The organism is Nostoc sp. NOS(2021) (assembly GCF_017115025.1).
Taxonomy (GTDB): Bacteria; Cyanobacteriota; Cyanobacteriia; order Cyanobacteriales; family Nostocaceae; genus Nostoc.
On record NZ_JABXKM010000134.1, the window covers coordinates 1 to 57,671 of the forward strand.

43 protein-coding genes (1 of these 43 running past the window's edge) are annotated in these 57,671 nt (G+C 44.1%); 28 read left to right on the forward strand and 15 right to left on the reverse strand.

Going from position 1 to position 57,671, the window contains the following annotated elements; genetic code table 11:
• Positions 1-28: 28 nt before the first annotated feature.
• On the reverse strand, positions 29-1,261 hold the full coding sequence (locus HWQ41_RS17625) for a cysteine desulfurase-like protein (protein ID WP_292765366.1): 1,233 nt from the start codon (positions 1,259-1,261) through the stop codon (positions 29-31).
• A 307-nt stretch (positions 1,262-1,568) separates the two neighbouring features.
• On the opposite strand from HWQ41_RS17625, the gene HWQ41_RS17630 reads away from it, so the two are divergent.
• From HWQ41_RS17630 to HWQ41_RS17665, 8 genes are all read left to right on the forward strand, one after another.
• Positions 1,569-1,802 (forward strand): DUF4327 family protein, encoded by a 234-nt coding sequence (locus HWQ41_RS17630; protein WP_292765369.1) that lies wholly within the window; start codon positions 1,569-1,571, stop codon positions 1,800-1,802.
• Between the two features lie 899 nt (positions 1,803-2,701).
• Positions 2,702-6,967: a PAS domain S-box protein gene (locus tag HWQ41_RS17635; RefSeq protein WP_292765372.1), complete on the forward strand. Its 4,266-nt coding sequence runs from the start codon at positions 2,702-2,704 to the stop codon at positions 6,965-6,967.
• Positions 6,968-7,325: 358 nt separating this feature from the next.
• Positions 7,326-9,737 carry a sucrose synthase gene (locus HWQ41_RS17640; protein WP_292765375.1) on the forward strand — a complete coding sequence of 804 codons (2,412 nt, stop codon included), beginning with the start codon at positions 7,326-7,328 and terminating at the stop codon, positions 9,735-9,737.
• Positions 9,738-9,893: 156 nt separating this feature from the next.
• The gene (gene pgmB / locus HWQ41_RS17645) at positions 9,894-12,914 is read left to right on the forward strand and encodes a beta-phosphoglucomutase (RefSeq protein WP_292765480.1); all 3,021 of its coding nucleotides are present in this window, start codon (positions 9,894-9,896) and stop codon (positions 12,912-12,914) included.
• 279 nt (positions 12,915-13,193) lie between these two features.
• Positions 13,194-13,631 carry an Rrf2 family transcriptional regulator gene (locus HWQ41_RS17650; protein WP_292765378.1) on the forward strand — a complete coding sequence of 146 codons (438 nt, stop codon included), beginning with the start codon at positions 13,194-13,196 and terminating at the stop codon, positions 13,629-13,631.
• A gap of 71 nt (positions 13,632-13,702) precedes the next feature.
• Positions 13,703-14,095 (forward strand): pentapeptide repeat-containing protein, encoded by a 393-nt coding sequence (locus HWQ41_RS17655; protein ID WP_292765381.1) that lies wholly within the window; start codon positions 13,703-13,705, stop codon positions 14,093-14,095.
• Positions 14,096-14,191: 96 nt separating this feature from the next.
• Positions 14,192-14,680 (forward strand): DUF2243 domain-containing protein, encoded by a 489-nt coding sequence (locus HWQ41_RS17660; protein WP_292765482.1) that lies wholly within the window; start codon positions 14,192-14,194, stop codon positions 14,678-14,680.
• A 91-nt stretch (positions 14,681-14,771) separates the two neighbouring features.
• Positions 14,772-15,377 (forward strand): DUF4129 domain-containing protein, encoded by a 606-nt coding sequence (locus HWQ41_RS17665; RefSeq protein ID WP_292765383.1) that lies wholly within the window; start codon positions 14,772-14,774, stop codon positions 15,375-15,377.
• Positions 15,378-15,570: 193 nt separating this feature from the next.
• On the opposite strand, the gene HWQ41_RS17670 is transcribed toward HWQ41_RS17665, so the two are convergent.
• Together HWQ41_RS17670 and HWQ41_RS17675 are read right to left on the reverse strand one after the other, a co-directional pair.
• A complete protein-coding gene (locus HWQ41_RS17670; RefSeq protein ID WP_292765386.1) occupies positions 15,571-16,851 on the reverse strand; it encodes an aspartate aminotransferase family protein in 1,281 nt (426 codons plus the stop codon).
• Positions 16,852-17,228: 377 nt separating this feature from the next.
• Positions 17,229-17,606: a hypothetical protein gene (locus tag HWQ41_RS17675; RefSeq protein WP_292765388.1), complete on the reverse strand. Its 378-nt coding sequence runs from the start codon at positions 17,604-17,606 to the stop codon at positions 17,229-17,231.
• Positions 17,607-17,733: 127 nt separating this feature from the next.
• Here HWQ41_RS17675 and HWQ41_RS17680 point away from each other — a divergent pair, with 127 nt between their 5' ends.
• The 4 genes from HWQ41_RS17680 (at position 17,734) to HWQ41_RS17695 (ending at position 21,605) form a co-directional block, all read left to right on the forward strand.
• Entirely contained in the window at positions 17,734-17,916 is a 183-nt protein-coding gene (locus HWQ41_RS17680; protein ID WP_292765390.1) for a hypothetical protein, read from the forward strand.
• Positions 17,917-18,313: 397 nt separating this feature from the next.
• Complete coding sequence (locus tag HWQ41_RS17685; protein ID WP_292765393.1) at positions 18,314-19,330, forward strand: TrkA family potassium uptake protein; 1,017 nt, start codon at positions 18,314-18,316, stop codon at positions 19,328-19,330.
• Between the two features lie 89 nt (positions 19,331-19,419).
• Positions 19,420-20,451 carry a leucine-rich repeat domain-containing protein gene (locus tag HWQ41_RS17690; RefSeq protein WP_292765395.1) on the forward strand — a complete coding sequence of 344 codons (1,032 nt, stop codon included), beginning with the start codon at positions 19,420-19,422 and terminating at the stop codon, positions 20,449-20,451.
• 110 nt (positions 20,452-20,561) lie between these two features.
• Positions 20,562-21,605, forward strand: coding sequence for a leucine-rich repeat domain-containing protein (locus HWQ41_RS17695; protein WP_292765397.1), 1,044 nt, complete (start codon positions 20,562-20,564; stop codon positions 21,603-21,605).
• 63 nt (positions 21,606-21,668) lie between these two features.
• Here the strand turns inward: HWQ41_RS17695 and HWQ41_RS17700 are convergent, their stop codons facing one another.
• The 4 genes from HWQ41_RS17700 to rsmH form a co-directional block, all read right to left on the reverse strand.
• Positions 21,669-22,226 (reverse strand): methylmalonic aciduria and homocystinuria type D protein, encoded by a 558-nt coding sequence (locus tag HWQ41_RS17700; protein ID WP_292765400.1) that lies wholly within the window; start codon positions 22,224-22,226, stop codon positions 21,669-21,671.
• A gap of 298 nt (positions 22,227-22,524) precedes the next feature.
• Positions 22,525-22,731, reverse strand: a complete 207-nt coding sequence (locus HWQ41_RS17705) for a glycogen debranching protein (RefSeq protein WP_292765403.1) — start codon at positions 22,729-22,731, stop codon at positions 22,525-22,527.
• A gap of 146 nt (positions 22,732-22,877) precedes the next feature.
• Positions 22,878-23,531: a MotA/TolQ/ExbB proton channel family protein gene (locus HWQ41_RS17710; RefSeq protein WP_292765406.1), complete on the reverse strand. Its 654-nt coding sequence runs from the start codon at positions 23,529-23,531 to the stop codon at positions 22,878-22,880.
• Between the two features lie 366 nt (positions 23,532-23,897).
• Positions 23,898-24,812: a 16S rRNA (cytosine(1402)-N(4))-methyltransferase RsmH gene (gene rsmH / locus HWQ41_RS17715; RefSeq protein WP_292765409.1), complete on the reverse strand. Its 915-nt coding sequence runs from the start codon at positions 24,810-24,812 to the stop codon at positions 23,898-23,900.
• Between the two features lie 232 nt (positions 24,813-25,044).
• On the opposite strand from rsmH, the gene HWQ41_RS17720 reads away from it, so the two are divergent.
• The 8 genes from HWQ41_RS17720 to HWQ41_RS17755 all read left to right on the forward strand — a co-directional run bounded on the left by HWQ41_RS17720 (position 25,045) and on the right by HWQ41_RS17755 (position 32,706).
• Positions 25,045-26,229, forward strand: a complete 1,185-nt coding sequence (locus HWQ41_RS17720; protein WP_292765412.1) for an NAD(P)H-quinone oxidoreductase subunit H — start codon at positions 25,045-25,047, stop codon at positions 26,227-26,229.
• Positions 26,230-26,652: 423 nt separating this feature from the next.
• On the forward strand, positions 26,653-26,796 hold the full coding sequence (locus tag HWQ41_RS17725) for a hypothetical protein (RefSeq protein WP_292765414.1): 144 nt from the start codon (positions 26,653-26,655) through the stop codon (positions 26,794-26,796).
• Between the two features lie 557 nt (positions 26,797-27,353).
• Positions 27,354-27,890 carry a GAF domain-containing protein gene (locus HWQ41_RS17730; protein WP_292765416.1) on the forward strand — a complete coding sequence of 179 codons (537 nt, stop codon included), beginning with the start codon at positions 27,354-27,356 and terminating at the stop codon, positions 27,888-27,890.
• A 252-nt stretch (positions 27,891-28,142) separates the two neighbouring features.
• A complete protein-coding gene (locus HWQ41_RS17735; RefSeq protein ID WP_292765418.1) occupies positions 28,143-28,532 on the forward strand; it encodes a VOC family protein in 390 nt (129 codons plus the stop codon).
• Between the two features lie 305 nt (positions 28,533-28,837).
• Complete coding sequence (locus HWQ41_RS17740; RefSeq protein WP_292765420.1) at positions 28,838-29,122, forward strand: hypothetical protein; 285 nt, start codon at positions 28,838-28,840, stop codon at positions 29,120-29,122.
• 59 nt (positions 29,123-29,181) lie between these two features.
• A complete protein-coding gene (locus HWQ41_RS17745; protein ID WP_292765422.1) occupies positions 29,182-30,006 on the forward strand; it encodes a hypothetical protein in 825 nt (274 codons plus the stop codon).
• 141 nt (positions 30,007-30,147) lie between these two features.
• A complete protein-coding gene (locus tag HWQ41_RS17750; RefSeq protein WP_292765424.1) occupies positions 30,148-31,401 on the forward strand; it encodes a class I SAM-dependent methyltransferase in 1,254 nt (417 codons plus the stop codon).
• Between the two features lie 426 nt (positions 31,402-31,827).
• The gene (locus HWQ41_RS17755; protein ID WP_292765426.1) at positions 31,828-32,706 is read left to right on the forward strand and encodes an NAD(P)-dependent oxidoreductase; all 879 of its coding nucleotides are present in this window, start codon (positions 31,828-31,830) and stop codon (positions 32,704-32,706) included.
• A gap of 280 nt (positions 32,707-32,986) precedes the next feature.
• Here the strand turns inward: HWQ41_RS17755 and HWQ41_RS17760 are convergent, their stop codons facing one another.
• Together HWQ41_RS17760 and hslO are read right to left on the reverse strand one after the other, a co-directional pair.
• Positions 32,987-35,062 carry a chromosome segregation ATPase gene (locus HWQ41_RS17760; RefSeq protein WP_292765428.1) on the reverse strand — a complete coding sequence of 692 codons (2,076 nt, stop codon included), beginning with the start codon at positions 35,060-35,062 and terminating at the stop codon, positions 32,987-32,989.
• Positions 35,063-35,216: 154 nt separating this feature from the next.
• Positions 35,217-36,122 (reverse strand): Hsp33 family molecular chaperone HslO, encoded by a 906-nt coding sequence (gene hslO, locus HWQ41_RS17765; RefSeq protein WP_292765430.1) that lies wholly within the window; start codon positions 36,120-36,122, stop codon positions 35,217-35,219.
• 140 nt (positions 36,123-36,262) lie between these two features.
• Between hslO and HWQ41_RS17770 the strand changes: the two genes are divergently transcribed.
• Together HWQ41_RS17770 and HWQ41_RS17775 are read left to right on the forward strand one after the other, a co-directional pair.
• Complete coding sequence (locus tag HWQ41_RS17770) at positions 36,263-36,649, forward strand: hypothetical protein (protein WP_292765432.1); 387 nt, start codon at positions 36,263-36,265, stop codon at positions 36,647-36,649.
• 872 nt (positions 36,650-37,521) lie between these two features.
• A complete protein-coding gene (locus HWQ41_RS17775) occupies positions 37,522-37,764 on the forward strand; it encodes a hypothetical protein (RefSeq protein WP_292765434.1) in 243 nt (80 codons plus the stop codon).
• A gap of 679 nt (positions 37,765-38,443) precedes the next feature.
• Here HWQ41_RS17775 and HWQ41_RS17780 read toward each other — a convergent pair.
• The 3 genes from HWQ41_RS17780 to hisD all read right to left on the reverse strand — a co-directional run bounded on the left by HWQ41_RS17780 (position 38,444) and on the right by hisD (position 41,195).
• The gene (locus HWQ41_RS17780; protein ID WP_292765436.1) at positions 38,444-39,031 is read right to left on the reverse strand and encodes a Uma2 family endonuclease; all 588 of its coding nucleotides are present in this window, start codon (positions 39,029-39,031) and stop codon (positions 38,444-38,446) included.
• 19 nt (positions 39,032-39,050) lie between these two features.
• Entirely contained in the window at positions 39,051-39,476 is a 426-nt protein-coding gene (locus HWQ41_RS17785; RefSeq protein WP_292765438.1) for a universal stress protein, read from the reverse strand.
• 417 nt (positions 39,477-39,893) lie between these two features.
• Positions 39,894-41,195 (reverse strand): histidinol dehydrogenase, encoded by a 1,302-nt coding sequence (gene hisD, locus HWQ41_RS17790; protein WP_292765441.1) that lies wholly within the window; start codon positions 41,193-41,195, stop codon positions 39,894-39,896.
• 741 nt (positions 41,196-41,936) lie between these two features.
• Between hisD and rpsT the strand changes: the two genes are divergently transcribed.
• From rpsT to HWQ41_RS17820, 6 genes are all read left to right on the forward strand, one after another.
• Entirely contained in the window at positions 41,937-42,242 is a 306-nt protein-coding gene (gene rpsT / locus HWQ41_RS17795) for a 30S ribosomal protein S20 (RefSeq protein WP_292765444.1), read from the forward strand.
• Positions 42,243-42,637: 395 nt separating this feature from the next.
• A complete protein-coding gene (locus HWQ41_RS17800; RefSeq protein ID WP_292765484.1) occupies positions 42,638-43,435 on the forward strand; it encodes a TatD family hydrolase in 798 nt (265 codons plus the stop codon).
• Between the two features lie 739 nt (positions 43,436-44,174).
• Positions 44,175-47,474, forward strand: a complete 3,300-nt coding sequence (gene rpoB / locus HWQ41_RS17805) for a DNA-directed RNA polymerase subunit beta (protein WP_292765447.1) — start codon at positions 44,175-44,177, stop codon at positions 47,472-47,474.
• 137 nt (positions 47,475-47,611) lie between these two features.
• Positions 47,612-49,489, forward strand: coding sequence for a DNA-directed RNA polymerase subunit gamma (locus HWQ41_RS17810; protein ID WP_292765450.1), 1,878 nt, complete (start codon positions 47,612-47,614; stop codon positions 49,487-49,489).
• Positions 49,490-49,602: 113 nt separating this feature from the next.
• Complete coding sequence (locus tag HWQ41_RS17815) at positions 49,603-53,652, forward strand: DNA-directed RNA polymerase subunit beta'' (protein ID WP_292765453.1); 4,050 nt, start codon at positions 49,603-49,605, stop codon at positions 53,650-53,652.
• A 246-nt stretch (positions 53,653-53,898) separates the two neighbouring features.
• Positions 53,899-55,227: a hypothetical protein gene (locus tag HWQ41_RS17820; RefSeq protein ID WP_292765455.1), complete on the forward strand. Its 1,329-nt coding sequence runs from the start codon at positions 53,899-53,901 to the stop codon at positions 55,225-55,227.
• 156 nt (positions 55,228-55,383) lie between these two features.
• Here HWQ41_RS17820 and HWQ41_RS17825 read toward each other — a convergent pair whose 3' ends face one another.
• The 3 genes from HWQ41_RS17825 to HWQ41_RS17835 form a co-directional block, all read right to left on the reverse strand.
• The gene (locus HWQ41_RS17825; protein WP_292765458.1) at positions 55,384-55,821 is read right to left on the reverse strand and encodes a response regulator; all 438 of its coding nucleotides are present in this window, start codon (positions 55,819-55,821) and stop codon (positions 55,384-55,386) included.
• Between the two features lie 102 nt (positions 55,822-55,923).
• Positions 55,924-56,358 carry a response regulator gene (locus tag HWQ41_RS17830; RefSeq protein WP_292765462.1) on the reverse strand — a complete coding sequence of 145 codons (435 nt, stop codon included), beginning with the start codon at positions 56,356-56,358 and terminating at the stop codon, positions 55,924-55,926.
• A 461-nt stretch (positions 56,359-56,819) separates the two neighbouring features.
• A protein-coding gene (locus HWQ41_RS17835) for a DUF3370 domain-containing protein (RefSeq protein WP_292765465.1) crosses the window boundary here: on the reverse strand, positions 56,820-57,671 show its 3' portion. Its footprint extends 516 nt past the window's final position; only the last 852 of its 1,368 coding nucleotides appear in the window; the start codon falls outside the window, past its right edge — the gene reads right to left on this strand; its stop codon occupies positions 56,820-56,822.

The following is a 57,671-nucleotide window of genomic DNA, read 5'->3' on the forward strand; positions in this document are numbered from 1 at the left end:
CCCAATGCCCAATGCCCAATGCCCAATCTTAAAATACCTGCTCAAAAGCCTCAATCAAGCTGTTAACTTCCTCAAGGGTGTTGTAATGCACCATACTCACCCGCACTATTCCACCTTGCGACGCTAACCCCAGGTATTCAATCAGCCGTTTAGCATAAAAGTCTCCGTAGCGAATCCCAATATAATATTGGTCAATTTTTGCCGGAATGGTCGAGCTATTCATTCCATCTACCACAAAAGATATAGTTGGCACACGGGATTGACGGTCAGCCTTTGATTGACCAATCACTCGCACATTAGACTTGCTGTTGAGGTAATTTAGGAGGCGATCGCTAATGTTTTCTTCATGTATGCTAATTAAATCAAACGCCTGCGCCATTTGATTTCTCAAGTCAGGTGCAGTTTGATTGCCGTAGTGCAGTTGTGCTAATTCACTTAGATAATCACATAAACCTAACATTCCATAACTTAATTCAAAATTGACATTACCTAACTGAAATTTATAAGGTATATCTGTCTGATCAATAAAATAATGGTTCAGACCAGGCAATCTTAATAAATGTTCTTCTTTGCCATAAAGTAAGGCATGATGCGTGCCATAGACTTTATAACAACTCAAAGTATAGAAATCAACATCCAAATCTTGCACATCAACTAATCTATGAGGTGCATAAGCTACACCATCTACACAAATCATAGCGCCGCGATCGTGTACAAATGCAGCAATTTCTTTGATCGGGTTGATGGTTCCCAGAACATTAGAAGCATGAGTCAAAGCTACCAGTTTTGTACGTTGACTCATCAATAGTTCTAAATCTGCTAAATGAAGTTCCAAGGTATCTGGGCGAATTTGCCACACTTTAACCATCATTCCTTGTTTTTCAAGAGCCACCCAAGCACCAATATTGGCCTCATGGTCACAATTAGTAACAATAACCTCATCACCAGGTACGAAGGTTTGACCCAGACAAATTGAGAGAACTTTCAACATCATTGTAGTAGATGGGCCCATGACCACTTCTTTAGAAGAATTGGCGTTAATGAAAGTAGCCATTCCCCTAGTTGCTAGAGCCAATCGTTCTCCTGCAAGCTGAGAAACCGCATAAGAAGCTCCCAACTGGACATCAGAACTCAGGAGAAATTCGCTAATTCTATCTACTACTTTTTTCAGGGTTTGTGAACCGCCGGCATTATCAAAAAAAGTCCATTCACCAGCTAGAGTGGGAAAATATTCGCGAACTTTATTAAGATTTAGGAGCATAGTATAAGTTTTCTAGAGAATGTTCTTTACCCTAGCCTACCTTTTAGCAAGTCGCCCAGAGAGCATCTACATCCTCTTTTAGTGTTTACAGCTTGTTGTGCCAGCCTTCTTACTTTGCAAGAATCCCTCTAAAGGCGGTATACGTGGCGACCCAAAGAGTATCTTACTGACATATCTAACTTCCAGCCAGGGTTAATGTCTTGATTCTTCACAATTCTCGCCAATTTTATTTGATAAGTTTAAGGGAGAGTCAAAGCAACTATTGTTTTGATTCTTAATTCCTTGATTGAAAACAAAGGAACGACCTATGAACACTACGGTTAAATACGACATTGAGGTTATCAAGGAAGAAGCACTTCAACTTGTTAAAAAGAGACTTGTTAACCGTCAGCAGCCAATTTATACCCTCTGTAAATATATTCCTCATCGTGACTGGGTTAATTTTGAACTGGAGTTAGAAAAAAACGAATTTCTACTCAGAGATAGAATTATCGACCTACTGAATCACGAATCTTGGGAAGACGATTCAGGCTGCATCTAGAAGCTGAACCCCATTAGCAGCATCCCAATAAAATCAAAATTAAAAATTAATTTTTTAGGACTAAAAACCCTCGAATTAAGTCGGGGGTTATAAACAAGAGATTATTAAAGTAAGCAATAAATCTTCATGAATGGGTTAGGTGGTTGAGAAGAGGAGAGAACCACCGCTAGCGTAGCAATATTTCTCAGTTAAAGGGGAGAGGGGAAGGTGGGGCCCCCTCTGGAGATAAGCTACGGTGTACACACAAGTCCTAAAAACCTAGTGTTATGCCGTCGGCTAACGCACCATCCCAGATTTTCGGTGCGTTCGGACTAATGTCCATAACGCACCCTACCAGATTCAAGCCAATGTGGATGAGGTTTTCCGACTTATGTGTACACGGTAGCCTAACCTCAGAGAGAACCTTGCTTCTTTGCTGTGGCTTTTAGGAAATTCCCTGTTTTATCTTTCTAGCTGTGTCAGGTAATACCTTATGGGCGGGCTACAGCCTCGCATTTTATGAGAATTGATTACTGGAAGAAAGAAAAAGTAAATTATACTAAACTACTTTCAGTGACTTGGTATTAGGCAGACAACTCTTGTAGCCCTATCCATTCAGTGATAGGTTGCCAATTAAGGTAATCTCTTGAGATAACAGATCATCTATCTCTAATTTGACAATAGAATGAGTTTGGCGACTCTAAAATTCTATCTACTTCCTGATTTAGTTACTAACTTGCATTGTGTCCCCTATATTAGGTGTTGTAATATTTACAGGGCGGATTTATAAATATCGTTGATTTATTCTCGATTGCAGCAGAATAATTCCTGATTTTCAACAGTTTACTCCCTTTAGCTTTCGCTAGCTTCTGCTAGTTCATTCTGATATCAAAAAGATCATTAGAATTGACAAATTAACCATGCGATTCAACGATCAACGGATTAACTTACCTAGCTTAAATAATGTTATTAATCGTTCTCCATTAACGATTAGCCCTGATAGTTTTGTAGTCGAAGCTATTGTCTTGATGAGTCAGGAAAGATGTAGTAATTATGCACTTACTAGTTTAAATCCGTCATTAGATTTAAGCTCCAGAAGTCAACCATCAACTGGTTGTGTCTTAGTTCTGGAGGCAGCATATTTATTAGGTATTTTTACTGATGAAGATGTACTTAGGCTTATAGCTTCTGGAATGGACTTATCCACGGTGACAATGGCTGAAGTGATGACGCAGCCAGTCGTTACCCTTAGACAATCAGATTCTCAGGATATTTTCATCGCCTTATCGTTATTGCGTCAGCATCAGACTCACTATCTGCCCGTTTTGGACGACCGCGGGCAATTGCTAGGAATCATCACTGAGACTAGCTTGCTACAAGCCTTTGACTTGATCAAAATGGTTGGGGTCGTTGAAGGCTTACAGCAATATTTACAAAAACCCACCGATGAATTCAAGCGGGTTAATCAGCCAATTGAGATAGATCAAGTCCGCTGCCAAACTCAAAATAACTTAAAACTATGGGTTGAGGCACAATCGGCTGAAATCATGCAAGTTAATCAGGAACTTCAGCAAGCCCTCGAAGAACTCCAGGTAGTGGAAGAAGAACTGCGTCAACAAAACGAAGAGTTGGCCGTTGCCCGTGAGCTAGTAGAATTGGAGCGCCAGCGTTACCAGGATTTGTTTGAGTTCGCTCCAGATGCTTACTTGGTAACTGATGTAGCAGGTATTATCCAAGAGGCTAACAAAGCAGCAGCAACCTTGCTGGCTGTAGAGCAAAAATATTTGGTAAACAAACCATTAAATTTATTTATTGCTCAGGAAGACCGCCAGACTTTTACCACCCGACGGAATAATTCGCAGCAGGTACAGGAGTGGGAAATTTACCTAAAACCACGGGGAGGTACAGCTTTTCCGGTTAGCATCAGAGCCGCTGCCATGTACGATTCAGAGGGGAAGGAAGTTGGCTGGCGCTGGTTACTCTGCAATATTAGCGAACGCCAACAGGCAAAGGAATCACTGCACCAAGCTTACGATGAGTTAGAAAAACGAGTGGCGGAACGGACAGCAGAACTTGTTATGTCTAACGTCCTGTTGCAACAAGAAATTACCGAACGCCAACGCGCAGAAGTTGCATTACGGCAGAGCGAAAACCTCTATCGCCAACTCGTGGAAAGTCAAACTGACATAATTATCCGCATTGATTTGCAGTTTCAGATTACCTTTGCCAATATGGCTGCTTGTCAAACTTTCGGCTGGAAACAAGATGAGTTTCGTAGTCAGTCATTTTTCCAGTTTCTTCATCCAGATGATTTGCCTGAAGTGATGGAAGATATGACAACTTTAGGATCTTCATTTGATGCCTTGACTAATCGTGAGCGACGTGCATTCACCGTCAATGGTATCCGCTGGTTTCAATGGAGTGCGATCGCAATTCGTGATTACAAAGGAGAGGTTATTGAAATACAAGGGGTAGGCAGAGATATTACCGAACAGCAAGCCGCGCTACACGAACGCCAACTTGCAGAAGTTGCACTGCGCCAAAGCGAGGAGAAATTTCGCAATTTTGCGGAAAACACCCACGCCATCATCACTATTGCTAGCCCAGATTCATTCCATCCCTTGTACATTAGTCCTGCTTATGAGACTATTTGGGGCCGCTCTTGCCAAAGTCTTTACGACCAGCCAGACTCTTGGCTAGACGCAATTCATCCAGACGATCGCGATCGCGCCACCCAATCAATCGAGCAACTACTTAATACTAAATCTAGTTCAGTAGAATATCGGATTTTGCGACCTGATGGATCGATGCACTGGATTTGGAATCGGGGCTTTGCTGTCTATGATGAGCAAGGAAAAGTTGACTACTATGGTTGCATTGCCGAAGATATCACCGAGCGCAAACTGGCAGAAGAGTCACTGCGCCAAAGCGAGGAGAAATTTCGCAATTTTGCGGAAAACACCCACGCAATGATCTGGATTGGTAGCGCAGATTCATTTGAACCCTTGTACATTAGTCCTTCTTATGAGAAGATTTGGGGTCGATCTTCTCAGGGTCTGTTTGAGCAGCCAAAATCTTGGGTAGACACGGTTCATCCAGATGATCGCGATCGCGCCACCCAATCAATCGAGCAACTGCTTAGTGGTAGTCAATCTATTTCAGCAGAATATCGGATTTTGCGACCTGATGGATCGGTGCGCTGGATTTGGAATCGGGGCTTTGCTGTCTATGATCACCAAGGAAAAGTTAACTACTATGGTGGCATTGCCGAAGATATCACCGAGCGCAAACTGTCCGAAGAGTCACTCAAAGAAAGTGAAGCGCGATTGAGTTTAGCTCTGGAAGCTGGCCAAATGGGTATATGGGATCGGAACCTGATTGCTAATACTAGTATTTGGTCTCCCAATATGGGGCCACTTTATGGTCTGCCGAGCAACACCTTGTGTCCTACCGTTGAAGACTATCTCAATTTAGTCCATCCAGAAGACCGCGAATCTGTGGCTGCGAGTATACCTCGCATGATTGAGGAAGGAAGGGCAACTACAGATTATCGAGTTGTCTGGCCCGACGGCAGCCTACACTGGTTAAACTGCAAAGCTCAGGTCTACTATAACGAAATCGGTCAGATGATCAGGATGATCGGCACAAATAGAGATGTCACTGAGCGCAAGCTAGCGGAACAAAAAATCTCCGAACAAGCTGCTCTACTTGATATCGCCACCGATGCCATATTAGTTCGAGATTTCCAGTCTCAAATCTTATTCTGGAATAAAGGTGCAGAGCGGATGTACGGTTGGCTTTCTACAGAGGTTATAGGAAAATACCTCCAGGAGATTTTGTACCTAGCAGGAACTCAGCAGCAACTAGAAGTAGCGCTAAAAAGCGTAATTGAGAGTGGCTCGTGGCAAGGTGAGTTATGTAAAGTTACGAAATCCGGTCAGAAAATTGTTGTGGAAAGCCGCTGGACATTGATGCGTGATCCTGCAGGAGAACCCAAATCTATCCTTACTGTTGACACTGACATCACCGAAAAGAAACAACTACAAGAGCAGTTTTACCGCACCCAGCGATTAGAAAGTCTTGGTACCCTTGCAGGTGGTATTGCCCACGATTTAAATAATATATTGACACCAATTTTGGCCGCGGCTCAATTGGTACAGGGAGAATTTTTACAAGACGAGGAGCGTTCTGGGCAACTACTGGCACTTGTAGAAACCAACGCCAAACGCGGAGCAGCTTTAGTGAAGCAAGTCTTGTCCTTTGCGCGAGGATTTAAAGGAGAGCGGACAATTATCCAAATCAAGTACCTGATTTCAGAAATTATCCAAATTGCTAAACAGACATTTCCCAAATCTATTGAATTTTACACGGTTGTCCCAGAAGACATTTGGGCGATCACTGGGGACACCACACAACTGCATCAAGTGCTGATGAATCTAGTAGTAAATGCCCGCGATGCTTTACCAGATGGCGGCAATATCAAAATTTCTGCGGAAAATAAGTTGATTGATGAAACTTATACCAGAATGAATATTGATGCCAAAGTTGGGCATTCTATTGTGATTACCGTTGCGGATAACGGAATTGGCATACCGCCAGAAATATTAGATAGAATTTTTGAGCCATTTTTCACTACAAAAGCAGTCAACAAAGGTACGGGACTCGGACTTTCAACAGTGCTGGGCATCATTAGAAGCCACGACGGTTTTATCAAAGTGTCTAGCAATGTTGGTAAAGGCAGCAAATTTGACCTATTCTTACCAGCTGTGGAAGCAACCCAACTGTTTAGGATAGAAGACCTGGATATGCTCCCAGGACAGGGAGAATTGATTTTAGTTGTAGATGATGAAGCCCAAATTCGGGAAATTGCCACAATCATCCTAGAAAACCATAACTATAAGATACTCGCTGCCAGTAATGGTATAGAGGCGATCGCACTCTATGCCCAATACAAGCATCAAATCAATGCCGTATTGATGGATATAATGATGCCGGAGATGGATGGAATCACTGCTATTCGCACCTTGCAAAAAATGAACACGCAGGTTCAAATTATTGCCTGTAGCGGACTGAACTCAATGGAAGTCTTTGCTCAAGCTGCTCATGCTAATGTGCAAGCAGTTTTATCAAAACCCTACACGGCCAGAGAATTATTGAAAAGTTTACACCAATTATTCAGAGGCTAGAACACCAATTCAGTAAGGAAAGGAAGAACCTCTCCCCCAACCCCTCTCCGAAACGGAGAGGGGAGTTTGACTCCCCCTTCCCAACAAGGGAAGGGGGCTGGGGGGTTAGGTTTTTGATTACTGAATCGATGCTCTAGTACCGCAAGGCGGAATTAAAATAATTCATATGTTATTCTTTGCTCCCCTGCTCTCCCACTCCCCACTCCCTCATCCCATAGACTTGCAGCGTTTCATCCCAGAGCTAGACGCAAAGGTTTTTATAGTAATTTACCATTGCGGGGGAAATGTACCTCACAGAACTGGAGACCGGAAAGAAAAATGAGGTCGTGACCTAGCTAAAGTTCTGGAATTGCTCATCATGTATGAACTAGTTCAAGCTGTCTTCAACGGTGATGAAAAAACTGATCTGCGTCAGTTGATTTATGCGTTGAGTGCTTCAGGTAAGCGTTACTTCTTAAGAAATGAGATTTTGCAAGCTTTTGGCGACTACTGTCATCAATCCCAAAAGCCAGCCTATTTTTACTACTCTTCTTCTGTTGGCAAACTGATTCAGTATACCCACGAAATAATTCTTGAAGAGGAAAGTACTTGGTTCGTGGTTCGACCGAAGATTGCTAATCAAGAAGCTTGGCAACTGACAGCCGACTTTAGCAAGTTCGAGCAGATGACGCCCCAAGCGCTGCTAGATGTGAGAGATCGCCTAGTCAACCGCTACCAAAACCACATCCTCGAAATCGACCTCCACCCCTTTTATGAGAGTTCCCTAAGAATCGACGACCCCAGAAATATCGGTCAAGGTTTAGCCTTCCTCAACCGTTACCTGTGCAGTCAATTGTTGACTGACCCCGAATATTGGTTAGAAAAGTTATTTCAAGCATTACATGGGTTGCAACACGATGGTATTCGCCTGTTGTTTAGCGATCGCATTGACTCCGGTATTCAGTTAGCTAAACAAATTAAGTCAGCGCTCAAATTCCTGAGTGAGCTTGAGCCTGATGAACCATATGAAAAATTTAGCTTTGACTTCCAAGAACTAGGCTTTGAGCCGGGTTGGGGTAACACTGCGGCGCGAGTCTCCGAAACCCTAGAACTCCTCGACCGACTCATTTACTCCCCAGAACCTGGCATCTTAGAAACATTTGTAGACCGCGTTCCTGCTGTCTTTCGCGTCGTCCTCATTTCCATCCACGGCTGGGTGGGACAGGAAGATGTTTTGGGAAGAAATGAAACACTCGGTCAAGTTATCTACGTCCTCGAACAAGCTCGCAGTTTAGAAAACGAACTGCGTGAACATATCAAACTCGCTGGCCTCGACCTGCTGGGCATTAAACCCCATGTAATTATTCTCACCCGACTAATCCCTAACAATGAAGGGACATTTTCCAACCTGCCCTTAGAAAAAGTTCAAGATACTGAAAATGCTTGGATATTGCGGGTTCCTTTTGGTGAATTTAATTCCGAAGTTACTAACAATTGGATTTCTAAATTTGAGATTTGGCCTTATTTAGAACAATTTGCTCTCGATGCAGAAAAAGAATTACTAGTTCAATTCCAAGGCAAACCTAATCTGATCGTCGGCAACTATAGCGACGGGAATTTAGTAGCCTTTATCCTATCTCGCCGGTTGAAAGTTACCCAGTGCAACATTGCCCATTCTTTGGAAAAACCTAAATATCTATTTAGCAATTTATATTGGCAAGATTTAGAAGATCAATATCATTTCTCGGTACAATTCACCGCCGATTTGATTAGCATGAATGCAGCCGACTTCATCATCACATCGTCCTATCAAGAAATTGTCGGCACACCCGACACCATAGGTCAATACGAGTCGTATAAGTGCTTTACGATGCCGCAGTTGTATCATGTGGTTGATGGCATTGATTTGTTTAGTCCTAAATTTAACTTAGTGCCGCCGGGAGTAAATGAGAATATTTTCTTTCCCTATAACCAAAAAGAAGACCGAGATTCTAACCTTCGCACACAAGTCCACGACCTACTCTTTAGCCGCAAAGACCCCCAAATCTTTGGTCACTTAGATCACCCTAATAAGCGGCCAATCTTTGTTGTTGATACCATCACTTCAATCAACAATCTCACTGGTTTAGCTGAATGCTTTGGTAAAAGTCAGGCGTTGCAAGAGCGTTGTAACCTAATCCTTTTAAGTAGTAAACGGCATCCAGATGAAGCGATAAACCGAGAAGAAGCAGAAGAAATTCAAAAACTCTACGACATTATTGATCAATATCATCTCAATGGCAAGATTCGCTGGGTGGGGATGCGTATCCCTAGCAATGAACTCGGCGAAGCCTACCGAGTAGTTGCAGATTCTCAGGGAATTTATGTCCATTTTGCCCGCTTTGAATCCTTCGCACGGAGTATTTTGGAAGCCATGATTTCCGGCTTGCCTACTTTCGCTACTCAATTTGGCGGTTCTTTAGAAATTATCGAGAACAAAGAAAACGAGTTTAATGTTAATCCTACAGACTTAGAAGGAACAGCAAAGAAAATTTTAGACTTCTTTGACCAATGCGATACTCATGCTGAATACTGGTACGATGTATCAGAATGGATGAGTCAGCGAATTCATCACAAATATAATTGGCATTTACATAGCAATCGATTACTACTGCTTGCTAAAATGTTTAGTTTTTGGAACTTTGTTGCTCCCGAAAATAACGAAGCCAGAGATCGGTATATGGAAGCCTTATTTCATCTCATTTATAAACCCAGAGCCGAAAAGATTTTGGAAAAGCATATGGGGGGGTGAGGGACAAGGCGACAAGGAGACAAGGAGAATTAGATACTCGTTCATCCACCTCAAAGACTCGTTTATCTAGCTCAAAATTCCCAATGCCCAATGCCCAATGCCCAATGCCCATTCCCCAATGCCCATTCCCCAATGCCCATTCCCCAATCCTACTTTATGCACACAAAAGGTCGTTCTCGCCATTTTATCTACACAGACTGGATATTAATTGAAAACCAGTTTGACCCTGAGCAATTGCAATCGAAAGAAACCGTTTTTACAATCGGCAATGGATACCTGGGAACAAGGGGCAGTTTTGAGGAAGGTTATCCTCATGGATCGCCAGCTACTTTTATCCACGGTGTCTACGATGATGTGCCGGTGGTGTACACGGAACTGGTAAATTGCCCTGACTGGCTAACCTTGGTAGTGATTGTGAATGGCGATCGGTTCCGTCTCGATCAAGGTGAGATATTGCGCTACGATCGCCAGCTTGATTTACGCTACGGACTTATCAGCCGTTCCTTGCGTTGGCGCTCTCCCAGTGGAAACACTATAGACATCAGCTTTGAACGCTTTGCTAGTCTTGCAGATCCGCACGTGTTGGCGCTACGCTGCCATTTAACGCCAGTAGATTTTGATGGGTTAATCGAAGTTCAAGCTAGTATCAACGGCTATCCAGAAAATCAGGGTTTCAATCACTGGGAAGGACTAGATCAGGGCAAGACTGACCAAGGAATCTGGTTGCAACGCCGCACCCGCAACTCCCGCATTGAACTCGGTATGGCAGCTAAGGTGAGAATATTAGGCACTGAAGCATCTTTGCAAGTAAGTACCGCACCTGGTTATCCTACCTTGAGTACGACCTTCTTGGCTAAAGCGCAACAGACTGTAACAGTAGAAAAACTCGTGACGGTTTTTACCTCGCGGGAGATTGAAACACCAGTACCAGCAGCTCAAGAAAAACTCGCGCACCTGCCAGACTACGCAACATTACTAAAAGCCAATGAGCAGGCATGGCATGAGGTTTGGCAGCAAAGTGACATCCTCATTGAGGGGGATAGCACAGCTACTTTTGCTGTTCGCTACAATCTGTTTCAGCTGCTGATTGCTGCTCCACGGCATGATGACAGGGTGAGCATTCCTGCTAAAACCCTTTCCGGGTTTGGCTATCGCGGTCATATCTTTTGGGATACAGAAATTTTTATGCAGCCCCTGTTTCTGTTTACCCAACCAGCGATCGCCCGCAACTTACTCAGTTACCGTTGGCACACTTTGAATGGAGCAAGACGCAAAGCAGCCCATTACGGGTATAGAGGGGCAATGTTTGCCTGGGAAAGTGCTGATACCGGAGATGAAGTGACACCACGTTGGGCTATCGGCAGTGATTTTTATGGTGAAGACGTGCGGATTTGGTGCCGTGATCGCGAAATTCATATTAATGCAGATATCCCCTACGCCATTTGGAACTACTGGCAAGCCACTGGCGACGATGACTGGATGCAAAAGCGCGGTGCAGAGGTGATCTTGGATGCCGCCATCTTTTGGGGTAGCCGGGTCGAATTCAATCCTGAGCGCCAACAGTATGAAATTCGGGGAGTGATCGGAGCGGATGAATACCATGAATTCGTCCACAACAACGTCTTTACAAACCGCATGGCGCAATGGCATCTAGAGAAAGCGATCGCAGTCTATGATTGGTTGGCTGACAATTTCCCTGAACAAGCGACCGAACTAGAACAGAAACTAAAACTCACCTCAGAGGAGCGATCGCACTGGCAAGATATTATCGCCAAAATATTGGTTCTCTATGACCCATCAACAGAACTAATCGAGCAGATCGAGGGATTTTTCCAATTGGAAGATATTAACTTAGCAGACTATGAACCACGCGATCGCTCCATGCAACCGATCTTGGGTGTTGATCAAATCAACAAATATCAAGTAATCAAGCAGCCAGATGTATTAATGCTCTTATATTTAATGCGAGAATCAGCAGATTTTCCCTACAACGAAAAAGCATTGCAGACAAACTGGGACTACTACGCACCCCGCACCGATATTACCTATGGTTCGTCCCTTGGCCCAGCAGTTCACGCCATCTTAGCTTCAGATTTGGGGAAATCAACCGAAGCTTACGAACTGTTTATGCGGGCGTTAATGGTGGATCTTGAAGAGAACCGAGGTAACACCAGTGATGGAATTCACGGTGCTAGTGCTGGTGGAATTTGGCAAGCTGTAATTTTTGGGTTCGGCGGCATCCAACTAACCGAAAATGGCCCTGTAGCCAACCCCCACCTCCCACCGGGCTGGACACGCCTGAAGTTTAAACTGCACTGGCGCGGGAAATGGCACGACTTCGATCTGCATCGGGAACAAGTCGCCCAAGATATAACTCGTCAACTAGAATTTCTCCAACTTTCCCTCTCCCCAAATCCCCACTCCCTTGAGGCCCCAAATACCCCTACTCTCCCTGCTCCCTCTGCCTACCCTGCTCCCTCATCCACCCCACTCCCCAATGCCCTAACATCCAACATCCAAGGATTCATCTTTGACCTAGATGGTGTGCTAACAGATACAGCAGAACTTCACTATTTAGCTTGGAAAAAGCTAGCGGATGAAGAGGGTATACCGTTTAATCGGGAGGCTAACGACGCGCTGCGGGGTGTATCCCGTCGTGCTTCCCTGATGCTGATTCTTGGGGATAGACCGTATTCGGAAGCACAAATCCAGGAGATGATGGAGCGGAAGAATCGCTATTATGTAGAATTGCTCCAAAACATGACAGCCAAGGATTTGTTACCAGGTGCGATCGCCCTCTTGGATGAACTGCGGCAAGCTGGGATTAAGATCGGTATTGGTTCAGCTAGCAAAAATGCCCAGACAGTGATCGAGCGATTGGGCATTGCTGACAAGGTAGATGCGATCGCTGACGGTTATAGTGTACAGCAACCTAAGCCAGCACCCGACCTATTTCTGTACGCAGCCAAGCAGCTAGGAATCGAACCAGGGCAATCTGTGGTTGTAGAAGATGCCGCAGCAGGTGTTGACGCGGCTCTAGCTGCTGGTATGTGGGCAGTAGGACTCGGCCCGGCTGAACGAGTTGGAGCCGCTCATATTGTTTTGCCCAGCCTAGAAGGCATCAAATGGGCAGATTTAAAAGCCAAATTAAGCAATATTGCCAGACAAAAACAGTGAAGTACCCACCACTGATGCTACACATACAGTGGGGGGCTTCCTGTCTCACAGCACAATTGGGTTTAAAACGAGACAGACTAAGCTTTTAAGTCAGTTTTAACTTAGGAAGACTGTACATTAATCAATCACTTTTATTTATTGAATTTAAAAAAAAAAGTAGTTGCTTCTATGTTGGAAGGTCTTTAAAGTAGAGTTAGCCGGTCAACAATAAGTTGATAGCTTAGGGAAACGAATTCAAAGACTTTGTATCTTTAAATATGAGTTTAAAATATTACGCCTGTGGTCATCTCTAACAAATCAGAATACGCACTTCTAGCCCTGTTAGAGTTGGCAACCTGCTACCCTAACGGTGAAGCCCTGCAAATTCGAGAGATAGCGGCATTGCAAGACATACCGAACCGCTATTTGGAACAACTCCTGGCAACATTAAGACGTGGAGGTTTAATTAAGAGTATACGCGGAGCCAAAGGTGGCTATGTTTTGGCACGAGACCCTGGTAAAATTACAGTGTTTGATGCTTTTAGCTGCATGGAAGGGTCAGATATTGTTGTCTCTACTTGTGAGCCGACTCCCAACACGGTAGAAGGTGAGCTAATTCAGGAAGTCTGGCAGGAAGCACGTCAGGCTGCTAACTCCGTATTGGAAAAATATACACTCCAAGACCTTTGTGAACGAAGAGCAATCCGACAGCAGAAGGAACTAATGTATTACATTTAGGTAAGGATGAAGTAAGAGTATTTTCATCCTTAATATAAAAGTAATAACGAGATAAGCTGTGACGCTATTATATGCCTGAAGTCAATTCTCAACAGCCCATAAATAGTGCCGCTACTCTTGTGGAGAGTTATGCAGCAGGAAAACGGGACTTTAGTAAAGCAGAACTGGGTAATGCTGATTTGCAAGGCATTAACTTGAAAGGATCTGACCTCAGTTATGCTGACTTGAGTGAAGCTAACCTGAATGGCGCTAATTTAAGGGGAACTGATTTGAGCTTTGCCGATCTCAGTCAAGCTAATCTGAGAGATACCGATCTTAGGGGAGCATTATTGATGTCAGCGAATCTGTGCCAAGCTGACCTCAAAGGAGCGAACCTGGAAAAAGCAGACTACGATCGCAGCACCCATTTTCCCCAAGATATCGATCCAGTGAAAGCGGGTATGCAGATTAAATTTGAAGATTGATTAATTTAAGTTAAATGATCTACTTGCCTCAAGATAGAAGATATTTCTCCTAAAAGAGTTGTATTTTGGTAAACAAGCGTATCTATGAGGTTGACAATGGAGGCGAAAAATGAAACCCTCAACCGACGCGCACCGCTAATTACTGCTGGAATTTTTCTAGGTGTGGGTCTTGGAGGATTTCTTGATGGAATTTTACTGCATCAGCTCCTCCAGTGGCATCATATGGTCAGTAGCATTCGACCTCTGACAAACACGGCGAACATAGATTTGAACATGGTATGGGATGGGTTATTTCATGCCTTGGATTGGGTATTCACCGTAGTCGGACTTGTGTTGCTATGGCGTGCAGGAGGGCGTGATGATGTTCCTTGGTCATCACAGACTTTTATTGGGTCAATAGTGATTGGGACTGGGTTGTTTGACTTCGTTGAAGGTTTAATTGACCATCAAATTCTCGGTATCCATCATGTGAAACCAGGCCCAAATCAGTTAGCTTGGGATCTAGGATTTCTTGCATTGGGTGCGCTACTTGTTCTTATCGGCTGGATAATGATCAAAAAACAGTCAACAGTCAATAGTCAATAATTATGGGGCATGGGGCATGGGGCATTGAGCATTGGTTATTAATTCTGCTCCCCCTGCCTCCCCTGCTCGCTCATCTCCCCCATTCTCCCCTATGACAGATACTTTTGAAAAAACTAGCTGGAGTTGGCAGCTTTCTCAATTTCAACAACAAGCGGGAGAATGGTGGGAATACCAGTTTTACCGCTTTGAACATTCTTTGCCCGAATTGCCTACTGGATGGTCGATTAGCCCTTGGCTTGGTGAGTTGCTGAAATTCCTGTTTTGGCTGGTACTAGGACTATTTTTAGCTTGGATGGGTTGGCGATTATGGCGAGAATTCAGTCCTTATGTATATTCTTGGCTGAATAGAACTGGCAATCTCACTGATTTTCGCCTAAAAAATCGCTCTAGTGAGTCATCCATAGCCCTTTTGTTGGAGCGATCGCAAGAATTTTACCGTCAAGGTAACTACCGTGAGGCTTGCCGTTGTGTCTATTTAGCGATGTTGCAGCAGTTGGATAAAAATGCGATCGCACCCCACAAACTCAGCCGCACAGATGGAGAATATCTGCAATTGCTGCGATCGTCTGTGACTCCCATACAGCCTTATGAAACTTTAATTACCACTCACGAACAATTATGTTTTGGGAATGCCGAGATTTTGCCAGATAATTATCAGCAGTGTCGGCAAGCTTATCGGGAAATTTCCCCAGAATGAAAAAGCCCTGGCGAATAGAATTCGCGCGCCACTTGCTTCAAGTCGGGGAACCCGCCCAACGCAGTGGCTTGGCTACACAGGCAAAGTCCGCCTGCGCGGACTAAGGAAAAACTGAGTGTTAACCCACGGAGGTGGGTTTTGCTTGTGTAGACGCGGTTTCTAACCGCCCTTTTAACTATATTTTCCAGATTGCCTACTTTGTGAAAATTGCGATCGCCTGATCCACAGCTTGCAAGGCAGTGTTTACTTCCGCTTCTGTGACAATCAGCGGTGGCACAAATCGGACTACTTTTGGCCCGGCGGGTACCAGCAATACGCCCTGGTTGATGGCAGCATTGACAATATCGGCTGCGGTTAGCCCAATATCGGCTCGCAACTCCAAACCGTTGATTAAACCCCAACCGCGAACTTCGGCAATGTGCTGAGGATATTTCGCTGCGATCGCCCTCAATCCAGTTCGCAACTGTTCACCCCTGTCTTCCACATTCTGCAAAATATTTTCCCGCTCTAATGTCTGGCAGACACTGAGTGCTACACCACACACAAAAGGATTTCCGCCAAAGGTGCTGGCGTGTTCCCCTGGTTGGAAAACATCGCAGAATTTCTTACTCATCATTGCACCGATGGGGATACCACCACCTAAGCCTTTGGCGCTGGTGAAAATATCCGGTTCAACGCCGAGATGTTCGTAACCCCATAATTTGCCGCTGCGCCCCATGCCAACTTGCACTTCGTCGAAAATTAACAAAACGCCAGTTTCATCGCAAATCTGCCGGAGCTTTTTGAAATAGGCAACATCTCCTGGACGCACACCGCCTTCTCCCTGCAATGGCTCGATCAGAATCGCCGCTACCCGATAATCACCTTCATCCAACTCGCTAATCGCCACTTCCACAGCATTAATATCGTTGTAATTTACGTAGTGGAACCCAGGAACCAAGGGATCAAAGTACTTTTGATACTTCGGTTGTGCAGTGGCGGTAACGGTTGCTAAAGTCCGTCCGTGGAAACTGGCATGGGCGGTTAAAATAATCGGGTGTTCAATGTCTAATACTGTGTGGGCATATTTCCGCGCCAGTTTAATTGCGGCTTCGTTAGCTTCAGCTCCAGAGTTGCAGAAAAATACGCGATCGGCACAGGAATGATCAACGATCCATTTTGCCAATTCACCTTGCTCAGGAATGTAGTACAAATTAGAGACATGGTGCAGCTTCTGGATTTGACGTGTCACCGCTTCAACCATCGCTGGGTGGGCGTGTCCTAAAGTGCAAGTGGCAATTCCCGCCACAAAGTCCAGATATTCTCGCCCCTGTGTATCCCAAACCCGGCATCCAGCACCCCGTTCTAGGGCTAAGGGAAACCGCGCGTAGGTGGACATGACAGCTTCATTAAAGCTATCTGCATCAAAGGGACTGGATGCTGACCCTGAATCTGGGGGGATGGTGGCTTGGTCTACGAGAGTTTCTAGGCTCACTACCGCTCCTCCTGAAGTTTTTCATTATATAGTTATTTACTAGTTTCCTAGAAATCCCTAAAAAATACTTTTTATTTAGCACAGATCGTACTTCTTCTTAGGCTAACGCTTATGTAACCTCAAACGCTTGGCAGTGGTGAAAAAACTTTGTACTGAACACTTGAGCAATTGAAAGCCACAAATCCCCGATTTCTTAAACTGACTTTTCACGTTATGTGGAAAAGTCCACGAAAACCTAACCCCCTAACCCCCTTCCCGACACGGGAAGGGGGAAAATTCAAAGTCTCTCTCCTTTTAGGAGAGAGAAATAGAAGAGAGGTTTTTCAGATACCGTGAAAAGTCAGATTTCTTAAAGAAGTCGGGGATCTTGTCGATCGCTATTGACTTAGTAACCCAACCGCCATTTCCAGATGCATCTTAGCTTTGTGCAAATTCAGCAGGTTCTCTTGATCAAATCTATCGGGGTAAGCCATCCTCCTACCTTCCAAGGTTATTTTAATCAGTGCTGCTTGCTCATCTGTGGGTGAATTTATTTCATCTATCACCCCTTCAAAAAATTGAATGATGCTAAATCCAGGAGATTTTAATCCCCTTCCTTCTCTCACCTGCTGGAGTGCTAGCTGAGGAAATGCCATCAGAGAAGTCATGTAGCTGACTTTGTATGCTGCACTTCCTGTAGGCTTAATACCGTATCGACGGCATAAGTCGCGTAATTCTGGGATGGTTTTGATTTCTAACTCGGAACGCGTGAACATAAAATAGAATTACCTCTTGGTAAAAGTGGTATCGGTAGGTAACAACTTTTCGAGGGATGATACCTACCGATTTAAAACTCTATTTCCTTGTATACATCAAATCAAGCGTTATTTATATATCTCAACAATGCCTAACCCCAAGGGTAACCCTCAAAATTTTGAATCATCTCAACCAAGTAGAGAGTTAACCGATAATCTTAGTTTCCGGGTTACTAAGGATATGAAGGAAGAGGTGAAAGCACAAGATGACCCTCCAGAGTTCTGTAGACGCGCTATCCAGGAAGCACTAGACAAGAAAAAAGATAAGTAGTCCTGAGTTATTTAGATAACTTGTAGTTTAAATATACTAAAAAAGACGAATGCTATAAAGTTAGTAGAAAGCTAGAAAAAGTAGCCTAAAAGTACTATTGTTACGTTATTCTCAACACTTGATTACCAGCATTAAAAATCTGCTCTGCGGTTAAATGAAATGTTGTACTTAGTTTAAATATACTAAAAAGGACGAATGCTATAAAGTTAGCAGAAAACTATAGGACTTACGCAAAACTACACGCTGTAGGGGCAATTCATGAATTGCCCCTACCTGAGAATCAGGGTTTTGGCTATTGTTTGCGTAAGTTCTGAACTAGAAAAAGTAGGTTAAAAGTACTATTCTTACCTCATTCTCAACACTTGAGCAAAAATATCAACGTATCCAAAAGGAGTTAATGGCTGGGGCGATCGCTCTCGGCGGTGTTTTCCTAATTGGCACTTTGTGGTATGGAATAATAGAGGGCTGGTCATGGGAAGACGCAGCTTACATGACAGTCATCACTTTAGCGACTGTGGGATATGGAGAGACGCATCCACTGGGTAGCCGAGGACGGTTGTTTACAATTGCCCTAATTTTGTTGGGTGTAGTCAATATCGGTTACATTGTCAACAGATTTACAGAAGCGATCATTGAAGGCTACTTTCACGAAGGAATTCGGCTACAACAGCAGAGGCGGTTAATGGAATCCCTATCAGATCATTACATCATCTGTGGATTTAGTCGGACTGGTCGTCAAATTGCCAAGGAATTTCAGGCAGAAGATGTACTTTTTGTGGTGATTGATTCGGAGATGGAATCTGTGCAAAGGGCGCAGACTGAAGGTTATACAGCATACCAAGGTGACGCTACCCTAGATGAGACACTCCTGAAAGTTGGTATTGAAAGAGCGACTTGTATCGTTGCAGCACTTCCTTCAGATGCCGAAAATTTATATATTGTTTTATCAGCAAAAACACTGAATACGGGAATTCGAGCGATCGCACGGGCGAGTACAGAAGAGGCTTTGCAGAAGTTACAACGCGGTGGCGCAGATGAAGTGATATCCCCCTATATTACTGGTGGGAAGCGCATGGCTGCTGCGGCTCTCAGACCCCAAGTGTTGGACTTTGTAGACGGGATTTTGACAGGTACAGACCGTCAGTTGTATATGGAAGAATTTTTACTCGACCCGGCTTTTTGTCCCTTTGTGGGTCAGAGTTTGCAAAAAGCGAGATTGCGATCGCAAACTGGGGCATTAGTTCTGGCAATTCGCCGCCTTGATGGGACTTTAATTGGTGGCCCCACTGGCGATACGGTGTTAATGCCGGGAGATCGGCTGATTGGGATGGGTACAGCTGAACAGTTGCGAAGTCTTAACCAAATTCTCGGCCCAATTGGTTCTCAGAAATTGCGTAAACCGAAAAATAGCTGATTTTATTTTTATTTAATTACTTTTTTATACTAGATTTAGGTAATTCTTGCATAGTGTAATTGCATAAGCGGATAGTATAAGATTATGCAATGAAACTTACTTTAGCGATCGCCACAATATTTACTTTTACTTTGGGATTTTACACCACACAGACTATTGCTGCTCCTCTGGCAAATCCCAAAAGCTTTACAGATTGGTGTCAGCAGAAATCAACTTTACCTCCACAGACAAAACATACTGTTGAGGTACTGTTAAAAATCGCCCAGACTCAAAATTGCAAGCAGGCTAACCAAAAGCTGACTAATTTGACTTCTCTCGACCTCAACTCAAATGAAATCAGTGATATCAAGCCTTTGTCTGCTTTGACTAATTTGACTTCTCTCGACCTCGGCTCAAATGAAATCAGCGATATCAAGCATTTGTCATCTCTGACTAATTTGACTTCTCTCAACCTTAACTCAAATGAAATCAGCGATATCAAGCCTTTCTCTGCTCTGACAAAATTGAATTTTCTCTCCCTCCACTCAAATAAAATCAGTGATATCAAGCATTTGTCTGCTCTGACAAAATTGACTTCTATCGACCTCGGCATAAATGAAATCAGCGATATCAAGCCTTTGTCTGCTCTGACTAATTTGACTTCTATCAACCTCGACACAAATGAAATCAGCAATATTAAGCCTTTGTCCGCTCTGACTAATTTGACTGCTCTCTCCCTCCGCTCCAATAAAATCAGCGATATCAAGCCTTTGTCCACTCTGACTAATTTAACTTCTCTCTCTCTCCGCTCAAATGAAGTCAGCAATATTAAGCCTTTGTCCACTCTGACTAATTTGACTTATCTGTACCTCAACTCAAATGAAATCATCGATATCAAGCCTTTGTCTAATCTGACTAATTTGACTATTCTCTCCCTTGAATCAAATGAAATCAGCGATATCAAGCCTTTGTCCGCTCTGACAAAATTGACTGAACTCTCCCTTAACTCAAATAAAATCAGCGATATCAAGGCTTTATCCGCTCTGACAAAATTAACTTTTCTGAATATTAAGAATAACGCGATCGCACCCCAAATATGTCCTGTAAAACCACAGTCTATTTGTCAATTTGATGAGCTTTAAATGAGACTACTAACTCACTTTGTCCATCCATGTGTAGGTGCTATGCCTTTAGTCAATAGTTCCACCTATGAACTAGCAGGTAGTCTACTAAATCCAGATAAAAAATCACAATGAAACTTACATCAACCATCGCCACAATATTTACTTTTACTTTGGGATTTTACACCACACAGACCATTGCTGCTCCTCTGGCAACTCCCAAAAGCTTTACAGATTGGTGTCAGCAGAAATCAACTTTACCTCCACAGACAAAACATACTGTTGAGGTTCTTTTAGAAAAAGCCCAGACTCAAAATTGCAAGCAGGCTAACCAAAAGCTGACTCATTTGACTTCTCTCGATCTCGCCTTCAATCAAACCAGCGATATCAAGCCTTTGTCTGCTCTGACTAATTTGACTTCTCTCGACCTCGGCTCAAATGAAATCAGCGATATCAAGCCTTTGTCTGCTCTGACTAATTTGACTACTCTCATGCTCTGGGCAAATAAAATCAGCGATATCAAGCCTTTGTCTGCTCTGACTAATTTAACTCTACTTAACCTCAACGGAAATGAAATCAGCGATATCAAACCTTTGTCCACTCTGACAAAATTGACTAATCTCGGCCTAGACTCAAATGAAATAAATAAAATCAGCGATATCAAGCCTTTATCCACTCTGACTAATTTGCATGAACTCTACCTCGGCTCAAATAAAATCAGCGATATCAAGCTTTTGTCTGCTCTGACTAATTTGACTTATCTCTCCCTCGGCTCAAATAAAATCAGCGATATCAAGCCTTTATCCACTCTGACTAATTTGACTTATCTCTCCCTCGACTCAAATAAAATCAGCGATATCAAGCCTTTGTCTGCTCTGACTAATTTGACTACTCTCTACCTCAACTCAAATAAAATCAACGATATCAAGCCTTTGTCCACTCTGACTAATTTGACTTATCTCTCCCTCAACTCAAATAAAATCAGCGATATCAAGCCTTTGTCCACTCTGACTAATTTGACTGAACTCTCCCTCGACTCAAATAAAATCAGCGATATCAAGCCTTTATCCACTCTGACTAATTTGATTGCTCTCTACCTCAGCTTCAATCAAATTAGCGATATCAAGCCTTTATCCACTCTGACTAATTTGATTATTCTTGAGTATAAAAAGTAACGCGATCGCACCCCAAATATGTCCTGTAAAACCAGAATCTATCTGTGAATTTTAAATAACAGACTAATAATCAATTTCTTTCCACCCATGCATGGCTGCGATGCTTTTAGTAACCAATTCGATCACAATTGGGGGAGCTTCTGATATCAAAATACTAGGATAAACTGCTGCACCCCAATCGGGATGAATTAATACACGGCATTGATTTTTAATCACTGGATAGTTGAGCAAAGCTTTGACAACTGCTGTGTCATCGTGGGGAATTGCTCCGGGATGGGACAGTAGAGGATAGCCTGTACGAGGGTCGATCAAGTCAGTTAAATAGCCGCGATCGCGCAGATTAAATGCTAAATCACAGCCAAATATCATAAACTTTTCTCGCAGGCGTTCTTTCTCTGTCTCTACTTCTGCCGTACTTTCTACTAGTTGATAACGCGATTGCTGTAAGACAATCACTACTCGTAAAAATGGCTGCTGTTTCCAATCTGGTAATATCCGTTCGCAGTTGGCACAGATATATTGAGTGGGAGCATGAATTGAAATTTGAACCGCTTGTCCCGTTTCGCCAACTAAGTTAATGGGACAGGCTTGCTCCGAAGTGTAAACTCTGGGATAGTTCACTAAATTGATTCGGTTTATGCAAGTTTTTTAATTTAATCTCCGGTATAGATGATAGCTCTTAAAAGTTCCAAAAAATCATCAATTTTATCTAATATGTTACTTTTTTTGGAAGCAGTTGTTAATAATTTGATAATTTTAATCCGAATTTTATCCTTTATTAACCTGTTCTAATGGGATTTGCTGCGATCGCTGTAGGGGTTGGCATAGATGAAGCGTGTGGTAGACAAGCGATGCCTAGGTTGGGCTACGCCTACCCTCCTGAAATATGTTCGCTCAAAATCCCAAAAAATGACCCCAATTAATTGAGTTTTAAAGAATTCACTGGCACTTCATCCCAAGAATCGACTGTCCGCAATCGCGCTACCCAACCTGCTGCCTTTTGCGTCTCGGTCAGATTATTCTCAAAGGAATCATGACAATCTTTAGCTTGAGATTCATTACAACAGGCAATACAGGCATGAATCATCCCCGACGGATCAATTTGCTCATTTACCCAAATAGTCATGGAGTATTCCCTCAAAAACTTTAGCGAAAAAAGCTATTCGTTATTTTAGAATACTATTAGAGTCAAAAATTGGAGAGCAAAATCGGTAACAAGTAGTGAACTAATCCCAATTACCGATTACTAATTTACAATTACCCAGTTCCGCTTCATTTGGTAGGCACATAAGATTTATCTCTTCTTTCATAGCGACGGCGGTAGAGTAATTCTAACTGTCCACCATATTCCTGAATCCAGGCAATCTGGCGCTGGTACAGTCCCCGGAAAGTATTAGCAAATACAAGCGTAAAGATTGCCACTACCAACCCTGATGCTGTGGATACTAAAGCTTCACTAATTCCAGATGTCACCCCTGTTGTTTTACTACCTCCTACATCTCCGATATTCAGAGAGGCAAAGGAGGTAATTAATCCCAAAACGGTGCCTAAAAGTCCCAACAGGGGCGCAAGACCAATAATTGTCTCAAAAATATTTTGGAAGCGCTTGAGCAAGGGGATTTCGCCTTGTGCTTGACTTTCTAATGCCAAACGAAATTCCTCTGGTGTCGCCTCCTCCAATTCTAAAGCTGCTAAAAAAATTCGAGCAATGGGTAAATCAGTATTTTTCTGCAATTTATCTAAAGCACTAACTACATTATCAAGGCGATAAAGCTGTAGCACCTCTCGCACCACCTTGTTTTGCCGATTAGTTATCTTTACCCAAAAGCTGATACGTTCGATAATCAGCGCCACCGTTAACAAGGAAAACCCCAGCAGAGGCCATATAACCACGCCACCTGCTGTAAACAGATTACTAATTTCCATCTACTTTTCTTTAACTCTCCAACAACGCTAGGTTAACAGATCGTTGTTTGAGCGAAGTTGATATCATTTCCCAAAAGGAATTGCTCTGCAAGTTTTAAAGTGTTAGCAGCAAGTACGACTTGCCGAAGTTGCATAGATGTTTTACAGCAATTATCAAATTTATTTGTTCTCTTGGAGATGTCCTTCGCGGTGCATTCCTACTTTTTCGATAACTTGTGCTAATGATATAGCGGTTCTTAGTTGAGTAGGTACTGAACCCCACCCCCAACCCCCTCCCCGCAAGCGAGGAGGGGGCTAAGATGTACCTTATTTGATTAGGAAAAGCTATATGAGCATTAACTAGATTTATCCAATCTGTATTTCACCTCACTCCTGCTTTCTCTCTGCTATCCTTAGCTTGGCCGATCGCGATCGCGGATTATTAGCAATTTCCTCTTCTTGGGCAATAATCGGCTTTTTTGTCAAGACCTTTAATAAAGGTGAATTTCTTAAACCATGCTTCACCGGGCGGTCTTCCAAACTGTGAAAACTGATAATCGCAATTCTGCCACCAGGGACAAGGGCATTTGGTGCTTTATCCAAAAAGGTTTCGAGGGATTTTAACTCATCGTTGACGACAATTCGCAGAGCTTGAAAAACACGGGTAGCGGGGTGAATTCTACCATAACGGTATTTCGGGGGAACTGAAGAAGCGATCGCTTCAGCCAACTCAACAGTCGTGTGCAACGGTCGCCGTTCAACAATACGTCTAGCAATGCGCCGTGATAATCGTTCTTCACCGTATTTAAAGAAAATATCTGCTAATTCTGCTTCACTCCAATTATTAATCACATCAGCAGCAGTTAGCGATCGCCCTCGATCCATTCGCATATCCAAATTCGCAGCTTGGCGAAAGCTGAAACCCCGTTCTGGCTGATCTAAATGGTAAGAACTCACCCCCAAATCGGCTAAAATACCGTCGAAAGTATTAGGGGTAAACTCGTAGGCAGCAAAGTTGCTATAAATAAATTGTATGCGAGCCTCCTTCGGAGGAGCTTCGCTAACGCTATATTCAGCTAAGTTCTTCTGGGCTGCTACTAAAGCATCTTCATCTTGGTCAACAGCCGTTACCCGCACATCCGCCGCAGCTTCTAATATCAGGCGACTGTGACCACCACCGCCTACCGTCACATCTAAATAATGCCCGCCCGGACGCACCGCCAAACCCTCAATTACTTCTCGCCCCAACACTGGCACATGAAAAAATTCCTGCACCTCAAGTCCCTGATATCGAGCTTCCATATAATAGTTGAAGAAGTGCAACAAAATTAAACATCAAGTAAAGTCCCTCCTCTATCACCCCCTCTCCAACATACCCCTGTATGGGCAATACATGTAGACGCCTTAAGGGCAGTTTCCCTAAAAGTATTGCTCCTGCAAGCTTAATTTTGGCTTGACAAACAAGATAGATTGGGTCTGGTTGGCATCGGCGCGGTTCAATTCAAAATTTTCACGAACGGAGAACACGAAATCTATGACCAGACTAGAAACCCGCACTGAACCTATGGTGCTAAATATGGGGCCACACCACCCCTCAATGCACGGGGTTCTGCGGCTAATTATGACTTTGGATGGTGAGGATGTCGTTGACTGTGAACCGGTCATCGGCTATTTGCACCGGGGAATGGAAAAAATTGCTGAGAACCGCACTAATGTAATGTACGTCCCCTACGTTAGTCGGTGGGACTACGCTGCGGGAATGTTCAACGAAGCCGTCACTGTCAACGCCCCAGAAAAGCTTGCAGGTGTCGCTGTTCCCAAACGCGCTAGCTACATCCGCGTCATCATGCTGGAGTTGAACCGCATCGCTAACCACTTGCTGTGGTTTGGCCCCTTCTTAGCTGACGTGGGCGCTCAAACTCCCTTCTTCTACCAGTTCCGGGAACGGGAGATGATTTATGATTTGTGGGAAGCCGCCACAGGTTATCGGATGGTGAATAATAACTACTTCCGCGTTGGTGGGGTAGCAGCCGATTTGCCTTACGGTTGGGTAGATAAGTGTCTGGAATTCTGCGACTACCTATTGCCCAAAGTTGATGAGTACGAACGCTTAGTAACCGATAACCCCATCTTCCGGCGACGTGTTGAGGGTATTGGTACTATCACCCGTGAAGAAGCAATTAACTGGGGACTTTCTGGCCCAATGTTACGCGCATCTGGCGTGCAATGGGATCTGCGGAAAGTTGACCATTACGAATGCTACGACGATTTCGACTGGGACGTGCAGTGGGAAACCGCCGGTGATTGCTTTGCCCGTTACGTGGTGCGGATGCGGGAAATGCGCGAATCTGTGAAAATTATTCGCCAAGCAATTAAAGGACTTCCTGGCGGCCCTTACGAAAATCTGGAAGCCAAACGTTTAGCCGCAGGTAAAAAATCAGAGTGGGACGCATTTGATTATCAATTCATCGGCAAAAAAGTTTCCCCTACCTTCAAGATTCCCAAGGGTGAAATCTACTCTCGTGTAGAAAGTGGCAAAGGTGAATTGGGAATTTATTTGGTTGGTGATGATAACGTCTTTCCCTTACGGTGGAAGATTCGCGCCGCGGACTTCAACAACCTTCAGATTGTCCCACATTTACTGCGCGGCATGAAGGTTGCAGATATTGTGGTGATTCTCGGCAGTGTTGACGTAATCATGGGATCTGTGGATAGGTAAATAATATCTATCCAAGTACTTTTTAGAGCAGTTGTATTAGTGCAACTGCTCTATTTTTTTTAGCATTGGGTAAAACTGGCGATTAGATCACAATACGCTTGGGTTAAGGCTTTTCCTTCCTAACCCTCCTTTTGAAGCTTGTCATTACCAATATCTTTATAAATCTTCCGCTTCGTTGCCATCCCGCCTGGGAATAAATTCCAAGGCTAATAGCTAAAGTCCTCTCAAGAGGACTAAATACAAGATTTTAAGCTATGTAGAATTTCAGTCCAGGCTTAGTGGACAGTAGCTCTTAGCCCCGAACTGAAGTTCTGCACGACACCAGAATTTGACGAACTCGCGCAAGAAGTCGGTCTAGTTTCCCATCAACAAGGCGTTACCGACGAAACAGAACGCGGTAAGTTACGCGCCGAACTCGATGGGATGATAGCACACCTTTACGGCTTAACCGAAGATGAATTTAGCTACATCCTCACTACTTTTCCGATTGTGAATGCAACTGTTAAAGAAGCAGCATTGTCAGCTTACCGTAACTTTGCCCCAATGTTTGAAAACTCAAAAATATAGTTAAAAGGGCGGTTATAAACCGCGTCTACACAAACAAAACCCACCTCCGTGGGTTCAAAATCTTGATTTGACTTTAGAGGGTGTTTTAAAAGTATTTAGCTGTGATTTTAAGCACTTATTGATCCCCCTTAAAAAAGGGGAACCGGAATCAAAGTTCCTCAATTTATCGGGGTATTTAGGAGGAGCTAGAATGTTTGGATATCTACACTAAGACTTACGCATTCACAAGAAATACCAAATATGGAGAAGTTTAAAAACCACATCTTTCGTAAGGGCACAGTAAGGGCACAGCAATGCTGTGCCCCTACAAGATGGTCTATTTACGATCACAGGATAAGTAAGAAAAGCCTGAAACAACCTATTTTCGTTAATGCATATCATGATGATTTTGTACAGTGTGTAAGTCCTAATTTATTTTAAATTCACGGAAGAGGTTGAGTAGTGTTATGTTTTGTTAAAATTGAATTGCTGCTATAAATAGAACAATGTATTTAAATAAGGTCTAATAAATTACTATAGAAATCCGGCAGTATTTACTTAGTTGTAATTTTAGAACCGTGCAAATTCATCCTCACTCAGATTTTAACCACAGCTGCGATCGCCACGAACAGGGTTTGCAACAATTGCTCGATCGCCTTGTTAGAACAATGCAGCGCGATGAGTTAGTCCGGCAAACTACCAATCAACTCAGAGAATCGCTTCAGGTTGATCGGGTGGTGTTGTATTATTTTTATGGACGGTGGCAAGGACAGGTGACTTTTGAATCTTTGAGTTCTAAAGAATTCTCAATACTTGGTTCCACGGGCCCAGATGATTGTTTTAATGATGAGTATGCTGCTTTATACTTAGCAGGACGGGTAAAGGCGATCGCTGATATTCAATTAGAGCCAATCGAGTCTTGTCACCGAGATTTTCTCAGCAATATGCAGGTTCGCGCCAACCTAGTTGTGCCAATTTTGATTCCTAGAGGATTATGGGGATTGCTAGCAGCACATCACTGCGAAAGTCCTCATCATTGGTCGCCATCAGATATAGAAATGATGCAAACAGGGGCGCAAACTCTCGCAACAGCCCCTTACATATTAGAAAGTTAAAAAGACGTTTAGTTAAAAGGGCGGTTAGAAACCGCGCGCCAGGTGCTTCAAGTCGGCGGAGCCGCCCAACGCACTGGCTTGTCTACACGAGGCTTTACCCACCTCCGTGGGTTGAAAATACTCAATTTGATTTTTCTCAGGACTTACGCAAAGAATAGCCGAAACCCTTAATTCCAGGTAGGGGCAATTCATGAATTGCCCCTACAGGGTATAGTTTTGCGTAAGTCCTATTTATAATAAGGAGAAAGAATTATGAAATTTGGTTACACGGTCATCTGGGTAGAGGATGTAGTTAAGACGGTTGAGTTTTATGAAAAAGCTTTTGGTCTAGTTCGTCGCACTCTCCAAGATCGGGGGCACTTTATCTGGGCGGAAATTGAAACCGGAAATACCACACTAGCTTTCTCCTCTAGTAGCGAAGCACAGAAGTTATTTCCTGGCGGCTTCCATGCTAACGATGCCACACAACCACCAGCATTAATCCAGATATCATTTATCACTCCTGATGTTGGCAGTGCTTACATGAGAGCAATCGGAGCAGGTGCAAAAGCATTAGATGCCCCTAAAACCCAGCCTGGGGGACAAACAACTGCTCGCGTCCGCGATTTTAATGGTGTGCTGGTGTCATTGGTGAGTGGCTAGGTAGCAAATTGTTTTTTAGGTTGGACGCGATTAATTGGGGTGGCGATCGCGATCGCTTGGGCAAAAATCAATAGACCTCTTGCAAAAATACTTAAGCCGCCAGGGACTCAAGTCCCTGGCTAATAGCAAAAGTCCGTTTCAACGGACTGAAACTACTGTTATTAGTCGGTTTAAACCGACTAGAGCTATTAGCCCGAAAATTTATTTTCGGGTGGGTGTTCGACTTTTGCAAGAGGTTTATTGATGAGGGCATAAAACAAGCAAAGCTATAATTACCGTAGCCTCTAGCCATGTTGCATACTTTTATGACCCATCTTCTAACACTGGAACTGAACGATCAGATTTTCACCGCGATTCAGCGACAGGCTGAGGCCATTGGCGTTCCCCCTGAACGGCTAGCTGCAACGTTGCTAGAGCAACAGTTTGGACAAGTTTTTAAATTGTTGCTGTCTGAAGCAGAAAAGGAGACCGCACGAGCCAGATTTGAACGCCATTTTGGGACACTTAATCTCGAACATACCATTGATCTGAACAATGAGAGTATTGATGTAGATTTGGTGAGAGAGTATGCCAGTAAAGTAGTTGGATAGTTAAACTGAGAATTTTGTAGGGAAAAGTAAGCTCTCCGACCAGTTAAGTACACTAAGAGATGTCAAAGATTTTTGAGTTAACAGGACAGCAAAAAGCTCTGATTGCTGACTATCGAATGAAGTGGTATTCAATGGCAATCTCAACTCAGCCAGTTGATAAAGCAAGAGCTTTTTCCGCAATCGAGGCAGTTTACAATAAAATATCAAAGGCAGAAATACCTGAAATATACTATTTTGAAAGTCCGCTTAGTGGGGCTAACCTCAGCTTTATAACCCATATTCATCCGGCTGCAAACTTATCCAATCAACGTAAGCTGAACAACATCATTAGGAAAGTTAAAAATCAATTACTCAAAGGATGGCTTCGTAGTTCTTTTCACCCACATCTTGATTTTCCTCTGATTGAAATTGTTGGACAGCAGTTTGATATTGAACTATGGAACATTTTGCATAAGCAATTAACGTTCTGGTCACCGCTCACTAGTCTGATACCTGGAAGCCTACGCGATAGTGAAAAATCATCTTTAATCTGGAAATCTGGTAAACCCAATCAACAAAGGGAAATAGAGCGATTTTGGTCTTATTTGGCAACAGGTTTAGTCTCACCAGATACGGAGTGTAGTATTTGTGGATTGTTGGACTTCTGCACCTCTGAGCTAGGATGCTTCATAGAGGAAGACTTATGGAACACACTAAAAGCATACGTTTCTGAGTGTGGTTGGACATTCTTTTTTCAACATTTCTGTTTCACCTGTCAACGTCCACATAAAGTGCTGCTTGATGAGCAAAATCGACCTCATGCAGAGAATGAAGCAGCCATAGAATTTTTAGATGGTTTTAGCGTATTTGCCAAGAATGGTACGCTGGTTTTCGATTGCGAGTAGTCTAACAATCTGCTTGTACCTGATGAAACTTGATTTATCAGTTTAAGTGAATCGAGTTTATAGACCGTTAGGGAAATTATGAATTTTGTTTTGCATCATTCATAATTCATTTATTTTCTCAACTCCCAAACCTCAAATTTTATGGATTCAAATCCAGCATTGTGTACAGCGATCGCAAATCACATTACCACCACTCCTCAACAACGAATTACTTTTGCTGAATTCATGGATATGGTATTATACCACCCTGAACACGGCTACTATTCTAGCGATGCTGTCAAAATTGGCTTTCAAGGTGGTGATTTTTTCACCTCTCCAAACCTCTGTGCTGACTTTGGCGAGTTACTAGCAGAACAATTTTTGCAAATGTGGGAGATTTTAGGAAAACCTGTACCCTTTTCTCTGGTAGAAATGGGAGCAGGTCAAGGATTGCTGGCATTGCATATCCTTAAATATCATCAGCGACGCTACCCAGATTTTTTTACGGCGCTGGAGTACATCATTGTTGAAAAGTCCCCAACTTTAAGACAAGAACAACAGCAACGCTTGCAAGATTTCCCTGTACGTTGGTGCAATCTAGAGGATATACCACCGAATGCGATCGCAGGCTGCTTTTTTTCTAATGAGTTAGTAGACGCATTTCCCGTACATCAATTCATTCTAGAAACGGGAGAACTCCGAGAAATTTATGTGACAATCCAACCCCCTTTCCTAGAAGCTAAGGGGGAATCTTTCTCCCCTCCCCGCACTTCGTGCCGCTACGCGAACGTAGGGGAGGGGTTGGGGGAGAGGTCAAATTTTGCATTTGTGGAAGTCACAGGGGAACCTTCAACGCCTCAACTAGCTAAATATTTGGATTTAGTGGAAATCAACTTTGCCCAAAATGCATATCCAGATGGTTATCGTAGTGAAATTAATTTAGCGGCTTTAGACTGGTTGAGTATAGTAGCAGACCGCTTGCAGCGCGGCTATGTGTTAACAATTGATTATGGCTACCCCGCAAGTCGTTACTATAATCCCAGGCGATCGCAAGGAACGCTACAGTGTTATTATCATCATCGTTTCCATGACAACCCCTATATCAATATTGGATGCCAAGATATCACTGCCCATGTTGACTTTACGGCCTTGGATCGCTGGGGCCAGAAGTACAATTTAAAGAATGTTGGTTTTATCCAGCAGGGATTATTTTTGATGGCGTTGGGGTTAGGCGATCGCATTTCTGCCCTTTCTGATCAAAAGCAACCCCTCTCGCAGTTACTACAGCGACGGGACGCACTACACCAACTTATAGATCCCACCGGACTGGGCGGCTTTGGAGTCCTAGTTCAGAGCAAAGGTCTGGACAAGACAGAAGTTTCTCAACCACTAAAAGGATTGACTCTGCCAGAATAAATGTAAATTGATTACTGTAAAGTTAAACACACTCCAAAAGTAATAATTATGAATACTCATGACCTGCTAATGCTAGTAACCTTACTTACTCCAGGTATTTTACTTTCAGTGATAATTATGGCGACTTTTGCTGCTGGTGGTTGATTGCCAAGAGTTAAGGAGTAGGGAGTAGAGAAACTCGGATTTGCGATCGGATCTTAAATCTCAAATAACTACTTCCCAATTAAGGGACTGACAAATAAAAAAATACTCAACTACTTATTGTGGGGTGGGCGACACGAGGGCCCTTAGCCAAAGGCGGGCAAGATGCCCAGCCGACAAGATTGGATAATTTATTTGTTGTCAGTCCCTAATTTGAATCAAACAATGCAAACGCGATCTCCACAATGGGCTATTCGGTGACGCTGTACCAAAGGAACATGAAAAATGAAGGTGGCATTTCTGGGAACTGGACTGATGGGACTACCAATGGCTCAAAGGTTATTAGCCGCAGATATACAGCTAGTTGCCTACAATCGTACCCCAGAAAAATTAGCACCACTACAAGCAGCTGGGGCTGAAATTGTCACACATCCCCGCCACGCCATTCGTGCTGCTGAGTGCGTCATCCTCATGCTTACTAATGCCCCGGCCATTTATAATGTGTTGCTTTCAGATACGGCTTGGCAAACTCTGGAAGGGCGCACTATCATCCAAATGGGAACAATTACTCCCACAGAAAGCCAGGAAATTAGAGATGCAGTTGTTGCGGGTGGTGGTGAGTATTTAGAAGCACCCGTATTAGGGAGTATCCCGGAAGCAAAAGCTGGCAAGTTGAGTATTATGGTAGGCGCCCAACCAGAACAATATGAACGTCACTTCAAGTTACTCCAAAATTTTGGGACAGAACCTTTACTTATAGGGCCAGTGGGATCTGCGGCGGCGCTCAAATTGGCACTAAATCAACTAATAGCTTCCCTAACAACTAGCTTTGCTCTGAGTCTAGCTTTCATCCAGCGTCAGGGTGTCGATGTGGATGTGTTTATGCAAATATTGCGCGAGAGTTCACTCTACGCACCTACCTTTGACAAAAAGTTACAACGGATGTTGGATAGCAATTATGCTAATCCCAATTTCCCCACAAAACACTTGCTTAAAGATACAGAATTGTTTATCTCTGAAGCGAAATCTCTGAGTTTGGATCTCAGCAGTATTAAAGGTGTGCGGCAAATCTTGCAAACAGCCGTGAAAATGTCATTTGCTGATGATGATTACTCATCACTATTTTCTGTAATTAAGGAATGGGGAGAAGCGATCGGGGAATAAATAGACCAGGCGTAGGGGCACAGCAATGCTCATTGTTGTTAACTTAAGCCAAAACTCCTTTAAAACCTCGTTTCTAGCCAGAGGCTAGAAATGCTCCTCATTGCGGCTCTGCCGCAAGTCTTGAGGCCGAGCCTCCAATTAGGCATTCCCAGTCTCTGACTGGGAACGAGACAATCTCTAAAAGCTGGTTATAGACTGGCTTTTACGTTGAGTTGACACGCATAAGTATTGCTGTGCCCCTACAATATGTGTGGTTCAATTAAATGAAAACTGCTGTATATTACTGACCATTAGTAGTCGTTGATGGTGGCAATTGTGGAGACTCAAGCTGAGGCTGAGGTTCCGGTTGCGGTTGAGGATTGAGAAATTGCTGCCAAGCCTTAATTTGCTCTTGCGCCGGACTGTAAGCAGCACTACCGCGTGGAATCGATTTGGCAATCTCAATCCCTCTGGCAATATCAGACTGACCTTGAGAGCGTGCTATTTCTAACAATTGCTGACTCCACTGGTCAATAGCCTGATTCGCATCCATACGTAAGATGCTATTGTTTGAAACCCCATCTGCCAGGCGTATTGCCTCAACTAAAGCTTCTGGCGTACCAGCCGCCCCCACTTCCTGGGCTTTTTTCCAGTTTTCTTTGGTGCGGATTTGACCTTCCCAGTCATTTATCGCAGCTTGTGCTTCCCCAGAAAGCGCCCTTCCCGACGAGGCAATTTGTTGAGCTGTGCCAATGGCGGCGGTGAGATTTCCACTCTGAGCCAGTTCTTGTGCCTGATCCAAGTAAGGCTGGTCTTGAATTCGCTGAATCTTTCCGATCCAAGTACGAATTTTTTTCCGTGCTTCTGGATATAATGCACGACCTCTACGGATTTCGCTGGCCTGAGCGATCGCAGCTTGCAAGGAGTTAATATCCTCAAATACCGCTATCTGTTCGGCGCGGTCTAAGTAAGGTTGGTCTTCAATTGTCTCCACTTGGGCACTCCAGCGATCGATCTCTTGCCTCGCTTCTGTGGCCCTGGGATTACTAGCAGGGATGAGCTGCACTTGGGCGATCGCTGCTGTTAAATTAGGGACTGTTCCCTGACTAGCCAATATTCTCGCTTTTTCTAGATTCGCAACATCTTCAATTTCCAACTGCCAACGAGCAATCAGTTGTTGTGCTTCGTTATACACTGGTCTTGTGGGATCAATTTGTTGTGCTTGGGCGATCGCTGCCTCTAAACCAGAAACATTACCTATCCAAGCACTTCTTTTCGCGTCAGCTATGGCGAGAAAGTCATCTGTTTCGGCTTGTAGTTTCGTACTTTCCGGTATTTGTCTGGCAATATTCAGCGCCTCATCCGCATCCCGCTTGTCTAGTTTTGCCTGTGCCAATTCCAGCATTTTGCGTCCAAATGCGGGAATCGCTGACTGAGCTTTTTCGTAAAGGTAACTTTCCGGCTCAATCGACTCGGCTAGCTTGATCGCTTCTAGTAAATTATCGACTACTTTACTACTTGCTAAGTTTTCAGCTTTTCCTAACTTATCGCCATCTTCTCGCGCGGTGGCAATTAGACGATTCAATTGGTCGTATTTAGTACTCGCCCAGTATTGATTGTCTACGCGCAGCATTTTAGCAGATAACATGAATGCCGATTGCCAGTGCCGTTCCCGCACTTCGGCGATTGCACCGTTGTATGTAGCTTCTGCCTTTGACCAAATCGACTGCCATTTGCTAATTTGCTCATCGACTAATTTATAAGCAGCTACGTCTTGGGGTATTTTCTGAGCAGTAGCGATCGCTTCATCTAAATTCCCTGTTTGGAAACTTTGATCAGCTAGCTTCAAAATATCCCGTGACCATTCTTCGATGAAACGATCAATTTCTCCATGCAACGGGTGATTTTGTGGTAGTTGCTTCACCAGAGCGATCGCTTGCAATAGGTCGTTCACTGTCTGCTTAGAAGCCGCTAACTGAGCGCAATGCAGCCGCACAGAAGCACTAGCTAGGGGCCAGAAAATCGAGGGACAATTAGGGGCAGCTGGCAACTTCAGCAGCATTGCCATTGCCAAAAATCCTACACTGCCGGGAATTAACATTAGCAGTACTGACCACAATACCCAGCTTTTCATCCAGCGGGGCCATTTCCCAGAACTTTTACTGAGTTGGGTAGTTTCTTCTGAATGACTATTTATAGGTAATCTTTCCCTATCGTTTTTTTTTCGCCGCTTCACTGACTTGGAGGTAGAACCAGTAGCTGGGACATCAAATGGTTGAGTTTCACCGAATTGTTCTGTTCGGGATAATCTTTTGTTTTGATCTGGCTTTTTTCCACTGGCTGAAGACCAACTGTCTGGAATATCCCGCTCTGTCATCTCTCACACCAAAATAATTGAATAGCGCTCTGTTTTAGCTTGATAATTCCATTGCTGCCATAGTAACTTTCTCGTGATTAAAAAGCTACTTTTTTGATTATCTCTCTCCACAGAATACCATTAACAACCTAAAAAATCAGTGCTATTTTATACTTTATTCTGAAACAGTAGATTCAGTTTGCAAATCGGCAATGAGTTGAGCTAAGTGATCGCTACTTGCCTGGTAAACGCTGCCGCAAAAGTCGCAAGTTGCTTCAGCACCATCATCTTTAATAATCATATCTTGCAGTTCGGCTTCTCCCAACATCTTCAGTGCCCCCAAAACGCGATCGAAAGAACAACCACAGTGGAAGCGCAGCATTTGCCGTTCGGGAAAGATTGCCAGCCCCATATCTCCCAACAGGTCGCTAAAGATTTCAGTCAAAGTCTTCCCAGCTTGCAACAATGGCGTAAATCCTGCTAGACCAGCTACCCGTGATTCCAAGGTTTCTACTAAGGCTTCGTCTCTGGCAGCTTTGGGTAATATTTGCACCAGTAATCCTCCCGCCGCCGTTACTCCACCTGCTCCCACGAACACACCTAAAACTAAAGCTGAAGGTGTTTGTTCGGAATTCACCAGATAATGAGCCACATCATCCCCAATTTCGCCAGACACTAGTTCTACCGTACTAGAGTAGGGATAACCATAACCGATATCTCGCACAACGTAGAGGTAGCCGCCACCAACTGCACCACCAACATCTAGCTTACCTTTGGCATTGGGAGGCAATTCTACAGATGGATTCCCCACATACCCGCGTACCGTGCCATCTAAGCCAGCATCTACCAATATGCCACCCAAAGGCCCATCGCCCTTCACCCGAACGTTGACCCTCGACCCAGTTCGCTTCATGCTAGAAGCCATTAACAAGCCCGCCGCCATAGTCCGACCCAGTGCTGCCGTTGCCACATAGGAAAGCTTGTGGCGTCCCCGTGCTTCTTCTGTTAAACGTGTGGTGATCACACCTATGGCACGAATTCCACCTTCGGCTGCTGTTGCACGAATTAACTGATCCGCCATGAATAACCTTACATTTCTTAACAAGTTCACTTTTTCTATTCTAAGTTCTCTGCTGCGAGAAAAGTGACGTAGTAATAATCAGTGATTGCATTTGCAATATTAGAAATAGCGATGTCTCAACTTTAGGAAATCCTAGAAAAATGCTGGGGAATTTTCAACAAAGCCAACTGCGAATCGAAATTGAAGCATCAACAGATGCAATTCGTGACAGTCTGCTACATCCGGTGCAATTAGAAAAATGGCTCTTAGGGCAACGCTTTGCGCCAGGAATGCCAGAAGAACTGCTTCCAGGATTCCAGTTTACTACCTGGACTGGGCCAGTCCCGATTCATCATCAAGTCGACGTTGTGAAATCTAACTGCCTCCGCTTGGTACTCAGCGGAGGCATTGACGGGTTCCACGAATGGTACTGGGGAGAAGGTTGGGTACAATCCCGCTTGGAAGGAGTTTCAATTTTGCCCTTGAATTTGGGTCAAACCCTGAGTTTGTTGAGCTTGCGTCAGTTTCTGGCAACTCAAGAGCGTTGAATCGACTGAACGTAGGGACAAGGGGGATTTTCCTTGTCTCTATGTGTCTTCTCAATCAGCATACAAATCCGCTAACAGCGTTGCTTTTGTCAAATGGGGATTTTCCCAATGAGCAAGTGGCGTTTGTTTTAGGATTAAACTTCGGGGTTTTTAACCAACATTCTTAATAAAACCGCATAGAGCATTTTAAAAAAATACCAAATTTTTATAATTTTCCTCTAAACTTTTACTCTTTCTTCATTTATTTGCAAAAAATTTGTATAATCAACGTATAAAGCTAAAGCTTTTTTCAAATTAATAAATAAGCAAAATTCAATCTTTTATATTAAAATAAATTATACCCACTTAACTTAGTGTTGTATAAAATAATATCAAAAACCCATTTTTTACATAAAAATACTTATTCAAAAAGGCAGAATCCCAGCTTTGAGTGCTATAAATTTATTTAAGTACAACTAGTATAAAAAATGTAGTTTTGTTTGCTTGACTAGATATTTAATTCTGCGAATTTTCGTTAATTTATCAGTATTAATACGTACTAAGCTTCATTTATACGTTTTTTTACAAACCAAATAAAGCTTTTAGATCGGCATATTTATATCAATATATATTGACACCTACGATTTTTTGACAAATAAAAACTTATTTTTAATTAATTCTGTATAAATACTAACTATGTAATATCTTTGCTGAAGAGGAAGAGGTGTAATATATTTTTCTTTATTAAAAAAATAATTGCTTGACCTATTTAGCAAGAGCCGTATAATACTTCTAACGGCACAACAAGTTACTAAATATACTCTTTTAGGTTTATATCTATTAATTTGGAGTGACGTAATTTTAATCACCACAATCAAGTGATAACTAAGATTATGGAAAGCACATTGTTCACTACATTAACCACCAACGAAGAAGCCAATTTATCTGGTGGAAATAAAAGCTCCAACAAGGCAACTGCTAAAGTCTCTTTAATTAAGTCTTTAATTAAGTTAATATTTGAACTTGCTGGCAGATCTGGAAGCGCTGGCATCGTAAATATCGGCTCTGGCAATGTTATTGTTACTGACAGTAATATTAATGTTGGAGATGGTGCAATTGTTACGTCGCCCTCTTAACTATTCTGTTAGGGGAATAGGCAAACTTATGAGGGTTAGTAGAAGGAAAAGAATAAACGTAAAGACACGATTAACCGCGTCTTTACTCGGATAAAGCCTCTTAAATAAACGACCCTGTTAGAGCAGGTTAATTTACTTTTGCGTCTGTCTTAATAGCTAATCTACTTAACTCTGGCAAGCTATTAGCTATTTGTTTCATGGCAATTATCTTAGCATACGTTTATTGTTACCCACATACTTTTCTTCAACAAACTTAACAAAGTCTATCAACGGTTGCTAGTAGGCAACTGTTGATAAACTTAAGTGGTGCTTTTCCCTAAAGATACTGCTCACTTTGAGTAGGGAAGTAAGCGTTGCTATTTGAGAAATCAACCAGATTCATCACAATCTATAGGACTTACGCAAAACTACACGCGCTCTGGGGCAATTCATGAATTGCCCCTACCTAAAAATCATTCTTTTCGGCTATTGTTTGCGTAAGTCCTATCTAGTAATTTGTGAACGATAAGAAAACTCTTTTTACAGAACTTTATTTTTTGGGCAAAACCTACGCAGTATTGCATAGCGAAGAAGATTGTGGAGCTGCTTGTCTTGCTTTCATTGCCAAACACTGGCGCTCGCACGCGCTATAGTCGGTACTCCGACTTAGCGGTAGGTAGTTCACATTCTGAAATTATTTTTAATTATCGGCTGTTAACACTTGTTCAACTGTTAATTCTAACTCTGGAAAAATTTGAGATTGAATGCATTGAGTACCAATAAACTCTACTGGTTCGTATAATTCTTCAATCAATATGAAAACAGTAACTTTGTTCGTTAATGGATCGACAATCCAATACTCTGGAATATTTAAAACGTTATATTCAACTCGCTTGGCTCGATAATCTACAATCTTTGTTGACTCACTGACGACTTCCACCACTAACAAGGGGGGTGGTTCGTTGAGTTCAATAACTGCCTCTCGGTTTCTCAACTCTCGCCACTGAGGTAATGGAATCACAACTACATCTGGAATCCTCGATGTATCCCATCTCCCAGCACGGGGGGAACGAACACCGATAACCATTTGTTTAGAAGTCCAATCCAACTTTAGCCGGAGAATTTCTGCTCGGAAACAAACATTGAGAAATTCTGTTACCGCGCCATGTTGCCCACTTCCTAGACTCATGGGAATTAGTTCTCCATTCACCAATTCGTAGCGGGTATCAGTGCCATCATCATATTTCAGGTATTCCTCAAAGGTTAATTTTGGGGTGGTTATAGTCATTGCTTCCCGTTGCAAATTTTTACCTTGGTTTGACGACTAACACCGAACAATTAGCCTCTTCTACAACTTGACTGCTAACAGAACCCTGGACAATTCGCTTCATCCCAATCAACCCCCGACTGCCAATTATAATCAAGTCAGTCTTATAAATATTGGCAAGGCGAATAATCTCTTCGGCAGGATCACCATTTACCAGTTCTAACTCACTTGTGAATGATAAGTTTTCCTGATAGGAATGCAACTGTTTTTCAATATGAAAATAAGAAAATGTTGGGGACTCTGGCTGAGGACGATCAGCGGGTAGTTCCATCTGTGACTCTGGTGTGGGAAACACATGACAGAGAATAATCTTGGCATCTTTTGACAACGCCAAATTATCTAAAATCTGAATTACTCGTTCTGCAATTTCCGAACCGTCCAGAGCTACCAAAATATTCTTTAGCACCGCTCTCCTCTCCTAAAGAGTAGACCCCTTACATAAGTATCTCGCAAAATTTGTTGGCAGCTACACTAAATTAATTTTCCATCTGCCTACTTAGTTTATATATTCGAGGCTCTGCTATAGGTCGGTTTCACCCCACTTTGACGCTAGTGCATTGTAGCAACTGGTCTGGAGAAACTTTTCACCAGTTGCTTGGAGAGAGTTTTCCTCTCCAAGCAACTGCCGTCCGGCAATCCTCTACTTTTGAAACAACTGCCGCCGGCAATGCCAGACTTGTGGAGGCTTAAAGGGCGGCTGAAGGCAGGATAGCAAAAGTCACGCATTAGCGTAGCTTACCGTAGGTATCGCCATCCAAACTTTTAGTCTGAACCTATCGAGTGACTTTTGCCAACAGTATAGGAAAAAATTAAGCATTCCAAATCACTCTTCTTGCTGAATTCGGCGTCGTACTGAATCAGCATGAGAAGGTAAGCCCTCTGCTGTTGCTAGCACATCAATGGCGCCAGCCACATTTTGCAGTGCGGTTTGGGAGTATTGAATAATACTGGAGTGTTTCAGGAAAGTTTCAACCCCTAATGCCGAAGCATAGCGGGCAGCACCAGAAGTTGGCAAGGTATGGTTAGGGCCTGCCAAATAGTCTCCTACAGCTTCTGGTGTTGAGTAACCCAAAAAGATTGCCCCAGCGTGGCGAATCTGTGGTAAGAGTGCCCAAGGGTCTTTGACTTCTAATTCCAGGTGTTCGGGGGCAAATTCATTTGAAAATTCCGCTGCTGCTTGGAGGGATTCCACAACGACAATCAAGCCGTAGTGAGCGATCGCTTTTTCTGTGTCTATTCGCCGTGGGTGATCTACTAGCTGTCTTTCCAAGGCTACTTGCACGTTTTTCGCCAAAGCAGCATCTGTGGTCAGCAAAATTGCTGCCGCCATTGGATCGTGTTCGGCTTGGGCCAGCAAGTCAGCTGCTACATGCACCGGATTTGCGGTTTCATCGGCAATCACCAGCACTTCGCTAGGGCCTGCCAAAGAATCAATGCCGACGATGCCATAGACAAGTTTTTTCGCTAGGGTGACATAAATGTTACCAGGCCCAGTAATTACATTCACTTTTGGAATCGTTTCTGTACCATAGGCTAAGGCAGCGATCGCTTGTGCGCCCCCAATGCGATAAATTTCTTGCACCCCTGCTTCTTGGGCAGCTACCAAGACTGCGGGATTAATTGCACCCCCTGGACCTGGTGGTGTCACCATCACCACATGGGGTACAGCAGCAACATGAGCCGGAATTGCATTCATCAGCACTGTACTAGGATAGGCGGCACGGCCACCAGGCACATACAACCCGGCTCGGTCTACGGGGGTATAGCGTTTGCCCAGCACTATTTCATCGTCGCCAAAGTGTACCCAGCTTTTAGGTACTCGCTGACGATGAAACGCTTCAATTTGGCGACAAGCTAGCCGAACTGCATCAAGCAACTCCTTAGACACCTGCTGATAGGCTGCATCTAGTTCCGAACCTGTAACTCGGAGTTCTTCTGCTTTCAGGGTTTGTTTGTCAAATTCGGCTGTGTAATGCAATACAGCTTTGTCGCCTTGGCGCTTCACTGCTTGCAAAACTTCCCGCACCGTTGCTTCTTTGTGAAGCACCTGTTCGTCATGGGTGCGATCGCAGATCCGTTGTAGTTCTGCTCTGACGTCTGCCTGCTGAGTAATGATTCGCAGCATGGAGTAAGGACAATGCCAAAATTATAATATTCACACCTGAGATTTAGTATTGCTCTTGACCAACTGGGGTGTGGAAGCTGACTCTAATTCTCTTCTCTAGCTTAACCTGGATTTTTTTGATACTCTCAAGGCTGCCAGCACATGCTTTGCTTGAGAAGGCGACTTAATTCCTCAGTCCGACAAGCCTCGGCAGACTAGCGGCAGGAAGTGGTCGTGCGATTTACCACTACCCTTATGCCCTGACCCTCACTCCTTGCTCTGGTGCAGGTAGTGTGTTTCCACATCCAGTCCCCCGGATTTATCGGGGGTAGGGTCTGAGTATAATTTTTACTTTCCTAACTTTTAGTAGTTAACATCTGTACAGACACGATATATCGGTTCTATACTTTGAAACACCTGAAATTTAGCTGTTTACAGTTCCTTGCCTTTGACAATACATCCGCTTTAGGGACAGATTGTATTATATTGGCAATCACATTGCTTAACCAGGTGGTGAGTTAAGACCAATATTTTATTTGATGTACCTTATTTTAACGCATTTCCTAAATTGACGACACACCAAATTAAGGACTGGGGATTAAGGAGCGGGGACTAGGGACTAAATTCTTCCCCAATCTCCACTGCCCAATCCCCAATGATAGATAGATTTTTTTTTAGGAAATTATAACATTGGCAATTTGGATGCTATATTAGTAAGTCTAGTAGTGTGTGTACATATTAATAGTATTTTTGGAATTGACTGTGGCGAATACAAAGTCTGCTCTCAAGCGTGCCGAAATCGCAGAACGTAACCGACTGCGTAATAAAGCTTACAAATCAGCAGTCAAGACGCTGATGAAGAAATACGTTAATGCTGTAGCTGTCTATGCAGCTAATCCTACCCCAGAATTAAAACAAGAAGTACAGGCTCGGTTATCCGAGGCTTACGGCAAAATCGATAAAGCGATCAAACGGGGTGTCCTTCACCCCAACAATGGGGCAAGGAAAAAGTCGAGATTGGCTCATAAACTAAAACCTCTAACTCAAACAGCAGCAGCAGCTGAATAGTCATTGGTAAGGCAGTGCGCTGTTCTCACTCAGGGAGCCACTGTGCTACGAACTTTCCCAAAGTTGTAGCAAGTGGCGTGAAACGATGCCGCGCATAGCACAGCGTTAGCAAGTCCGCGAGCGTCTGGAAAGCCAGTGCAGTGTTGAGGGTTTCCACACCACTTGCTCTTTGCCTCTTAACCCATCCACCGCAGTGGCTCCCCATAAGCGACTAGCGTCGGCGATGCCGAATTAAAATAAGCGACGGGTGTAGTTTACCTCTTGAGCATCTGGATGATTGCAAAGTATATGTGTTCGTGTAGCTTCTCCCACAGGAGAAGGGTTCACCTGGAGGGTCATTTGTCCTTAGTCGTGATCAGGGCTAATAATTTATGACTAATGACAAAGGACAAAGAATGCAACTGATAGACACGCACGTCCATCTCAACTTTGATAGTTTCCAGCCAGATTTAGCAACAGTGCGATCGCGGTGGCAAGAAGCAGGTGTAGTGCGTTTAGTACATTCCTGTGTTCACCCGGATGAGTTTGCCAGTATTCAATCCATAGCACAAGAGTTTCCCGAAATCAGTTTTGCCGTGGGATTACATCCATTAGATGCTAAGAAATGGAATAGCGAGACAGCCGATAAAATCAAAACTTTAGCGAGTTCTGACTCGAATGTGGTAGCAATTGGGGAAATGGGGCTGGATTTTTATAAAGCTGATAACTATGAACAACAGTACATGGTGTTCGAGTCACAGTTGGCGATCGCATCTGAACTAAACTTACCAGTGATTATCCACTGCCGCGATGCTGCCGTGGCAACCAGAGAAGTGTTACAAAAATGGCGGGAACTTAAAGGAGAAAGAGTGCGTGGTGTCATGCATTGCTGGGGAGGAACGCCAGAAGAAACTCAATGGTTTCTCGATTTAGGCTTCTATATTAGCTTTAGTGGGACGGTAACGTTCAAAAACGCCAAAGCAATCCAATCTTCAGCTGCAATGGTGAATAGCGATCGCCTACTGATTGAAACAGACTGTCCATTTCTGGCTCCAGTTCCTAAACGGGGTGAGAGGCGCAACGAGCCTGCCTACGTGCTTTATGTAGCCGAGCAGGTAGCTAAACTGCGTCAGGAAACGGTAGAGGCGATCGCCCATCAAACCACCCAAAATGCCTGTGAATTATTCGGTCTGTCAATATCAAGTGTGCCCTAGTGTCTTTTGTTAAGTTGTGCTAAAAAAAATAAAACTCTAGGGGGCAAAAATATGCTAATATTATTCCCTCAAAAACATTTTGCTTGCGCCATAATGATAAAGGAAGGAACCTAAAACTTCTCGTCTGAATTTTCCGTGCTGTTATGGCTTGGCCATCCTCCAAATCTCTACAAGCGGATGCTCTCCACACATGACTAACCGTGCCAACCCAAATTGAGCTAGACTTTTGCACAACATCGCTTGGTGTGTATTGAACCTATTGAAAATCGTTAAACAAAATTGCCTTGTGAGTACAATTCAGCAAAATGAAGTGATTCTGATTCAAAGCCGACAAGGTACGGATCATTCCCTCAGTCTTAGGATATCTAGGATATCACTGACAGTATAAACAGCGGGGTGGATTTCAGACAACACCGTGTAGAGCTGCGTCAGCAAATTAACGCGCTTTTTGGAGGGGAAGTGAGAAAAGTAGATCAAACTCAGGAATATCTCAATTGTATATTCTTCTTGAATCAAGACTATAGTTGGTTTTTGGCTTCTGAGTCACCGATGAGGGGCGATTATCCCCTTGTCAAAATTGCTCATTCCAGCCAGTTTTAACCGCTGCGTTTACCCACACCTGTAAATAGCAAGTGTGTAAGAAAAAGTTCCCAAACAGCTAAGGACACTGGCTAGGAGTGGGAAGCGTCAAACAGCAGTGTCCAAGGGAAAATTTAACCAGGTTGACAAAGGTAGAGGCATGACTAAAGAAACATATATGGAACCGGCCTTTCTGTTGCCCGACTTGATTGAAATCCAGCGGTCAAGCTTTCGCTGGTTTTTGGAAGAAGGGCTGATAGAAGAGCTTAACTCCTTTAGTCCGATCACAGATTATACGGGCAAATTAGAACTGCACTTTTTGGGTCATAACTACAAACTCAAGGAGCCAAAGTACAGCGTCGAAGAAGCCAAACGGCGGGACAGTACCTATGCCGTCCAAATGTATGTTCCTACACGCCTGATTAACAAAGAAACCGGGGAAATCAAAGAGCAAGAGGTATTTATTGGGGATTTGCCTTTGATGACCGATCGCGGCACGTTTATTATTAATGGAGCCGAGCGGGTAATTGTCAACCAAATAGTGCGATCGCCAGGAGTCTACTACAAATCAGAAATAGACAAAAACGGACGGCGCACTTATTCAGCTAGCTTAATTCCCAACCGGGGCGCATGGCTGAAATTTGAAACAGACCGTAACGATTTGGTGTGGGTACGTATCGACAAAACCCGCAAACTCTCAGCACAGGTACTACTAAAAGCTTTAGGGTTATCAGATAACGAAATCTTTGACGCCTTACGTCATCCAGAATATTTCCAAAAAACCATCGAAAAAGAAGGGCAATTCTCTGAAGAAGAAGCCTTGATGGAGTTATATCGGAAACTGCGCCCTGGTGAACCACCTACGGTGTTAGGCGGACAACAACTCCTCGACTCCCGTTTCTTTGACCCGAAACGTTATGACCTTGGTCGCGTCGGACGGTACAAGCTCAACAAAAAATTGCGCCTTTCTGTCCCCGACACAATGCGTGTGCTGACTGCTGGCGATATTTTGGCAGCCGTGGATTACCTGATTAACCTAGAATACGATATTGGTAATATCGACGACATTGACCACTTAGGGAATCGTCGGGTGAGAAGCGTCGGTGAATTGCTGCAAAACCAAGTGCGGGTAGGCTTAAATCGCCTAGAGAGAATAATTCGGGAACGGATGACCGTATCTGATGCGGAAGTGCTGACCCCTGCTTCCTTGGTGAACCCCAAACCACTGGTAGCAGCAATTAAAGAATTCTTTGGTTCCAGCCAGTTAAGTCAGTTCATGGATCAAACCAATCCCCTAGCAGAACTGACCCACAAACGCCGACTGAGTGCCCTTGGCCCTGGTGGTTTAACCCGCGAACGCGCTGGGTTTGCTGTGCGAGATATCCATCCTAGTCACTATGGACGCATTTGCCCCATTGAGACACCAGAAGGCCCCAACGCCGGATTAATTGGCTCCTTAGCAACACATGCACGGGTAAACCTGTATGGCTTCTTAGAAACGCCATTTAGACCTGTGGAAAATGGCCGAGTCAGATTTGACCTGCCTCCAGCCTACATGACAGCCGATGAAGAAGACGATTTGCGGGTTGCTCCGGGAGATATTCCTGTAGATGAAACTGGGCACATTATTGGGCCACAAGTGCCAGTCCGGTATCGCCAAGAATTTTCCACCACAACACCAGAACAGGTGGACTACGTAGCAGTATCTCCCGTACAGATTGTGTCGGTAGCGACCAGCATGATTCCCTTCTTGGAGCATGATGACGCTAACCGAGCGCTGATGGGGTCGAACATGCAACGGCAAGCAGTACCCCTACTCAAGCCAGAACGTCCTCTGGTGGGTACTGGTTTGGAAGCCCAAGGAGCAAGAGACTCCGGGATGGTGGTTGTATCGCGTACCGATGGTGATGTCACCTATGTGGATGCCACAGAAATTCGTGTGCGTCCGAAACCAGCAACCCCGGAAATTAAATACACTCTTTCCAAGTACCAACGTTCCAACCAAGACACCTGTTTAAATCAGAAACCTCTCGTCCGCATTGGTGAGCGGGTTGTTGCTGGTCAGGTGTTGGCTGATGGCTCCTCCACCGAAGGCGGTGAATTGGCGCTAGGACAAAATATTGTAGTTGCTTATATGCCTTGGGAAGGCTACAACTACGAAGACGCAATTTTAATTTCTGAAAGACTGGTGCAGGATGATGTCTACACCTCAATTCACATTGAAAAATATGAAATTGAAGCTAGACAGACGAAATTGGGGCCAGAAGAAATCACCAGAGAAATTCCCAACGTTGGGGAAGATGCCTTGCGTCAGTTGGATGAACAGGGAATCATTCGCATTGGGGCATGGGTAGAAGCTGGAGATATACTGGTAGGAAAAGTCACACCAAAAGGTGAATCTGACCAACCGCCAGAAGAAAAACTGTTGCGTGCCATTTTCGGTGAGAAAGCAAGGGATGTGCGGGACAATTCTCTGCGAGTACCAAACGGTGAAAAAGGTCGTGTAGTTGATGTGCGCTTGTTTACTCGTGAACAAGGCGATGAACTGCCACCAGGAGCCAATATGGTAGTCCGGGTGTATGTTGCCCAAAAACGCAAAATCCAAGTTGGTGACAAAATGGCAGGACGCCACGGTAATAAAGGGATTATTTCTCGGATATTACCAGCAGAAGATATGCCTTATTTGCCCGATGGTTCACCAGTGGACATCGTACTTAACCCCTTGGGTGTACCCAGTCGGATGAACGTCGGACAAGTATTTGAGTGCCTCTTGGGTTGGGCTGGTCAGACCTTGGGAGTGCGATTTAAGATTACTCCCTTTGACGAAATGTACGGTGAAGAGTCATCCCGCCGAATCGTGCATGGCAAATTGCAAGAAGCACGGGACGAAACAGGCAAAGACTGGGTATATAACCCAGATGACCCAGGCAAAATCATGGTGTTTGATGGTCGTACAGGCGAACCTTTTGACCGAGCAATCACTATCGGTGTGGCTTACATGCTGAAACTGGTGCATTTGGTGGATGATAAGATTCACGCCCGTTCCACAGGCCCATACTCACTGGTGACTCAGCAACCTTTGGGTGGTAAAGCCCAACAAGGTGGTCAGAGGTTTGGTGAAATGGAAGTGTGGGCATTGGAAGCCTTTGGTGCAGCTTACACCTTACAGGAATTGCTCACAGTCAAATCTGACGATATGCAAGGACGGAATGAAGCCCTAAATGCGATCGTTAAAGGTAAGGCAATTCCTCGACCTGGAACCCCAGAGTCCTTTAAGGTGCTAATGCGCGAGTTGCAATCATTGGGGTTAGACATTGCCGTACACAAGGTAGAAACCCAAGCAGACGGCAGTTCCCTAGATGTGGAAGTCGATTTGATGGCAGACCAATCAGCCCGTCGCACACCTCCTCGACCAACATACGAATCTCTTTCCCGCGAATCGCTGGAAGATGACGAATAAGGAGTGCTGAGTGCTGAGTGCTGATTGCTGAGTATTAAAAAACTCAGTAATTAGTATTTAGCACTCGGATCTCTCTTAATTCAAACCTTAAAACTAAATATACTCAAAACTCATAACTCGGAACTCAGTACTTAAGTATGAGACCTGCCCAAACTAATCAGTTTGACTACGTAAAAATCGGCTTGGCTTCCCCTGAACGCATTCGACAGTGGGGCGAGAGAACATTGCCCAATGGTCAGGTAGTTGGTGAAGTTACCAAGCCAGAGACGATTAATTACCGAACTCTCAAGCCAGAGATGGATGGCCTATTTTGTGAGCGCATCTTTGGCCCCGCGAAAGATTGGGAATGCCATTGTGGCAAGTATAAAAGAGTCCGTCACAGAGGTATTGTCTGTGAGCGCTGTGGGGTAGAAGTCACCGAGTCACGGGTACGTCGCCACCGCATGGGCTATATTAAACTCGCCGCACCAGTAGCTCACGTCTGGTATCTCAAAGGCATTCCTAGCTATATTTCCATCCTGTTGGATATGCCCTTGCGGGATGTCGAGCAGATTGTCTATTTCAACTCTTATGTTGTCCTGAGTCCAGGTAATGCCGAAACTTTAACTTACAAACAGCTGCTGAGTGAAGACCAGTGGTTGGAAATAGAAGACCAAATTTATAGCGAAGATTCTCTGCTACAGGGCGTAGAGGTAGGTATTGGTGCTGAAGCACTGTTACGCTTGCTTGCCGATATCAATTTAGAGCAAGAAGCCGAAAGCCTACGGGAAGAAATTGGCAACGCCAAGGGACAAAAGAGAGCCAAGCTAATTAAGCGACTGCGGGTGATTGACAACTTTATCGCCACTGGTTCCAAACCAGAGTGGATGGTAATGGCAGTTATTCCCGTGATTCCCCCCGACTTGCGCCCAATGGTGCAACTAGATGGCGGACGGTTTGCCACCAGCGATTTGAATGATTTGTATCGGCGAGTAATTAACCGCAACAATCGTTTGGCACGCTTGCAAGAAATTTTGGCACCAGAGATTATTGTGCGGAATGAAAAGCGGATGCTGCAAGAAGCAGTGGATGCTTTGATTGACAATGGTCGTCGGGGACGCACTGTGGTAGGGGCAAATAACCGACCCCTAAAATCTTTGTCCGACATTATTGAGGGTAAGCAAGGACGTTTCCGACAAAACTTGTTAGGTAAACGGGTTGATTACTCTGGACGTTCTGTAATTGTTGTCGGGCCAAAGCTGAAAATTCACCAGTGCGGTTTGCCTAGAGAAATGGCAATTGAGCTATTTCAACCATTTGTGATTAATCGCCTGATTCGTAGCGGTATGGTGAATAACATCAAAGCTGCTAAAAAGCTGATATCGCGTAATGACCCCAGTGTCTGGGATGTGTTGGAAGAGGTGATTGAAGGACACCCGGTGATGCTAAATCGGGCACCAACATTGCATCGCTTGGGTATTCAGTCTTTTGAACCGATTTTAGTAGAAGGTAGAGCGATTCAACTGCATCCTCTGGTGTGTCCAGCGTTTAACGCCGACTTTGATGGCGACCAGATGGCGGTACACGTCCCGCTGTCGTTAGAAAGTCAGGCTGAAGCGCGGTTGCTGATGTTGGCTTCTAACAATATTTTGTCACCAGCTACAGGTAAACCCATCATCACGCCCAGCCAAGATATGGTGTTGGGGGCCTATTACTTAACAGCAGAAAATCCCGGTGCGACAAAAGGCGCAGGAAAGTACTTTTATTCGCTGGATGACGTAATTATGGCTTTCCAGCAAGAGCAAATTGACTTGCACGCCTATATTTACGTGCGGTTTGACGGTGAAATAGAATCAGATCAACCGGATACAGAACCCCTGGAAGTGACGGAAAACGACGATGGTAGCCGGACATTACTCTATAAGTTCCGCCGAGTCAGACAAGACGCTAAGGGCAATGTAATTTCTCAGTATATATACACAACTCCTGGTCGTGTTATTTATAACAACGCTATTCAGGAAGCACTTGCTAGTTAATTCGTAATTCGTAATTCGTAATTAATTCTTCAATTACGAATTACGTAGCTTGCTTCTCGCCTTTGGCGAGTATTACGAATTATTAATTATTGATGACTCAGGACTAATGACTAATGACTAACGAAAAAATGATTTTTCGCAATCGCGTAGTTGACAAAGGTCAACTGAGAAATTTAATTTCTTGGGCCTTTACGAATTATGGTACGGCGCGAACCGCAGTGATGGCGGACAAACTGAAAGATTTAGGATTTCGCTACGCTACCAAAGCAGGGGTTTCCATCAGTGTAGATGACTTGATGGTGCCACCAACTAAGCGATTGCTCTTAGAAGCAGCCGAAGAAGAAATTCGCGCCACTGAAATCCGTTACCAACGGGGAGAAATCACCGAAGTAGAACGCTTCCAAAAGGTAATCGATACCTGGAACGGTACCAGTGAAGCCTTGAAAGATGAAGTAGTCGTCCACTTCAAGAAGACTAATCCCCTGAACTCCGTATACATGATGGCATTCTCCGGGGCACGGGGTAACATCTCTCAAGTCCGGCAGTTGGTGGGGATGCGGGGACTGATGGCAGATCCTCAAGGCGAAATTATCGATTTGCCCATCAAAACCAACTTCCGTGAAGGACTAACTGTAACGGAATATATTATTTCGTCTTACGGTGCCAGAAAAGGATTGGTGGATACTGCCTTGCGGACGGCTGACTCTGGTTATCTCACCCGCCGTTTGGTGGACGTGTCCCAGGATGTGATTATTCGGGAATTTGACTGCGGCACCACCAGAGGTCTTACCGTGGGACCAATGACAGAAGGTGCCAAAACCTTGATTCCTCTAGCAACCCGCTTGATGGGACGGGTAATTGGCGAAGATGTGGTGCATCCAGTCACAAAAGAAGTAATTGCACCACGCAATTCCCCAGTTTCTGAGGACTTGGCGAAGAAAATTGAAAAATCTGGGGTGGCACAAGTTGTGCTGCGATCGCCCCTAACTTGTGAAGCTGCACGTTCTGTCTGTCAACACTGCTACGGCTGGAGTTTAGCCCACGCCAAAATGGTGGACTTGGGCGAAGCTGTGGGGATTATTGCCGCCCAAAGTATCGGCGAACCTGGCACTCAGTTAACCATGCGGACATTCCACACAGGTGGTGTCTTTACTGGAGAAGTGGCGCAACAAGTTCGTTCTAAAATCGATGGTACTGTCAAGCTTCCCCGCAAACTGAAGACCAGAACATATCGTACCCGCCACGGGGAAGATGCCCTGTATGTTGAGGCTAATGGCATCCTGCTTTTGGAACCAACAAAAGTAGGTGATGTTACCCCAGACAACCAAGAGGTTCATCTTACTCAAGGTTCAACACTATATGTATTTGATGGAAATAAGGTAAAACAAGGTCAGTTGTTGGCAGAGGTTGCCCTCGGTGGACGCACAACTCGGACTAATACAGAAAAAGCAGTTAAAGATGTCGCCTCTGACTTGGCAGGAGAAGTGCAATTTGCCGAAGTAGTTCCAGAACAAAAAACCGACCGTCAAGGTAATACCACAACTACAGCCGCACGCGGTGGCTTAATTTGGATTTTGTCTGGGGAAGTTTACAACTTGCCACCTGGCGCAGAATTAATTGTCAAAAATGGTGATGCGATCGCCTCTAATGGAGTTTTAGCAGAAACCAAGTTAACCACTTTGCACGGCGGTGTGGTGCGCTTGCCCGAAGCTACTCCAGGTAAGAGTACCAGGGAAATTGAGATTATCACCGCTTCTGTGGTACTAGACCAGGCAACAGTAACAGTCCAAAGTTCCCAAGGTCGCAATAATTACTTAGTCTCCACTGGCAACAACCAGGTATTTAACCTCCGAGCTACTCCAGGCACAAAAGTGCAAAATGGTCAAGTAGTGGCCGAGTTAATTGATGACCGTTATCGCACAAACACTGGTGGATTTTTGAAATTCGCGGGTGTAGAAGTCCAGAAAAAAGGCAAAGCCAAGCTGGGTTATGAAGTCGTGCAGGGCGGTACCCTTTTGTGGATTCCCGAAGAAAGCCACGAAGTCAATAAAGATATCTCCTTACTGTTGGTAGAAGACGGTCAATTTGTGGAAGCTGGCACCGAGGTGGTGAAGGATATCTTCTGCCAAAACAGCGGTGTGGTAGAAGTCACCCAGAAAAACGACATCCTGCGGGAAGTTGTGGTGAAGCCAGGGGAACTGCTAATGGTGGACGATCCAGAAGCAGTCATCGGTCGAGATAACACCTTCATCCAACCAGGCGAGGAGTTTCAAGGCAGTGTCGCCACGGAGTTGCGCTATATCCAGTATGTGGAGACACCAGAAGGGCCTGCCCTGTTGAGTCGTCCGGTAGTTGAGTTTGCTGTACCGGATAATCCAGATGTGCCATCAACTACATCTATAAGTCAACAAACCGGGCGATCGATTCAGTTGCGGGCTGTGCAGAGACTGCCTTACAAAGATTCGGAACGCGTCAAGTCAGTTGAAGGTGTGGAACTGCTGCGAACCCAGCTAGTGCTGGAAATTGAGCAAGAAGGGGAACAAGACCATAATGCTTCGCCGCTAGCAGCGGATATTGAATTGGTACAGGATACCGAAGACTCAGAAGTTCAACGCTTGCAACTGGTGATTTTGGAGTCCTTGGTAATTCGTCGAGACATTACCGCTGATGCCACCCAAGGTAGCACCCAGACGACACTTGAGGTACAAGATGGACTAACCATTGCCCCCGGTTCTGTAGTCGCACGTACCCAAATCTTGTGTAAAGAAGGGGGGGAAGTGCGGGGCGTCAAAAAAGGAACCGAAAACGTGCGTCGCTGCTTGGTGTTGCGCGACGTTGACAGGCTCATCACTAATACTAGTACTCAGCCCAAGGTGAAAGTGGGTGACTTGCTAGTAGAAGGTGCAGAAGTTGCTCCTGGAGTTTTTGCCCCAGAATCAGGGCAAGTAGTGGATATCAAAAGTGCCCCTGCTGCATCTGGTGGGGAATCATCTCTGAGTACTAAAAACTACGTTATTACTACCCGCATCGGTCGCCCTTATCGAGTCAGCCCTGGTGCTGTGTTGCAGATAGAAGACAGCGATTTGGTACAACGGGGTGATAACTTGGTATTGTTGGTGTTTGAACGTGCCAAAACCGGAGATATTATTCAAGGTTTGCCTCGGATTGAGGAACTGCTCGAAGCTCGTAAACCGAAAGAAGCGTGCATTTTATGTCGCCGGGCGGGTGAAGTTAAGGTAGTTTACGGGGATGGTGGTGATGAAGCGATCGCCATCAAGGTCGTAGAATCAAATGGCGTGGTAACAGATTATCCTCTAGGCCCAGGACAAAATTTGATTGTGCCAGATGGAGCGACTGTGTTAGCAGGACAACCGTTGACCGATGGGCCATCCAACCCCCACGAAATTTTGGAAATCTTCTTTAGCCTGGGTTCCGAAGACGGAGTTTATGCTTGTGCTAGCCATGCTTTACAGAAGGTACAGACATTCTTGGTGAATGAAGTGCAAATGGTGTATCAATCTCAGGGGATTGATATTTCTGATAAACACATTGAAGTAATTGTTCGCCAGATGACCAACAAAGTCCGGATTGATGATGGTGGTGACACCACCATGCTTCCCGGCGAATTGGTAGAACTGCGCCAAGTTGAGCAGGTGAACGAAGCTATGGCAATTACAGGCGGTGCTAGGGCACAGTATACCCCAGTATTGTTGGGGATCACCAAAGCATCGTTGAACACCGACAGCTTTATTTCTGCCGCATCCTTCCAAGAAACAACACGAGTACTTACCGAAGCAGCTATCGAAGGCAAATCCGACTGGCTGCGCGGATTAAAAGAAAACGTGATTATCGGGCGATTGATTCCGGCTGGTACTGGGTACAATACCTATGATGAACCCGGTGCGATCGATGATTATGCTGCTGAGATTAGCAGTAGTGTCTTGGATGAAGTTGATGACCCCCTGGATATGGTCTTAGATGACCGCACAGCTCGCACTTATAATTTAGATTCTCCGACTCTTGGGGAATCTGGTTTTGGTAGCAGACGTGCAGAAAGGTCAATCCTAGAGGAAGAAGATGAATTAATTGCCGATGAAGTCGCAGACGACGACGATTTCGAGGAAGAAGAGGAAGACGAGGAAGATGATTTTGACGAAGAGTAGAGACTTGAAATTTCACGTCTCTATATAAAAGGTAAAAAATAAAAAGGCAAAAGAAAATCTTCTTTTGCCTTTTTATTTTGCTCTCTAAAAACATGTAATCACCTTGTGTGATGCCTTGTATCTAATTTAAGAGAAGCTTGACGGCTAAATCCGCTAAGTACACGTCACCATAAATCTAGCTATTGCTAGATGCTGTAATTCTCTCAAAGGCTATAATCTACATCTGTTGCACCGAGAGATTAACTTGTGGATGCCATATTAGAACGATCGCACCAATTAAAACAAGCCTTAGTTGATTTTGTCCTGGATGCTGAAGGTGAACTTGCACAAGCACTGGAAACTTATGCAGCAGCACAGTTGCGCCGTGGAAGTGGGGATAGTACACAGCAGGACTTAATTATCGATAGCTTTCTGACAGCAGGGAAAGTTGGTGATAAGTCACCATTAGAGTTGTTTATCGCCAGCCATCCAAATTTAGACCAGAGCGATCGCAAGCTGATCAACAGCTGGCATCATAGTTTTATTGGCTTATTTGCCATCACTAACATCCTAGCTGATGGTTTTGAGTTGACGAACTGGTTGACAGATAAACGCTACATCGTCAAGCCAAATAATACTCAAACATTACAGGCAATATCTCGGTTGAAACCAGGAGAAATCTTACTAACTCGCATTTCTCCTGTCACCGATAGCTACTGGATGTTTTCTGGCCCCTACACAATAATGGGTAAATTAGGTAAACCAAAACTTGCTGTAGCAATTGGTAATTTCAAAGAGAACTATAAAAGTAATCTTTATAGCGATGCTCCAGACTTGCTAGAAGAAGCTTGGCAGTCAGTAGGACAATATCATCAGCAGTTTATGGACTTTTTTGGCACTGATGAAATCACACTATCTGGATACCAGCTTAATAAAAAAATAGCGGAATTTCAAGAAATAATTACTGAAAAAAGCTTCGCAGCAGCAGGAATTGATACTTCCAAATCATTGGCTGAAGTGGCAGAAGCAGCTGGCATCACAGACGAGGAAATCAAAGAAGCAGCACAAGAATTTGGTGCTGACTCAAATGCCGTTTCTCAGATGTTTAACAGCAAAAGCGGCAATAGCAAAATGGTTATGCCAAAGGTTGATTTACCTGCCGAACTCAGGAAAGCAGAACAGGTAACGGCTCTTTCTCATCCCCGTTGGGGACAAATGTTTTTACCAACATATAGTAAGGTACAAGTAATCTTATCCACAGAGGACTGGCAAAGTATTCAAGGGGCTGAAAAATTAATTCGCTACTATCTCGAAGATAAAAGTATTAACGCCTTTATCTGGTATCGGTTAGCGCAACAGTATCCAACTCAATTAGAAAAGGTGTTGCAGAAATATCTGCAACGTCCAGAGTTTCACATTGAAAGTGACTTAAATACTCTTTTGCAAGAATTCAATAAACCTATTGAGCCAGAGTTACCAGAAATTGCTAGTGTCCCTATACATTTACACAACTTATTTCAAGAAGCTTTAGGAGAAGTTAACAAATCTAAGCCCAAGGGTAAAGGGCAAAAAAAGTCAGCAAAAGGTTTTCAATAAGGTTAACAGATATATGCAACATCTCACTCTACTCACTTAGGGTTATATGGTTTCCAAAGCAGAGTCGTTTGTAGGAGCGTACAGCTAGCTGTACGCTCCAAGCCTCTATTGGGTAAAATCAGTGTCAAAAACGAGATAAAAACCAGATAGTTAGATTTAAACATCGCTAGATAACAGGTGAACAATCTCATCTACGATTTCCTCTGGACTCTCAAGCTTGACTAGAAATCGATTAAAGCCAGCATTCAAAGCCTTATGACTTGAGACCTCCCGTGTATAAGAAGTGATAGCGATCGCAGGCAACTCTCTTAGGGATGGGCAAGAATGTACTCGAATTTGCTCAATTAACCAATTTCCATCATGATCGGGTAACTTCATATTGCACAGCAGAATATCGGGATGAAGTGATTCTACCAAAGCAAGCGCTGCTTCTGCATCGGTTAAAGCCATCACCTCTGCACCTGCTGCTTCCAAAATGAAGATGAGTAAATCTGCAATATCTGGCTCATCCTCTACCAGTAAGATCAGGGTTCCAATAAGGTGCTGGAGCGAATTTAACTCACTTTCTTGATTGATTTTTTGATCCGTTGTCATACCGTCCTTTTATTGCCTGCTATAGTCTGCTACTTCTATTGCAATGCATGGAGCGGAATAAGTATTCACCCTAAATACACAAACTTGGGGTGAAAAGCCTTATCAATATGAAGAAGTTAATTCACCGATCAACATTGACCGTCCTGTTAGGTAAGCGATCGCCCCGACCAACTCATCTATGTCCACAGGCTTTAATAACCATTGATCAAACCTTGTTTCCGACTCCAGAAATCCAGCTTCTAACTCTTCGAGTGCCGTGACTGCTATAACGGGAGTGGATTTGTCCAGCCTATCTTCGATTTGCCGGATCTGACGTAGCAGCGAATAACCATCTTCACCGGGCATGGCAATGTCACTAAGTACTAAATCTGGGCTAAGTTGGACAAACGCTTCTAAGGCTTGATGTACCGTGAAAGTTGAATGAACTTCGATCCCATACAACTCAAGCAAACAAGTCATCCAGGCACAGGAATCGAGGTCATCATCGACCACTAGTACTCGCAATCCGTCCAGCGTAGAAGTGTCAGGAATGGGCATACCAGGAGCCTCACTCTAAGTGAATGTCACAGTATCTAACGATAATTTAATAATTAGTGCATTTTTCATAGAAAAATAAGATTTCCATAATTTTACTTAACATTGTGCAACGCAATTCTCAGAATTTAGCGGCTCGAACAGACGGCGTAGGAATCCAGATAATTATACGATATGGTTTCCATAAGTAAAGTGCTGTTTTCCGTAATAGTGTAAGTCCAGCGCTTTGCAATTATAATTATAAGTATTTAGCTGACCCTGATTTATCGTTATTGTCGAATCACAAAAAACTTAAAATAATTTTTATATATTTAAATTTCTTAATATTTACTCTAATATTTTTAGGTTTTGGCGATGTCTACGACGGGCTACGCCTACGTGTTTTTGTAGTATTCACAAAGTTGACTAATATTCTTTGGTAATAGGTAATTGGAGAAAAGCTATTACCCATTACCCATAAGTCATTACCGAGGTTCAGCTTGGGTTGAGACTGTTAATACTTGCGGTGGTGTGGCATCTGGGGGATAGAGAAAATCTACTTCTACTAAAGAGCGATCGCCTGGCTTGATATTTAATAAAACTAACGATTCCCCTGGTTGACCTCTCTTTTGCACTAAATGCACAAACTGAGTTTGCGGCTGACCTTGGTCATCTTTGTAACGTACCCGCACCGTTCCTCTAAAGAATACTTGACGGGCTGGTGTACTCAAAAAGCGTAACCCCGGTTTTCCCAACTGATCCTCTTTGAGTGGCGTTTGCATGGACACACTCACAATTTGAGGACTTTGAGTATTATTGTATAGTGGCAACTTGAGACTATATTGAACTCCGTAGTTGCCGTGAGCGCGATATGCGGTGTCAGGATAGCGCACCAGCATGTTAGCACTTTGAATTTGACCAGTTCCTAAGGTATCACCATGCAGGGTGCTTAGAGCGTAGGAAAACACTTGACCAGGCTGGGGAATAGTTAGATACCTAACTTTGGGATTATCTACTAATAAGGCTCTCCATTGGGAACCACCAGCTACTCCGGCTACACGCCCATAAACTATAGGCTTGCCAGTTTCCTCAAGGGGAGTAGGAGTTTTATCCCGTGGCCCAGCCAAATCACCATTATCTAGTAAATTTTGCCATTCTTCTAAAGTAGGCGATCGCTCACTACCATCGGAATTCACCCGTGCAAACATAGCTAGGCTAGCCGCATAAACAGTACCATTACTTTGCAGTCGCATCAACGTAGACCGACCATTCAGAGGTGGTGTGAGTCCCTGCACAGGAATTGGTAAATTTAGTAACATCCGACTTTGCCCTGGTGG

Coding starts and splice junctions, on each gene's coding strand:
- HWQ41_RS17830 (WP_292765462.1), bottom strand. CDS start 56,358: ATGCCCATTCCTGACACTTCTACGCTGGACGGATTGCGAGTACTAGTG.
- HWQ41_RS17720 (WP_292765412.1), top strand. CDS start 25,045: ATGACCAGACTAGAAACCCGCACTGAACCTATGGTGCTAAATATGGGG.
- HWQ41_RS17690 (WP_292765395.1), top strand. CDS start 19,420: ATGAAACTTACTTTAGCGATCGCCACAATATTTACTTTTACTTTGGGA.
- HWQ41_RS17635 (WP_292765372.1), top strand. CDS start 2,702: ATGCGATTCAACGATCAACGGATTAACTTACCTAGCTTAAATAATGTT.
- rpoB (WP_292765447.1), top strand. CDS start 44,175: ATGACTAAAGAAACATATATGGAACCGGCCTTTCTGTTGCCCGACTTG.
- hisD (WP_292765441.1), bottom strand. CDS start 41,195: ATGCTGCGAATCATTACTCAGCAGGCAGACGTCAGAGCAGAACTACAA.
- HWQ41_RS17710 (WP_292765406.1), bottom strand. CDS start 23,531: ATGGAAATTAGTAATCTGTTTACAGCAGGTGGCGTGGTTATATGGCCT.
- HWQ41_RS17755 (WP_292765426.1), top strand. CDS start 31,828: ATGAAGGTGGCATTTCTGGGAACTGGACTGATGGGACTACCAATGGCT.
- HWQ41_RS17740 (WP_292765420.1), top strand. CDS start 28,838: ATGACCCATCTTCTAACACTGGAACTGAACGATCAGATTTTCACCGCG.
- HWQ41_RS17780 (WP_292765436.1), bottom strand. CDS start 39,031: ATGACTATAACCACCCCAAAATTAACCTTTGAGGAATACCTGAAATAT.
- HWQ41_RS17775 (WP_292765434.1), top strand. CDS start 37,522: ATGGAAAGCACATTGTTCACTACATTAACCACCAACGAAGAAGCCAAT.
- hslO (WP_292765430.1), bottom strand. CDS start 36,122: ATGGCGGATCAGTTAATTCGTGCAACAGCAGCCGAAGGTGGAATTCGT.
- HWQ41_RS17640 (WP_292765375.1), top strand. CDS start 7,326: ATGTATGAACTAGTTCAAGCTGTCTTCAACGGTGATGAAAAAACTGAT.
- rsmH (WP_292765409.1), bottom strand. CDS start 24,812: ATGGAAGCTCGATATCAGGGACTTGAGGTGCAGGAATTTTTTCATGTG.
- HWQ41_RS17655 (WP_292765381.1), top strand. CDS start 13,703: ATGCCTGAAGTCAATTCTCAACAGCCCATAAATAGTGCCGCTACTCTT.
- HWQ41_RS17680 (WP_292765390.1), top strand. CDS start 17,734: ATGCCTAACCCCAAGGGTAACCCTCAAAATTTTGAATCATCTCAACCA.
- HWQ41_RS17735 (WP_292765418.1), top strand. CDS start 28,143: ATGAAATTTGGTTACACGGTCATCTGGGTAGAGGATGTAGTTAAGACG.
- HWQ41_RS17695 (WP_292765397.1), top strand. CDS start 20,562: ATGAAACTTACATCAACCATCGCCACAATATTTACTTTTACTTTGGGA.
- HWQ41_RS17665 (WP_292765383.1), top strand. CDS start 14,772: ATGACAGATACTTTTGAAAAAACTAGCTGGAGTTGGCAGCTTTCTCAA.
- HWQ41_RS17770 (WP_292765432.1), top strand. CDS start 36,263: ATGCTGGGGAATTTTCAACAAAGCCAACTGCGAATCGAAATTGAAGCA.
- HWQ41_RS17705 (WP_292765403.1), bottom strand. CDS start 22,731: ATGACTATTTGGGTAAATGAGCAAATTGATCCGTCGGGGATGATTCAT.
- HWQ41_RS17825 (WP_292765458.1), bottom strand. CDS start 55,821: ATGACAACGGATCAAAAAATCAATCAAGAAAGTGAGTTAAATTCGCTC.
- HWQ41_RS17630 (WP_292765369.1), top strand. CDS start 1,569: ATGAACACTACGGTTAAATACGACATTGAGGTTATCAAGGAAGAAGCA.
- HWQ41_RS17815 (WP_292765453.1), top strand. CDS start 49,603: ATGACTAACGAAAAAATGATTTTTCGCAATCGCGTAGTTGACAAAGGT.
- HWQ41_RS17750 (WP_292765424.1), top strand. CDS start 30,148: ATGGATTCAAATCCAGCATTGTGTACAGCGATCGCAAATCACATTACC.
- HWQ41_RS17660 (WP_292765482.1), top strand. CDS start 14,192: ATGGAGGCGAAAAATGAAACCCTCAACCGACGCGCACCGCTAATTACT.
- HWQ41_RS17810 (WP_292765450.1), top strand. CDS start 47,612: ATGAGACCTGCCCAAACTAATCAGTTTGACTACGTAAAAATCGGCTTG.
- HWQ41_RS17745 (WP_292765422.1), top strand. CDS start 29,182: ATGTCAAAGATTTTTGAGTTAACAGGACAGCAAAAAGCTCTGATTGCT.
- HWQ41_RS17685 (WP_292765393.1), top strand. CDS start 18,314: ATGGCTGGGGCGATCGCTCTCGGCGGTGTTTTCCTAATTGGCACTTTG.
- HWQ41_RS17800 (WP_292765484.1), top strand. CDS start 42,638: ATGCAACTGATAGACACGCACGTCCATCTCAACTTTGATAGTTTCCAG.
- HWQ41_RS17725 (WP_292765414.1), top strand. CDS start 26,653: ATGATAGCACACCTTTACGGCTTAACCGAAGATGAATTTAGCTACATC.
- HWQ41_RS17625 (WP_292765366.1), bottom strand. CDS start 1,261: ATGCTCCTAAATCTTAATAAAGTTCGCGAATATTTTCCCACTCTAGCT.
- HWQ41_RS17675 (WP_292765388.1), bottom strand. CDS start 17,606: ATGTTCACGCGTTCCGAGTTAGAAATCAAAACCATCCCAGAATTACGC.
- HWQ41_RS17760 (WP_292765428.1), bottom strand. CDS start 35,062: ATGACAGAGCGGGATATTCCAGACAGTTGGTCTTCAGCCAGTGGAAAA.
- pgmB (WP_292765480.1), top strand. CDS start 9,894: ATGCACACAAAAGGTCGTTCTCGCCATTTTATCTACACAGACTGGATA.